At 67.8% G+C, this 56,681-nt stretch carries 55 protein-coding genes (2 of these 55 running past the window's edge); 5 read left to right on the top strand and 50 right to left on the bottom strand.

The annotated features are described in order from the left end of the window. The 48 genes from VG561_RS01365 to VG561_RS01130 form a co-directional block, all read right to left on the bottom strand. Positions 1-113 carry the beginning of a flagellar motor protein gene (locus VG561_RS01365; RefSeq protein WP_169410994.1) on the bottom strand. 628 nt of this gene lie to the left of the window's left edge, so only the first 113 of its 741 coding nucleotides appear in the window; it begins with the start codon at positions 111-113; its stop codon lies off the left edge, out of view. A 90-nt stretch (positions 114-203) separates the two neighbouring features. Continuing rightward, positions 204-2,048 (bottom strand): chemotaxis protein CheA, encoded by a 1,845-nt coding sequence (locus VG561_RS01360; protein ID WP_262093628.1) that lies wholly within the window; start codon positions 2,046-2,048, stop codon positions 204-206. Between the two features lie 2 nt (positions 2,049-2,050). Beyond that, a complete protein-coding gene (locus VG561_RS01355; RefSeq protein ID WP_006442968.1) occupies positions 2,051-2,656 on the bottom strand; it encodes a protein phosphatase CheZ in 606 nt (201 codons plus the stop codon). Beyond that, positions 2,656-3,048 (bottom strand): chemotaxis response regulator CheY, encoded by a 393-nt coding sequence (gene cheY / locus VG561_RS01350; RefSeq protein WP_005413247.1) that lies wholly within the window; start codon positions 3,046-3,048, stop codon positions 2,656-2,658. The genes VG561_RS01355 and cheY overlap by 1 nt, the downstream gene beginning before the upstream one ends. Positions 3,049-3,105: 57 nt before the next feature. Next, positions 3,106-3,852 (bottom strand): RNA polymerase sigma factor FliA, encoded by a 747-nt coding sequence (locus VG561_RS01345; protein WP_014647032.1) that lies wholly within the window; start codon positions 3,850-3,852, stop codon positions 3,106-3,108. Further along, the gene (locus VG561_RS01340) at positions 3,849-4,736 is read right to left on the bottom strand and encodes a MinD/ParA family ATP-binding protein (RefSeq protein WP_032959426.1); all 888 of its coding nucleotides are present in this window, start codon (positions 4,734-4,736) and stop codon (positions 3,849-3,851) included. Before VG561_RS01340 ends, VG561_RS01345 begins: the two co-directional genes overlap by 4 nt. Next, on the bottom strand, positions 4,723-6,339 hold the full coding sequence (gene flhF, locus VG561_RS01335) for a flagellar biosynthesis protein FlhF (protein WP_014647034.1): 1,617 nt from the start codon (positions 6,337-6,339) through the stop codon (positions 4,723-4,725). Before flhF ends, VG561_RS01340 begins: the two co-directional genes overlap by 14 nt. A 145-nt stretch (positions 6,340-6,484) precedes the next feature. Further along, positions 6,485-8,545: a flagellar biosynthesis protein FlhA gene (gene flhA, locus VG561_RS01330; protein WP_153643679.1), complete on the bottom strand. Its 2,061-nt coding sequence runs from the start codon at positions 8,543-8,545 to the stop codon at positions 6,485-6,487. Between the two features lie 44 nt (positions 8,546-8,589). Further along, positions 8,590-9,720: a flagellar biosynthesis protein FlhB gene (gene flhB / locus VG561_RS01325; RefSeq protein ID WP_423179291.1), complete on the bottom strand. Its 1,131-nt coding sequence runs from the start codon at positions 9,718-9,720 to the stop codon at positions 8,590-8,592. A gap of 206 nt (positions 9,721-9,926) precedes the next feature. After that, positions 9,927-12,059 carry a putative bifunctional diguanylate cyclase/phosphodiesterase gene (locus VG561_RS01320; protein WP_075076495.1) on the bottom strand — a complete coding sequence of 711 codons (2,133 nt, stop codon included), beginning with the start codon at positions 12,057-12,059 and terminating at the stop codon, positions 9,927-9,929. A gap of 275 nt (positions 12,060-12,334) precedes the next feature. Next, the gene (gene fliR, locus VG561_RS01315; protein WP_014037103.1) at positions 12,335-13,126 is read right to left on the bottom strand and encodes a flagellar biosynthetic protein FliR; all 792 of its coding nucleotides are present in this window, start codon (positions 13,124-13,126) and stop codon (positions 12,335-12,337) included. A 13-nt stretch (positions 13,127-13,139) separates the two neighbouring features. Next, positions 13,140-13,409 (bottom strand): flagellar biosynthetic protein FliQ, encoded by a 270-nt coding sequence (locus VG561_RS01310; RefSeq protein WP_005413254.1) that lies wholly within the window; start codon positions 13,407-13,409, stop codon positions 13,140-13,142. Positions 13,410-13,475: 66 nt separating this feature from the next. Continuing rightward, entirely contained in the window at positions 13,476-14,255 is a 780-nt protein-coding gene (gene fliP, locus VG561_RS01305; RefSeq protein ID WP_014647039.1) for a flagellar type III secretion system pore protein FliP, read from the bottom strand. Position 14,256: 1 nt separating this feature from the next. Next, positions 14,257-14,676, bottom strand: coding sequence for a flagellar biosynthetic protein FliO (fliO, locus tag VG561_RS01300; RefSeq protein WP_014037105.1), 420 nt, complete (start codon positions 14,674-14,676; stop codon positions 14,257-14,259). Then, the gene (gene fliN / locus VG561_RS01295; protein WP_005409543.1) at positions 14,673-15,008 is read right to left on the bottom strand and encodes a flagellar motor switch protein FliN; all 336 of its coding nucleotides are present in this window, start codon (positions 15,006-15,008) and stop codon (positions 14,673-14,675) included. Before fliN ends, fliO begins: the two co-directional genes overlap by 4 nt. Continuing rightward, the gene (gene fliM / locus VG561_RS01290; RefSeq protein WP_014647040.1) at positions 15,005-16,009 is read right to left on the bottom strand and encodes a flagellar motor switch protein FliM; all 1,005 of its coding nucleotides are present in this window, start codon (positions 16,007-16,009) and stop codon (positions 15,005-15,007) included. Before fliM ends, fliN begins: the two co-directional genes overlap by 4 nt. 10 nt (positions 16,010-16,019) lie before the next feature. After that, positions 16,020-16,535 carry a flagellar basal body-associated FliL family protein gene (locus VG561_RS01285; protein WP_049441913.1) on the bottom strand — a complete coding sequence of 172 codons (516 nt, stop codon included), beginning with the start codon at positions 16,533-16,535 and terminating at the stop codon, positions 16,020-16,022. A 192-nt stretch (positions 16,536-16,727) separates the two neighbouring features. Then, entirely contained in the window at positions 16,728-17,897 is a 1,170-nt protein-coding gene (locus tag VG561_RS01280; RefSeq protein ID WP_164232519.1) for a flagellar hook-length control protein FliK, read from the bottom strand. After that, positions 17,897-18,364: a flagellar export protein FliJ gene (fliJ, locus tag VG561_RS01275; RefSeq protein WP_014647043.1), complete on the bottom strand. Its 468-nt coding sequence runs from the start codon at positions 18,362-18,364 to the stop codon at positions 17,897-17,899. Before fliJ ends, VG561_RS01280 begins: the two co-directional genes overlap by 1 nt. Positions 18,365-18,367: 3 nt before the next feature. Further along, a complete protein-coding gene (locus VG561_RS01270; RefSeq protein ID WP_014647044.1) occupies positions 18,368-19,753 on the bottom strand; it encodes a FliI/YscN family ATPase in 1,386 nt (461 codons plus the stop codon). Then, positions 19,750-20,391 carry a FliH/SctL family protein gene (locus VG561_RS01265; protein WP_014647045.1) on the bottom strand — a complete coding sequence of 214 codons (642 nt, stop codon included), beginning with the start codon at positions 20,389-20,391 and terminating at the stop codon, positions 19,750-19,752. The genes VG561_RS01270 and VG561_RS01265 overlap by 4 nt, the downstream gene beginning before the upstream one ends. Further along, entirely contained in the window at positions 20,388-21,374 is a 987-nt protein-coding gene (gene fliG / locus VG561_RS01260) for a flagellar motor switch protein FliG (protein ID WP_423179293.1), read from the bottom strand. The genes VG561_RS01265 and fliG overlap by 4 nt, the downstream gene beginning before the upstream one ends. Before the next feature lie 7 nt (positions 21,375-21,381). Further along, complete coding sequence (fliF, locus tag VG561_RS01255) at positions 21,382-23,028, bottom strand: flagellar basal-body MS-ring/collar protein FliF (RefSeq protein ID WP_014647047.1); 1,647 nt, start codon at positions 23,026-23,028, stop codon at positions 21,382-21,384. A gap of 13 nt (positions 23,029-23,041) precedes the next feature. Next, positions 23,042-23,407, bottom strand: coding sequence for a flagellar hook-basal body complex protein FliE (gene fliE / locus VG561_RS01250; protein WP_014037113.1), 366 nt, complete (start codon positions 23,405-23,407; stop codon positions 23,042-23,044). A 467-nt stretch (positions 23,408-23,874) separates the two neighbouring features. Continuing rightward, on the bottom strand, positions 23,875-24,291 hold the full coding sequence (locus tag VG561_RS01245) for a hypothetical protein (protein WP_262093624.1): 417 nt from the start codon (positions 24,289-24,291) through the stop codon (positions 23,875-23,877). Between the two features lie 185 nt (positions 24,292-24,476). Next, a complete protein-coding gene (locus VG561_RS01240) occupies positions 24,477-25,982 on the bottom strand; it encodes a sigma-54 dependent transcriptional regulator (RefSeq protein WP_046430458.1) in 1,506 nt (501 codons plus the stop codon). Next, a complete protein-coding gene (locus VG561_RS01235) occupies positions 25,979-26,356 on the bottom strand; it encodes a response regulator (RefSeq protein WP_010485922.1) in 378 nt (125 codons plus the stop codon). The genes VG561_RS01240 and VG561_RS01235 overlap by 4 nt, the downstream gene beginning before the upstream one ends. A 14-nt stretch (positions 26,357-26,370) precedes the next feature. Beyond that, a complete protein-coding gene (rpoN, locus tag VG561_RS01230) occupies positions 26,371-27,780 on the bottom strand; it encodes an RNA polymerase factor sigma-54 (protein ID WP_262093625.1) in 1,410 nt (469 codons plus the stop codon). Between the two features lie 321 nt (positions 27,781-28,101). After that, a complete protein-coding gene (locus VG561_RS01225; protein ID WP_032959406.1) occupies positions 28,102-28,734 on the bottom strand; it encodes a response regulator in 633 nt (210 codons plus the stop codon). 92 nt (positions 28,735-28,826) lie between these two features. Further along, positions 28,827-29,405, bottom strand: a complete 579-nt coding sequence (locus tag VG561_RS01220) for a PilZ domain-containing protein (RefSeq protein ID WP_014647052.1) — start codon at positions 29,403-29,405, stop codon at positions 28,827-28,829. Beyond that, a complete protein-coding gene (locus tag VG561_RS01215; RefSeq protein WP_032959403.1) occupies positions 29,402-29,695 on the bottom strand; it encodes a hypothetical protein in 294 nt (97 codons plus the stop codon). Before VG561_RS01215 ends, VG561_RS01220 begins: the two co-directional genes overlap by 4 nt. Next, positions 29,692-30,108, bottom strand: coding sequence for a flagellar export chaperone FliS (fliS, locus tag VG561_RS01210; protein WP_005416447.1), 417 nt, complete (start codon positions 30,106-30,108; stop codon positions 29,692-29,694). The genes VG561_RS01215 and fliS overlap by 4 nt, the downstream gene beginning before the upstream one ends. Before the next feature lie 128 nt (positions 30,109-30,236). Continuing rightward, entirely contained in the window at positions 30,237-31,652 is a 1,416-nt protein-coding gene (fliD, locus tag VG561_RS01205) for a flagellar filament capping protein FliD (protein ID WP_014647054.1), read from the bottom strand. Positions 31,653-32,093: 441 nt separating this feature from the next. Next, complete coding sequence (locus VG561_RS01200) at positions 32,094-33,272, bottom strand: flagellin (protein WP_014647055.1); 1,179 nt, start codon at positions 33,270-33,272, stop codon at positions 32,094-32,096. A gap of 86 nt (positions 33,273-33,358) precedes the next feature. After that, positions 33,359-34,543 carry a flagellin gene (locus VG561_RS01195; RefSeq protein ID WP_005413266.1) on the bottom strand — a complete coding sequence of 395 codons (1,185 nt, stop codon included), beginning with the start codon at positions 34,541-34,543 and terminating at the stop codon, positions 33,359-33,361. A gap of 72 nt (positions 34,544-34,615) precedes the next feature. Further along, positions 34,616-35,833, bottom strand: coding sequence for a flagellin (locus tag VG561_RS01190; RefSeq protein WP_032961916.1), 1,218 nt, complete (start codon positions 35,831-35,833; stop codon positions 34,616-34,618). A 399-nt stretch (positions 35,834-36,232) separates the two neighbouring features. Continuing rightward, positions 36,233-37,435, bottom strand: a complete 1,203-nt coding sequence (flgL, locus tag VG561_RS01185; protein WP_014647057.1) for a flagellar hook-associated protein FlgL — start codon at positions 37,433-37,435, stop codon at positions 36,233-36,235. Beyond that, on the bottom strand, positions 37,432-39,312 hold the full coding sequence (gene flgK / locus VG561_RS01180) for a flagellar hook-associated protein FlgK (RefSeq protein ID WP_423179290.1): 1,881 nt from the start codon (positions 39,310-39,312) through the stop codon (positions 37,432-37,434). Before flgK ends, flgL begins: the two co-directional genes overlap by 4 nt. Before the next feature lie 8 nt (positions 39,313-39,320). After that, positions 39,321-40,520, bottom strand: a complete 1,200-nt coding sequence (gene flgJ, locus VG561_RS01175) for a flagellar assembly peptidoglycan hydrolase FlgJ (RefSeq protein WP_014647059.1) — start codon at positions 40,518-40,520, stop codon at positions 39,321-39,323. Position 40,521: 1 nt separating this feature from the next. Next, positions 40,522-41,658, bottom strand: a complete 1,137-nt coding sequence (locus tag VG561_RS01170; RefSeq protein WP_041863393.1) for a flagellar basal body P-ring protein FlgI — start codon at positions 41,656-41,658, stop codon at positions 40,522-40,524. Positions 41,659-41,660: 2 nt separating this feature from the next. Further along, complete coding sequence (gene flgH, locus VG561_RS01165; RefSeq protein WP_140222814.1) at positions 41,661-42,353, bottom strand: flagellar basal body L-ring protein FlgH; 693 nt, start codon at positions 42,351-42,353, stop codon at positions 41,661-41,663. Between the two features lie 22 nt (positions 42,354-42,375). After that, positions 42,376-43,161, bottom strand: coding sequence for a flagellar basal-body rod protein FlgG (gene flgG, locus VG561_RS01160; RefSeq protein ID WP_005409571.1), 786 nt, complete (start codon positions 43,159-43,161; stop codon positions 42,376-42,378). Between the two features lie 103 nt (positions 43,162-43,264). Further along, positions 43,265-44,014 (bottom strand): flagellar basal body rod protein FlgF, encoded by a 750-nt coding sequence (locus VG561_RS01155; protein ID WP_032961905.1) that lies wholly within the window; start codon positions 44,012-44,014, stop codon positions 43,265-43,267. A 32-nt stretch (positions 44,015-44,046) separates the two neighbouring features. Continuing rightward, positions 44,047-45,270, bottom strand: coding sequence for a flagellar hook protein FlgE (gene flgE, locus VG561_RS01150; protein ID WP_014647063.1), 1,224 nt, complete (start codon positions 45,268-45,270; stop codon positions 44,047-44,049). Between the two features lie 32 nt (positions 45,271-45,302). Further along, complete coding sequence (locus tag VG561_RS01145) at positions 45,303-45,986, bottom strand: flagellar hook capping FlgD N-terminal domain-containing protein (RefSeq protein WP_014647064.1); 684 nt, start codon at positions 45,984-45,986, stop codon at positions 45,303-45,305. A 23-nt stretch (positions 45,987-46,009) separates the two neighbouring features. Continuing rightward, on the bottom strand, positions 46,010-46,417 hold the full coding sequence (gene flgC, locus VG561_RS01140; RefSeq protein ID WP_005416461.1) for a flagellar basal body rod protein FlgC: 408 nt from the start codon (positions 46,415-46,417) through the stop codon (positions 46,010-46,012). Positions 46,418-46,420: 3 nt separating this feature from the next. Next, a complete protein-coding gene (flgB, locus tag VG561_RS01135; RefSeq protein ID WP_005409576.1) occupies positions 46,421-46,816 on the bottom strand; it encodes a flagellar basal body rod protein FlgB in 396 nt (131 codons plus the stop codon). Positions 46,817-46,967: 151 nt separating this feature from the next. Beyond that, positions 46,968-47,912 carry a chemotaxis protein gene (locus VG561_RS01130; protein WP_049439361.1) on the bottom strand — a complete coding sequence of 315 codons (945 nt, stop codon included), beginning with the start codon at positions 47,910-47,912 and terminating at the stop codon, positions 46,968-46,970. Between the two features lie 259 nt (positions 47,913-48,171). Here VG561_RS01130 and flgA point away from each other — a divergent pair, with 259 nt between their 5' ends. The 4 genes from flgA to VG561_RS01110 all read left to right on the top strand — a co-directional run bounded on the left by flgA (position 48,172) and on the right by VG561_RS01110 (position 50,856). Beyond that, complete coding sequence (gene flgA, locus VG561_RS01125) at positions 48,172-48,828, top strand: flagellar basal body P-ring formation chaperone FlgA (RefSeq protein ID WP_032961903.1); 657 nt, start codon at positions 48,172-48,174, stop codon at positions 48,826-48,828. 75 nt (positions 48,829-48,903) lie between these two features. Further along, the gene (flgM, locus tag VG561_RS01120; protein ID WP_014647067.1) at positions 48,904-49,209 is read left to right on the top strand and encodes a flagellar biosynthesis anti-sigma factor FlgM; all 306 of its coding nucleotides are present in this window, start codon (positions 48,904-48,906) and stop codon (positions 49,207-49,209) included. Continuing rightward, positions 49,206-49,544, top strand: coding sequence for a flagellar protein FlgN (locus VG561_RS01115; RefSeq protein ID WP_423179289.1), 339 nt, complete (start codon positions 49,206-49,208; stop codon positions 49,542-49,544). Before flgM ends, VG561_RS01115 begins: the two co-directional genes overlap by 4 nt. Positions 49,545-49,635: 91 nt before the next feature. After that, positions 49,636-50,856, top strand: a complete 1,221-nt coding sequence (locus tag VG561_RS01110) for an ATP-binding protein (protein WP_169411007.1) — start codon at positions 49,636-49,638, stop codon at positions 50,854-50,856. Between the two features lie 150 nt (positions 50,857-51,006). Here VG561_RS01110 and VG561_RS01105 read toward each other — a convergent pair whose 3' ends face one another. Both VG561_RS01105 and VG561_RS01100 read right to left on the bottom strand, forming a co-directional pair. Beyond that, positions 51,007-52,779: an EAL domain-containing protein gene (locus VG561_RS01105; RefSeq protein ID WP_014647070.1), complete on the bottom strand. Its 1,773-nt coding sequence runs from the start codon at positions 52,777-52,779 to the stop codon at positions 51,007-51,009. Positions 52,780-52,783: 4 nt separating this feature from the next. After that, positions 52,784-54,886 carry a PAS domain-containing sensor histidine kinase gene (locus tag VG561_RS01100; RefSeq protein ID WP_032961901.1) on the bottom strand — a complete coding sequence of 701 codons (2,103 nt, stop codon included), beginning with the start codon at positions 54,884-54,886 and terminating at the stop codon, positions 52,784-52,786. A 130-nt stretch (positions 54,887-55,016) separates the two neighbouring features. Between VG561_RS01100 and VG561_RS01095 the strand changes: the two genes are divergently transcribed. Continuing rightward, positions 55,017-56,681 carry the 5' portion of a bifunctional diguanylate cyclase/phosphodiesterase gene (locus tag VG561_RS01095; protein WP_134808847.1) on the top strand. It continues 1,095 nt past the right edge of the window, so the window shows 1,665 of its 2,760 coding nt (coding positions 1-1,665); the start codon lies at positions 55,017-55,019; its stop codon lies off the right edge, out of view.

Genomic DNA, 56,681 nt, shown 5'->3' with positions numbered 1-56,681 from the left:
ATCACGAACGCCGCAGGCGACCACAACGACGCCAGGCCGGCGCCCTTGAGGATGCTGCCACCGACCAGCGAGGCCAGGGCGAGAAAGAGTCCAATGAGGCTGAGTCTATCCATGGATCCGGTATCGGCTTGTATGAATGGGACTTGAGACACCGGTACGGGCTACTGGTGCGACTTCACGGTTTTACGGGTTCAGCAAGCGGGTCAGTCGTGCGGGCTGCGCAGGCCATCCACATCCAGGATCAGCGCCATGCGACCATCGCCGATCAAGGTTGCACCGGCGTAACCGCGCAGGCCGCGCAGGGCCTTCGGCAGTGGCTTGATGACCACTTCCTCGCGCCCACGGACCTGGTCCACGACCAGGCCGAAGCGCGCTTCGCCGGCCTGCAGCACCACGATGGTCAGCAGGGTCGATGCGGCCGGCGTCACATCCAGCCACTGCCGCAGATCGACCAGCGGCAGCGTGTGCGAACGGCGGTCGAGCACGGCACGGCCATCGAACCAGCCCAGCGAGGTGCGCGGCGCGTGCAGTACCTCCATCACGCGCGCCAGCGGCAGCGCATAGACGTCCTCGCCGGCCTGCACCAACAGGGTCGGCAGGATCGCCAGGGTCAGCGGCACGCGGATCAGGAAGCGGCTGCCGCGGCCCAGCTCCGACTGGATCTGGATCTGCCCGCTGAGTTCGCGGATGCGCGACTGCACCACGTCCATGCCGACGCCGCGCCCGGAAATATCCGTGACCTGCTGCTTGGTCGAGAAGCCGGGCAGGAACACCAGGTGCAGGCACTCCTCGCTGCTCAGGCGGGCGGCGGCTTCCGGATCGATCAGGCCCTTCTCGCGTGCCTTCGCGCGCAGCTTTTCCGGATCGATGCCGGCGCCATCGTCCTGCACCTCGATGCTGACGTAGTCACCTTCCTGCTGCGCCGACAACCGCACATGGCCCATCCGCGGCTTGCCCTGCGCTTCGCGCAGGTCGGGCATTTCCACGCCATGGTCGATGGCGTTGCGGACCAGGTGCACCAGCGGGTCGGCCAGCGCTTCGACCAGGTTGCGGTCGAGCTCGGTCTCGGCGCCGATCAGCTCCAGGTCCACTTCCTTCTTCAGCGAGCGGGCGACGTCGCGGGCGACCTTGGGGAAGCGCGAGAATACCTTGCCCACCGGCTGCATGCGGGTGCGCATCACCGCCGACTGCAGGCGCGCGGTGGCGATGTCCAGGGTGGACACGGCGCGGTCCAGCTCCTCGTCGCGCAGGCGCGCACGCAGGGTCTTGAGCCGGTTGCGCGACAGCACCAGTTCGCCGATCAGGTTGACGATCGCATCCAGGCGCTTGGTGTCCACGCGCACGGTGTGTTCGGCTTCGGCCAGCGGCTTGGCGGCCGGCTTGGCCACCGGTGCCGGTGCGTTGGCCGGGCGCGGGGCGGCGATCGGTGCCGGCGCCACCGCAGCCGCGGGCCTGGCGCCGGGTGCGGCGCCACCGTGCAGCTGGTCGAGCAGGGCTTCGAACTCATCTTCGCTGATCAGGCCGTCGTCGGCCTTCTTTGCCGGCGCCACCGCAGTCGGTGCGTTGCCACCGTGCAGCTGGTCGAGCAGCGCCTCGAACTCGTCGTCGGTGATCAGGTCGCCGGCACCGGCCGCCGGTGCGGCGGCAGCGGCGGCAGGCGCTGCTGCACCTCCATGCACGTCGAACTGGGCGATCAGGTCCGGCGGTGCATAGCCCGGCTCGGTGCCGGAAGACACGGCATCGAGCATCGACTGCAGGTAGTCCAGCGATTGCTGGGCGGCGTCGAAGTGATGGGCCTGCAGCACGGCCTGGCCGGCACGTGCAGCGCCCAGCGCTTCTTCAGCGGCGTGGCACAGCTCGACCATGGCGGTGACACCGAGGAAACCCGCGCCGCCCTTGAGCGTGTGGTAGCCCCGGAACACCGCGTTGAGCTGTTCGGTGTCCTGCGGTGCCTGCTCCAGCGACACCAGCTGTTCGCCGAGGCGATCCAGGATTTCCTGTGCCTCGATGATGAAATCGGCAGTGATGTCGTCGGATACCGCGCTCATGCTTACAGCCCCAGATCCGACAACAGGTCGTCGGCGTCGTTCTGCGAGACCGCGTGGCGGTCCAGTCCCTTCAGTGCCGGCCCGGCCAGTTCCGGGTCGGTGCGATGCTGTTCCGGCGGCAGGCCGAGCGCTCCGAAGCCTTCATGCACGCGGCGGACGATGCCGACCACGCGACGGATGATCTGCCCGGTCAGGTCCTGGTAGCTCTGGGTCAGGGCGATCTCGGTCAGGTTGTGGCGGATGCGCTCCAGCTGCGCGTCCTGGCCTGGCTGCAGGCCTTCGGCGCGCAGCTGCTCGGTCAGGCTGCGGCATTCCTCGGCCAGGTCCAGGGTGCGGTGGGTGGCCTGTTCGGTCATCGCCACCACGTGGTCCAGGCGTGCGCACGCATCGTCCAGTTCGCCGGCCTCGCTGGGCACGGTCGGCAGTTCGCCCAGGGCCTGCCCCAGCTCGCGGGCCAGCCGCGAGAGGCCGCTCATCATCGGCTGCGTGCGCAGCGCGACCAGTCCGTCGATGCGTTGCCGCCAGGCGGCTTCGTCACCGGACTCCAGGGCATCCAGGGCTTCCTGCAGGCGCAGGGCGAGGGCGTTCTTGTCGACCGTGGTATCCATCAGGCGCTGGCCGCCAGGCGTTCGAAGATCTTGCCCAGCTTCTCTTCCAGCGTCTGCGCGGTGAACGGCTTGATGATGTAGCCGTTCACGCCGTTCTGGGCCGCTTCGATGATCTGCTCGCGCTTGGCTTCGGCGGTGACCATCAGCACGGGCAGGGTCTTCAGCTTGGCGTCGGCACGGATCGCCTTGAGCAGTTCGATGCCGGTCATCACCGGCATGTTCCAGTCGGTGACGACGAAATCGAAGGGCTGGCTCTGCAGCAGCGACAGCGCGGCATGCCCGTCCTCGGCTTCGGCGGTGTTGGTGAAGCCCAGATCGCCCAGCAGGTTCTTGACGATTCGACGCATGGTCGAGAAGTCGTCGACGATGAGGATGCGCATGTTCTTGTTCAAAGCAGAGTTCCTTTGTTGTTCATTCCGGGCGGCCGGGGGCAGTCGCCTCGGGGATGTTCATTCTTCCAGGCCGGCGTCGACGGCCTCGAAAATCTTCAGGCGGCCGCGCAGGCGCAGCACGGCCTGGCCATGGATCTGGCAGACCCGCGACTCGCTCACGCCGAGCACCGCGCCGATCTCCTTCAGGTTCAGCTCCTGCTCGTAGTACAGCGAGAGCACCAGCTGTTCGCGCTCGGGCAGGTGGCCGATGGCCTTGCCCAGCTCACGGCCGAACTCGCCGCGCTCCAGCACCTGCTGCGGGGTCGGGCCGCCCTGGGCGACGGTATCCAGTTCGCCCTGGTCTTCGATGCGCGACTCCAGGCTCAGCACCTGGCCACGTGCGGCGTCTTCCATCAGCCTCAGGTACTCGGGCAGCGGCATCTCCATCGCGGCGGCCACTTCGGTGGCGCTGGCGGCACGGCCCGTGCTCTGTTCCAGGCGGCGGATGGTGGCGGCGGCGTCGCGTGCACGGCGGTGCACCGAGCGCGGCACCCAGTCGCCACGGCGGATCTCGTCGATCATCGAGCCGCGGATGCGGATCGAGGCATAGGTCTCGAACGAGGCGCCCTGGTCGGCGTCGTAGCTGCGCGAGGCTTCGATCAGGCCCATCATGCCGGCCTGGATCAGATCATCGACTTCGACGCTGGCCGGCAGGCGCGCGGCCAGGTGGTGGGCGATGCGTCGCACCAGGTCCGAATGCTGGGCGATGACCTCGTTGGCCGCCGAGCGCTGGACTTCCCTGTACTGGTGGGCTGCGCCTTTCATGCGGCCACCCCACGCTGCTTGAGGATGCGTTCGAGGAAGAACTCGACGCCACCGCGCGGTTCGGTCGGTGCCTGCCAGCGCGCGGTGCGGCGTGCGATCTCGGTGATCGCCAGCGCCGACGGGCTGGACGGATAGGCCTTCACCACCGGCTGCTGGCGCTGCACCGACAGGCGCAGCCAGTCATCCTGCGGCACGCAGCCCAGGTAGTTCAGCGAGACATCGGCGAGGAACTTCTCGCAGACGCGGGTCAGCTTCTCGTACAGCACGCGGCCCTCGTTCGGGTCGCGCACCATGTTGGCCACCACCTGGACGCGGTCCACGCCGCGCTCGCGCGACAGCACCTTGATCAGTGCGTAGGCGTCGGTGATCGAGGCCGGTTCGTCACAGACCACCACCACGGTGTCCTGCGCGGCCTGGCAGAAGGTCAGCACGCCGTCGGTGATGCCGGCGGCGGTATCGACCACCATGATGTCCAGCTCGCGTTCCAGTTCGGAGAACACGTTGACCAGGCCGACATGCTCGGCCGGGGCAAGCTCGGCCATGTGCCGGCGGCCGGAAGCGGCCGGGACCACCAGCACGCCGTTCGGGCCTTCGACGATGACGTCGTCCAGCGAGCAGCGGCCGGCCACCAGGTCGGCCAGCGTAAAGGTGGGGTTCAAGCCCAGGATCACGTCGATGTTGGCCAGGCCCAGGTCGGCGTCCAGCAGCAGCGTGCGCTTGCCCATGCCGGCCAGCGCCACCGCCAGGTTGGCGGACACATTCGTCTTGCCCACGCCGCCCTTGCCGCCGGTCACCGCGATGGTGCGCACAGGGCCGAGCGGCTCGCTGCGGGTGGCCGACAGCGGGAAGGTCTTGGTCAGCTTGGCGTACTCACGCGACGGCATGGTTCAACTCCGGGTTGCAGGGCATATCGGCCGCTCGGCGCAAATCTTCAAGGCGAAGTACAAGATTGGCTGCACTGGCCCGGTGCAGGTCCTCCGGGACGTCCTGGCCATCGGTCACCCAGGTGATCGGCAGGGCGTGGTCCACGGCCACCGACAGGGCGTTGCCGAAGCGGCCGGTCTCGTCCAGCTTGCTCAGCACCAGGCCCTGCAGGTTGGCCGCACCGAAGCGGCGCACCACCTCGTCCATGTCGCCGAAGCTGGTGTTGGCCGGCAGCACCAGGAGGGTGCGCACCTGGCGCGCGGCGCGCAGCCACTGCAGCTGGGCGGCCAGGGCACGGTCGCGCGGGCCCAGGCCGGCGGTATCGATCAGCACCAGCTTGTAGTCCTTCAAGCGTTCCAGCAGCTGGTCCAGGTCGGTGCCGCTGTTGGCCTCGTGCACGGCGATGCCGAGCTGGCGGCCGTAGCCATACAGCTGTTCGCGGGCGCCGATGCGCGTGGTGTCGGTGGTGACCAGGGCGACGTCACGCGGGGCGTGCTTCTCGGCGAAGCGCGAGGCCAGCTTGGCGATGGTGGTGGTCTTGCCGGCGCCGGTCGGGCCGACCAGCGCGATCACGCCGCCTTCCTCCAGCGGGTCGACCGGGGCGATCGGCAGCTTGCGCGAGATCAGCCCCAGCATCAGGCCGCGGCCACGATGGGCTTCGGTTTCCAGCGGGATCTGCATGGCCACGTCGCGGGCCAGCCCGGCGTCGAAACCGTACTCGTCCATCAGGTCCAGCGCGGTGGCGCGCACCGGGCTGCCACGCAGGCGCTCGTCGGTGAAGCGGTTCATCTCGCGCTCGATCACCTGGCGCATGCCGGCCACTTCCTGGCGCAGCTGGCGGATCTCGGCGTCGTCCTGGGCAACCACGGTCAGCGTCGGTGCCGGGGCCAGCATGGGGGCCGGGCTGGCTTCGACGGCGGCTTCGACCGCTGCCGGTTCGCTGGCGGCGATCCCGGGCTGCGCGTCGATCACGGCAGCGGTCGGCAGCGGCGGCGGCTGCACGGCCGGGGCCACGCTTTCGTGATGCGCCTCGTGCGGCGGGTCGATCTGGAAGCGCGCGCGGTTGGCCGGCACGGTGGCGGCCGGTGCAACGATGGCCTCGGCGAACGGGGCGAAGATCTGGTCCGGCGGTGCCGGTTCGTTGACGGCGGCGCGGGCCAGGGTGGCGGCGAAGCCCGTGCTGCCCCGGGTCGGCACGATCTCGTCGGCGCTGTCCAGAGTGCGGCCGGTGGCACCGACGGCGGCGCGGGCGAGGGCGGCCACTGCCGAGGTGGTGGCCGCGACCGGTTCCGGCGCCGGGGAGCTGCTGCGGCGGCGGGTGACGGCGGCGATCACTGCGTCGGCGGCGGTGCGCGGCTTGGGTGCCGGCGGCGGTGCGACGTCACGGCGCGAGGCTTCCAGTGCACGCTGCACGGCGCTCTCGTCGTAGTTGGCGGCGGCGACGATCTCGATGCCTTCCTCGATCCGGCGGTTGGACAGGATCACGGCGTCAGGACCATGTTCCTTGCGCACCAGGTTCATGGCCGAGCGCATGTCGGCGGCGACGAATCGTTTGATTTTCATGCTGTGGTCACGGGGCGAAGACGGCGGGGTGGCGGTCGGAGAACTCGGGTGGTCGGTGGTCTGCACGGTGCGGGTTCCCCTTGGTATCTGTCTGTTGCGTTGGTTCGAAAGTGGTGTCTGTTTTCTGGCGCATCGCAGGGCGGCGTCAGCTGATCGTTCCGACCAGCTTCAGGCGCTTGTCCTCCGGCACCTCGCTGTAGGCCAGGACCGACAGCGACGGAACGCTGTGGCGGACCAGGCGGGCCAGCGCGGCGCGCACCGGGCCAGGTACCAGCACGACCGCGGGCTCGTTGCGGGCTTCCTGCTTGCTGACACATTCGGCCAGGCTCTGGTGCAGTCGCTCAGCGAGTCCGGGTTCCAGCGCGGCGCCGTTGCCCTGCGTGGACTCCTGCAAGACACGTTCCAATTGCGGGTTGAGGGTGAATACCGGCAGCTCCGCCGACATTCCGGCGATCTCCTGCACGATGAAGCGGCCCAGTGCGGTGCGAACAGCGGCGGTCAGCACGGCCGGGTCCTGGCTGCTGGGCGCATGTTCGACCAGTGCCTCGGCGATCTTGCGCAGCTGGCGGATCGGAATGCGCTCGACCAGCAGGTTCTGCAGCACGCGCACCACCGCCGACAGCGGCAACGCCTTCGGCGTCAGATCTTCGACGAGCTTGGGCGCGCTCTTGGCCAGGTTGGCCAGCAGGTGCTGCACTTCTTCGTGGCCGAGCAGTTCCGGCGCGTGCTCACGGATCAGGTGCGACAGATGGGTGGCGACCACGGTGGCCGGATCGACCACGGTGTAGCCCAGCGTTTCGGCCTGGGCGCGCTGGTGCGGCTGGATCCAGGTGGCGTCCAGGCCGAACGCGGGGTCCTTGCCGGCGATGCCTTCCAGCGCGCCGAGCGCGCTGCCCGGGTCCAGCGCCAGCTCGCGGTCGGGGTGGATCTCGGCGGTGGCCACCGGCACGCCGTGCACCAGCACGCGGTAGCCGTTGGCCGGCAGTTCCAGGTTGTCGCGGATGTGCACCGACGGGATCAGGAAGCCGACATCCTGGGTCAGCTTGCGGCGCACGCCCTTGATGCGCGCCATCAGTTCGCCGCCCTGGTTGCTGTCCACCAGCGGGATCAGCCGGTAGCCGACCTCCAGGCCCAGCGGATCGACCGGGCGCAGTTCGTCCCAGCTCAGTTCGGCAGTCGGTGCCGGTGCGGCCGGGCGGCCGAGTGCGTTGAGTGCGGCGGCATCGGTGCCACCGCCTGCCGCATCGGCAGCCGGCGCCTTGCCCTTGCGGTACAGCTTCCAGGCGATGAAGCCGAGGATCGCGGCCAGCGTCAGGAAAGCGACGTTGGGCATGCCCGGCACCAGGCCGACCACGCCGATGATGCCGGCGGTGATCGCCAGCGCACGGTACTGGCCGAACACCTGGCCGGTCATGGCCTGGGCCATGTCCTGCGAGCGCGAGGCGCGGGTAACCAGCATGGCCACGGCGCTGGAGACCAGCAGGGCCGGCAGCTGCGCTACCAGGCCGTCACCGATCGACAGCAGGGTGTAGGTGGCGGCGGCTTCGCCGAACGGCATGCCATGCTGCAGCACGCCCACGGCCAGGCCGCCGAGCATGTTGATGAACAGGATCAGGATGCCGGCAATGGCATCGCCGCGGATGAACTTGCTGGCGCCGTCCATCGCACCGTAGAAGTCGGCTTCCTCACGCACTTCCTCGCGGCGCAGCTTGGCTTCTTCACGCGTCAGCAAACCGGCGTTGAGGTCGGCGTCGATCGCCATCTGCTTGCCGGGCATCGCGTCCAGGATGAAGCGCGCGGTCACTTCCGAAACGCGGCCGGCACCCTTGGTAATGACCACGAAATTGATGATGGTCAGGATCGCGAACACCACGATGCCGACCGCATAGTTGCCGCCGATCACGAATTCACCGAAGGCGGCGATGACCTTGCCCGCGGCATCATGGCCGTTCTGGCCGTTCAGCAGGATCACACGGGTGGAGGCCACGTTCAGCGCCAGCCGCAGCATGGTGGTGATCAGCAGCACGATCGGGAAGATGGTGAAGTCCAGCGGGCGCTTCACGTAGACCACCGCCAGCAGCACCATCAGCGAGATGGCGATGTTGAAGGTGAACAGCGCATCGAGCACCGGCGCGGCCAGCGGCACCACGACCATGGCCAGCAGGGCCAGCACGATCAGCGGCGCGCCAAGGCCCTGGCGGATCATTTCCAGGGCGCGGCGGGTGTTGAAAGCGGCGGAGGGCTGGGCGCTCACGGGCGGCCTCCCTTGCCGAATTCATCCACCTGGATGTGCGGGGCGTCCGGCATCGGGCCAGTGCGCCAGGCGCGCAGCTGGTAGACGTAGGACAGGACCTGGGCGACGGCCGAATACAGTCTCACGGGGATTTCCTTTCCGAGTTGGCCTTCCCGATACAAGGCGCGTGCCAAAGGCGGGGCGGCGACGATCGCCACCTTGTTGCCGTCGGCCACTTCACGGATGCGCAGGGCGGTTTCGTCCACGCCCAGCGCGACCACGGTGGGGGCGTTCATGGCGCCGCCCTCGTACTTCAGGGCCACCGCGTAGTGGGTGGGGTTGACCACCACCACGTCGGCAGTGGGCACCGCCTCCATCATCCGGCGGTTGGCCATCTGCTGCTGCAGCTGGCGGATGCGGCCCTTCACCTCGGGGCTGCCCTCGCTTTCCTTCATTTCCCGGCGCAGTTCCTCGCGGGTCATCTTCAGCTTGCGCATCCAGTTCCAGCGCTGGTACGGCGCATCGATGGCGGCCAGCACCAGCATCGCGCCGGCGGTGGCCAGCAGCAGGCGCAGGGTGAAGCCCAGGCCATCGGTGATGGCGGTTTCCAGCGGGTGGTGGATCAGCCCGCGCAGGGTGTCGAAGCCGGTCCAGACCACCAGCCCGGCGGCGACGCCGACGAAGGCCACGCGCAGCAGCGATTTGGTGAATTCGGCAATCGCCTCCGGGCCATACAGGCGCTTGAGCCCGCTCATCGGGTTCATGCGGTTGATGTCGGGCAGCAACGCCTTCTGCGACCAGCGCAGGCCGCCCATCACCAGCGGGGCGACGAAGCTGGCCAGCAGGCAGACCAGCACCAGCGGTGCGATCACCAGCATGAACTGCAGCAGCAGGTCGCCGAAGTGGCCGAACAGTTCCTTCGGGTTCTGCCGCAGGCTCTGTTCGGGGCTGAGTGCGTGCTTCATCCAGGCCGTGGCGCCACGGCCGATCGAGCCGCTCATGGCCATCACCGCCAGCACGCCGGCGCCGAACACGGCGGCGGTGCCAAGTTCGCGCGAGCGCGGCAGGTTGCCCTGTTCACGGGCATCGCGCAGGCGTTTTTCGGTCGGTTGTTCGGTCTTTTCGCCGGCGGATTCGTTCTCGGACATCACGGGCACTGCGGGAGGGGGTGCCGGGGTGCGTGCAAGAACCGTTCCACGCCTGGCGTGGATCTACCGACGACCCGTTCTGTAGAGCCGAGCCCACGCTCGGCTACGGTTGGGGCCAGGCGCGAAGCACAGCCGGGCATGAGCTCGGCTCTACAGGAGAGTGCCGCAGGAATTGTTCCGTGATGGCGGGCGCGCGTGGCCCGGTGTCAGCCGGGCGGGTATTGCGGCGGCGGGCTCTGTGCCAGTTCCACCCGCGGCCGGGGCAGGTCGTGCAGCTGCATGAAGCGCGCCGCATCCACCGGGCGGCCCAGCAGGTATCCCTGCAGGAAGTCGCAGCCCAGGCGTTCCAGGTAGGCGCGCTGCGCGGCGGTCTCCACGCCCTCGGCGACGATGTCCATGTCCAGCGCATGGCCCAGCGCCACGATCGCCGAGACGATCACCACGTCTTCGGCACTGTGTTCCAGGTCGCGCACGAACGCATGGTCGATCTTGATCTCGGTGGCCGGCAGCCGCTTCAGGTACAGCAGGCTGGAATAGCCGGTTCCGAAATCATCGATGGAGATGCCCACGCCCAGCGCCGACAGCGCCTGCAGCAGGCGAAGACTGGTATCGGTATCGCGCATGACGGTGCTTTCAGTGATCTCCAGCACCAGGTGGCGCGGGGCAATGCCATGGCGCTCGATCACCTCGCGCACATCCTGCAGCAGGTGCGGCGAACTGAACTGCACCGGCGACAGGTTCACCGACATCGACCAGCTTTCATGCCCGGTGTCGTGCCAGCGCCGCAGCTGCTGGCAGGCCTGGTCCAGCGCCCAGCGCCCGATCTCGTTGATCGCACCGCTGCGCTCGGCCAGGCGGATGAAGCGGTCGGGGGGAATCAGGCCGTGTTCCGGATGGCGCCAGCGGATCAGCGCTTCGGCGCCGGCCACCTTCTGCGTGGCCACGCGGATCTTCGGCTGATAGTGCAGGAACAGCTGCTCGCTGCCGATGGCGCGGCGCAGGTCGGCCAGCAGCCGGAACTGCTGCTCGGCACTGTCGTTCATCCAGTCGGCGAACAGCACGAAGGCGTTGCGACCGGACTCCTTGGCCTGGTACATCGCCGCGTCGGCGAAGGCCATCAACTGGCGCTCGCTGGCGGCGTGGTCCGGGCAGATCGCCACGCCGATGCTGGCGGTCACCTGCAGTTCGTTGTCCGGCAGCAACGGGCCGCTGCCCACCGCCTGCAGGATGCGCCGGGCCAGGGTCGGCAGGTCCTCGTCGTGCTCGATGCGCACCACCAGCACGAACTCGTCGCCGCCCAGCCGTGCCAGCATATCGTGCGGGCGCAGCAGCTGGCGGGTGCGTTCGGCCACCGCCACCAGCAGCGCATCACCGGCCTGATGGCCATAGGCATCATTGACCTGCTTGAAGCCGTCCAGGTCCATGAACATCACCGCGAAGCGGTTGCCGCCCTGTTCGGCCTCGGCCAGTGCCTGCACGATGCGCCGCTGCAGCAGCAGGCGGTTGGGCAGGCGGGTGAGAGGATCGTGCAGCGCGGCCTGGGTCAGTTCCTGCTGCGCGTCGGTCAACGAGGTGCTCAGCATCGAATTGCGCAGCCGCAGCAGTTGCGCTTCCACGCGCTGGTCCAGCCATGAGACCACCAGCACCACGGCCAGGATCGCCACGGTCAGCACTACCACCAGCATCGCCAGCCACTCGTTCTGCAGGCCATCGCCGACCGCCGCGCCGCAGACGCTGCCTTCCGGGAAGCGCGCAGCGGCCATGCCGGTGTAATGCATGCCGACGATGGCCAGGCCGAGCAGGCCCGCCGCCGCCAGTCGATCACCGATGCGGGTGCGCTGGGCGCGCAGCCGGAACGCCACGTACAGCGCGGTCCAGGAGGCAGCCACCGCCACCATCAGCGAGAACAGCAGCCAGCCCGGGTCGTAGTCGATTCCCGGCTGCATGCGCATTGCAGCCATGCCAACGTAATGCATGCCGGCGATGCCGGTGCCCATCAGCAGGGCGCCGACCGCCAATCGCGGGTGGGGCAGGGTGCGCAGCGAGACCAGCCACAGCGCGAACACCGATGAGGCGATGGCAAGCGCAAGCGAGAGCAGGGTGATGGGAAGGTCGTAGCCCAATGGAATGGGCAGGTCGAAAGCCAGCATGCCGATGAAATGCATCGACCAGATGCCCAGGCCCATGGCGAAGCCGCCGCCCAGCCGCCACCACCAAGCCGCGCCCCTGCCCGGTGCGGTCACCGTGCGCCCGGCCATCGCCAGCGCGGTGTATGAAGCCATCACGGCGACCAGCAGCGAGATCGCCACCAGCCACGGGTTGTACGTGCCTACCAGCATTCGTCAGTCTCCCGGACCTGCCTGTCGACGGAAACCACGGTGGGGCATGCATGAGGCAGGCCGACGCACGACGCCGGCCATGTGCGGCATCCCCCCGGTTGCCGCGCATTCACTCTAACGCGCAGACCGGGGGGGACTTCAAGCGGCAATACGTGAAATTGCGCCTCTGTAGAGCCGAGCCCATGCTCGGCTGCCTTCGGCAGGAACGGCAGCCGAGCATGGGCTCGGCTCTACAGAAACAAATGCATGGCAAGCAGTAGAACGTGATGATCGGGTCAGTGTGTGACCGCGTCCGCAGCCTGGAAGGCGGCGTCGAACAGGCGCTGTACCGGCGGCCCCATTTCCCCGGCCAGCAGGGCCAGCAGGAACAGGCCCAGCAGCAGCGAGACCGGCAGGCCCAGCTGGATCGGATTCAGCGCGGGGGCGGCACGCGCCAGTACGCCGAAGGCCAGGTTCACCGCCAGCATCGCCACGGTGAGCGGAATGGCCAGCGTCAGCGCGCCGCGCAGCACGGTCAGCAGGAAGGTCGGGGCGATGCTGAAGAAGGCGTGCGGGTCCGGCAGCGGGGCGCCGATCGGCAGTGCGCGGTAGCTGTCCACAAGCAGCGAGATCAACGCCAGGTGGCCGTTGGCGGTGAAGAACAGCAGGCCGAACAGCAGGTAGAACCACTGGCCGATCACACCCGAAGTGCCACCGCGCAGCGGGTCGCTCATCTGCGCGAAGGCCAGGCCGGTGCCCTGCGCGATCAGTTCGCCGGCCATCGCACCGGCTTCGAATACCAGCCGCAGCATGAAACCGATGGAAACGCCGATGGCCAGTTCGCGCGCGATGGTCAGCACCGTAGCCGCGTCGAAGCCGGTCCAGTCCGGTACCGGTGGCAGCAGCGGCGCCAGTGCAATGGCCAGGGTGCCGGCCAGTACCACGCGCACCCGCGACGGCACCGCACGCGTGCCGACCATGGGCATGGCCATCGCCACTGCGCCGATGCGCAGCATGGTCCACAGCACGGTGCCGATCATGCCGAAGGCCTGCAGGCCGTCGGCCGCCATCTGTGTCGCGGCATCCATCGAAGCGCGTGTCCTAGCCGATCAGGTGCGGAATGCGCTGGAACAGCAGCGTGGTGAATTCAACCAGGTGGCCGATCAGCAGGCTGCCCAGCGCGAACAGCACCGCGGTCAGCGCTGCCGCCTTGGCGACGAAGGCGATGGTCGGTTCATTGAGCTGGGTTGCAGCCTGCACGACACCGACCACCACGCCCACCACCAGTACGGTGAGCAGCAGCGGGCCGGCCACCCACAGCACGGTGATCAGGCCGCCACGCAGTTCGGTCAAGGCAAGTTCGGGAGACATTCGGGTTCCACCTTCATATATAGAGTCGAGCCATGCTCGACTGTCTTTCAATCGCGCCGGATCGCGTCACGCGGGATTGAAGCTGGCCGCCAGCGTGCCCACGGTCAGCACCCAGCCATCCACCAGCACGAACAGCAGGATCTTGAACGGTGCCGACACCAGCATCGGCGACAGCATCATCATGCCCATGGACATCAGCACGCTGGCGACGACCAGATCGATGATCACGAACGGAATGAAGATCAGGAAGCCGATCTCGAAAGCGGTCTTCAGTTCGCTGGTGACGAACGAAGCGACCAGCACCGGGAACGGGATCGCATCGGGGCTGGCGTAGGTGCCGTGCCCGGCGATGCCGGCGAAGGTCATCAGGTCGGTCTCGCGGATCTGCGCCAGCATGAACCCGCGCAGCGGCTGCGTGGTCAATGTCCAGGCGGTCTGGAAGTCGATGTCGCCGTTGAGATAGGGCGCCATGCCCGTGCTCCACGCCTTGTCCCAGGTCGGCATCATCACCATCGCGGTGAGGAACAGGGCCAGGCCCAGCAGTACCTGGTTGGACGGCGTCTGGCCGGTACCCAGTGCCTGGCGCAGCAGGCCCAGCACGATGATGATGCGGGTGAACGAGGTCAGCACCAGCAGCATCGACGGGATCAGGGTGATCGCGGTCATCAGCAGCAGGGTCTGCAGCGGCAGGCTGACCGGCTGGCCGCCGATCTTGCCGACGTTGACGTCCGGCAGCGGGGTGGCCGGGGCGCCGGGCGCGGCGAACGCCAGCACCGGCAACAGGCACAGGGCAAGCAACAGCAGCCACGGCATCAGGGTGGCAACACGGGTACGGGTGACACGCATGTCAGGGGTCCTTGCGCAGCCGCTGCTGCAGCAGCTGGGCGAAATTCGGCAGGTTCTTGAAATCCGGCACGCGCACCGGCGCCGGTGGCGGCAACGGTTCGGGCAGGGTATGCAGGGTGTTGATGCCGCCGGCAGTGACGCCCAGCAGCAATTGCTGGCCGTTGACCTCCACCACCACCACGCGCTCCTTGGCGCCGACGCTGAGGCTGGCCACCAGCTTCATGCCTTCGGCCGGGCGGAAGCCGCTGCCGGGCATGCGCTTGAGCAGCCAGCCCAGGCCGATCACCAGCGCCAGCACCGCCAGCAGCGCCAGCACCGCACCGAACAGGCTGGGTGCGGCGGCCGCGTGCTGGCCGACCTGCGGGCCGATCGGCGCTGCGGTCTTGCCGACCGCCAGCAGGGTGGAGGCCAGCAGGCTCAACGCAGTCTCCGGATCCGCTCGCTCGGGCTGACCACGTCGGTCAGGCGCACGCCGAAGCGGTCATTGATCACCACCACTTCGCCGTGGGCGATCAGGGTGCCGTTGACGAACACGTCCAGCGATTCGCCGGCACCGCGCTCCAGTTCCACCACTGAACCCTGGTTGAGCTGCAGCAGGTTGCGGATCGGCAGGCGGGCACGACCGACTTCCAGCGACAGGGTCACCGGCACATCGAGGATCACGTCCAGGTTCAGGTCCGGACCGTTGGCCTCGTCGGCCTGCAGGCTGCTGAACTGGGCCGGGGTCGGTTCGAGGGCGTCGATATCGTTCATTGCGGGTCTTCCTGGATGACGGGTACGCGCGGGCGGGTGCCCGGCGGATGGGTAGCGGTGATCTTCACGGCGTTCATGCCGTTGGCGATGCCGAACTCGCCGGTGAACACAGGGATGTTCTCCACGCACAGCGGCACCTGCGGGCTCAGCTCGATCGGCAGGATGTCGCCGACCTTCAGCTGGGTCAGGTCGCGCAGGGTCATGCGCTTGCTGGCCAGTACGCTGGACAGGGTGACTTCGGCGATGTTGAGCTGCTCGCGCAGGGTCTTGCCCCAGCTCTCGTCGCGGTCGTTGCGGTCGCTCTGGATGCCGGCGTCGAGCAGTTCGCGGATCGGTTCCAGCATCGAGTAGGGCAGGGTGACGTGGATGTCACCGCCGCCGCCGTCGAGCTCGACGTGCAGGCGGCACACCACCACGTACTCGCGCGGGGTCACGATGTTGGCGAAATGCGGGTTGATCTCCGAGTTGATGTACTCGAAGTCGACGTCCATCACCGGTGCCCACGCTTCGCGCAGGTCGGCGAAGGTCTGCTTCAGCAGCAGGTGGATCACCCGCATTTCGGTGGCCGTGAATTCGCGGCCCTCGATGCGGGTCGGGTAGCGCCCGTCGCCGCCGAAGAAGTTGTCGACGATGGCGAACACCAGGGTCGGCTCGAACACGATCAGGCCGGTACCGCGCAGCGGCTTGAAGCGGATCAGGTTCAGGTTGGTCGGCACATACAGCGAGTGCATGTAGTCGTTGAACTTGATCAGTTCGATGCCGCGCACCGACAGCTCGGCCGAGCGCCGGATCAGGTTGAACAGGCCGATCCGCCACAGGCGCGCGAAGCGCTCGTGGACCATTTCCAGGGTCGGCATGCGACCACGGATGATGCGGTCCTGGCTGGCGAAGTCGTACGAGCGCGCTTCGCCTGACGGGGGTTCCGCATCGGTCTCGACCGCGCCGCTGTCCACGCCGTGGAGCAGGGCATCGATCTCGTCCTGGGACAGCAGATCATTCATCGGGGGGCCCTTACTGGGTCACGAAGCTGGTGAACAGCAGATCGTCTGCGCCGTTGCTGCCGGTCTCGGCCTTGAGCACCTTCTGCACCTCGGCCAGCGAACTGGCCTGCAGCTTCTGCTTGCCGGCGACATCGGCGATCTGGTCCGGGCTGACCTGCGAGAACAGCATCAGCAGGCGCGCGCGGATGGCCGGGGCATGGGTCTTGATCGCTTCCAGCGCGGCCGGGTCGCGGGTCATCAGCTGGACCTCCAGCTGCAGGTAGCGCGGGCCGTCGACCGGGCCATTGAGGTTGACCACGAACGCCGGGTCCAGCGCGAAGTACTGTGCCGGGGCCGGGGTCGCGCTCTTCTTGGGCGCCTGCGCGGTCTTCTCTTCGTGCTTGGACTGGGTGAAGAACCACACGCCGCCACCAGCGGCAGCGGCGGCCAGTACGGCCACCAGTGCGGTGATCAGGATCGGACTACGCGGCTTGGCGGCCTTGTCCTTCTCGGCGGTCTTCTTGGTTTTGTCAGCGGCTGCGGCCACGGGGTGAAGCTCCTGAGGGTTGCTTCACCGGGATATGCAAGGGGTGTGCCGAAGGCTGGGCCCGCAGGGTGCGACGGAATTCCGTCGGGGTGCAGGTAGGGCCGTGCGGAGCAAGCTCAGCACCCACCAACGCAATACGGGGAGGTGCCGACCGCCTGCCCTGGTGGGTGCCAACCTTGGTTGGCACACCTGTCAGGCGTAGGCGTCCAGCAAGCCGCGCTGGCGGATCAACTGCGCGGACGACACGCTGGCATCGCCCGGCGTCGGTTCTCCGTCGCCGGTCATGCCGCCGCCACCGGGTTGTCCCGACGCATTGCCGTCACCACCAGACGCGTGGTGGCCGACATCGGCGTGAGCCAGCTGGAAGCCCTGTTCGCCCAGCAGCTCGCGCAGGCGCGGCAGGCTGCTTTCCAGTGCCTGGCGCACGTCCACGTGCGGGCTGCTGAAGCTGGCATGCACCTTGTCGCCGTTCAGCTGCAGGCGCACGTCGACCGGCCCCATGTCGTCCGGGCTCAGGCGGATGTGGGCATGGCCGATCTTCTGGTCGGCCAGCCAGCCCAGGCGTGCGCCGATGGCCTGGTCGAAGCCATCGTCACCCAGAACGGGCTTAGGCGTGGGTTCGCCATTGAAGATCGCGTTGCCGGTGGCGAGCGCCGCCTTCAGGTCCTGCACGGCGGCCGCTGCCGGTGCGTGCAGCAACGGTGTATTTGCGCGGTCGCCAACGGCGGCCACGTCACTGCCTTCGCCGCGCTCGCTGCGCTTGCCGGGCAGGATCATCGCCGGCAATGGCAGCGCGGTGGCATCCTCCGCGCTGGTCGCCGCCGGTTTGCCGTCGGCCGCCACGGGGGCTGCGGTTGCCGCTGCCGGCGCGGCTGCAGGCAGTGTCGGGGCCGCGGCGGGGGCAGTGGTGGGTAGCGCCGTACCGTCGCTGGCCAGTGACGGTGCAGCGCTGCCCGCCAGAGCGACGGCCGGATCGGCAGGCGTCGGCATCGCCAGCACCAGGCCGGCCAGGCCGATCGGTGGCCACGGGGCGTCCTCGGTCGCGGCGGGCTTGTCCTTGTCGGTGCCGGGTCCAGCCGGGGGCAGGGCAACGGGCGGTAGCGGCGGGGTTTCGGCAGTTGCCGCTTCCGCGTCCGCGCTGCGTTCGCCCGGTGCCTGGCCATTGCTGTCGGCGGTCGATGGCTGGCTGGGCGGGGACGGCGTCGGTGTGGTAGCGCTGCCGGCAGGCGCGGGCGCGGAGGGCGCACCGCCCTGCAGCAGCTGGCTGAAGTCCTTTGCGCCTTCGCTGCGCGCGGCGCGCGCGGCACTGTTGCTGGTGGCGGGCGTGGCCGGGTTGGCGCTGCTGGCGAGCGGGGCGGGCATCACGGGCGGCCTCCCTGCTCGGCGCCGTCCTGGTCTTCGGCCTGCACCAGGCGCGCGCGCCGCGCGCCAATGTCGTCCATCTCGCGCTGGTCGCGGCGGTCGGTCACCACCTTTTCCTGCGCGCGGTAGCTGGCGGCCAGCTGCTCCAGCACCGCCTTGTCACGGCTGGCCAGGATCAGCCGCGCGCGCTCGGCCTCCACTTTTTCGCGGTTGCCGTTGACCGTGGCCTGCTGCTGCTCGACCGCACTGTCCAGGCGATCAAGGAAGGCGCGGCGGTTCAGCAGCTGTGCCGGGCTGGTCGCCGCCATCTGGGCGTTGGCGTACTCCTCGGCATAGCGGCGCAGTTCGTCCAGGCGCGACAGATGGGTGTCGAGCACGCGCTGGCGCTCGGCCAGGTCGCGGGCGACCGCGTCCTCGTGTTCCTGGGCCCGCTTGAGCAGGGGATCGATGCGCTTGGACTGGTTCATGGCTTAACTCTCTTGTTCCACCAGGCGCTGCAGCGCCGCCTGGCTGTGCGGGAGATCTGCGGCCTTTGCAACGTCCTGGCCGAGGAACTCCATGATTTCCGGCCAGCGTTCCAGGGCTTCGTCGGTGGCCGCGTCGTTACCACGCTGGTAGGCACCGATCGCGATCAGGTCACGGTTGGCCGAGTACGCCGAGACCAGTCGCTTCAACTTGCGGATGCGCAGGCGCCACGGCTCGTCGGCGATTTCCGTGACCACGCGGCTGACCGACGATTCGACGTCGATGGCCGGGTACAGGCCGCTGTCGGCCACCCGGCGCGAGAGCAGGATGTGGCCGTCGAGGATCGCGCGTGCGGCGTCGGCGATCGGATCCTGCGGATCATCGCCTTCGGTCAGTACGGTGTAGAACGCGGTGATCGAGCCACGGCCCTTTGCGCCGTTGCCAGCGCGTTCGACCAGCGCCGGCAGCTTGGCGAACACCGAGGGCGGGTAACCGCGGGTGGTCGGTGGTTCACCGACCGACAAGCCGATCTCGCGCTGCGCCTGGGCGAAGCGGGTCAGCGAGTCCATCAGCAGCAGCACGTTCAGGCCCTGGTCGCGGAACCACTCGGCGATGGCGGTGGCACGGTAGGCACCGTGCAGGCGCGCCAAGGGTGGCCGGTCGGCGGGGCTGGCCACCACCACGGCGCGGCGCAGGCCTTCCTCGCCCAGCGTGGTCTCGACGAAATCGCGTACTTCGCGGCCTCGTTCACCAATCAGGCCGACCACGATCACGTCGGCAGCGGTGTAGCGGGTCATCATGCCCAGCAGCGTCGACTTGCCGACGCCGGAACCGGCGAACAGGCCGACACGCTGGCCGCGGCCGATCGGCAACAGCGCGTTGATCGCGCGCACGCCCACGTCCAGCGGCTGGGTGATCGGTTCACGCGCCAACGGATTGATCGACACGCCGGCCATGCCGACATGCCCTTCTGCGCGGATCGGGCCCTTGCCATCCAGCGGCACGCCGTCGCTGTCGATGACGCGGCCGAGCAGGCCTTCACCCACTTCCACGCCGCCACGCCGCGCCGACGGTACCACGCGGGCGTTGGGCAGCAGGCCGTGCAGTTCGGCGCTGGGCATCAGGTAGGTGCGCTCACCGGCAAAGCCGACCACTTCGGCATCGACCCAGCCACCATCGACCACTTCCACCTTGCAGCTGGCGCCCAGCGGCGCCTCGCAGCCGACCGCTTCCAGGGTGAGCCCGACCGCGCGGCGCAGCACGCCCTCGCGGATCAGCCCACGGCCATGCGCGGTATCCACGCGCAGGCCGTCCAGGCGCCGGGCCAGGCGCAGGTTGCGGGCCACGGCCCAGTCGGCCGGCGGCGGCGTCGTTTGCGGTGCGGCGCTCATGCCGTCGCCCCGGTCTGGCGGATCACCGCATCCAGCGCACCGCGCAGGCGGGCCTCCAGGGTGCCGTCGATGCGTACGGCTTCGGCGTGCACGCGCAGGTCGCCACGGCTGAGGCTGGTATCCGGTACCAGGCGCTGCGCCGGCGACAGGTTCAGCAGCGGGGCAAGCGCGGCGATGTCATCCGGGTGCAGCCGCACTTCCACCTCGCGGGTGCTGCCGCCCACGGCGTCAATCGCTTCGCCGACCAGCTGCGCCAGCAGTGCCGGCTCGGCCTCGTAGGCGCGGCCGACCAGCGCGCCGGCGATGCGCACCGCCAGTTCACCAAGGGCGCCGACCACTTCGTTCTCCAGCCGCACCAGCGGCCGGCTGAAGTTGTCGAGGATGCCTTCGATCTGCGCGGCGAGGCGACGCACCTCCGCCTGGCCCTGGCCGTACCCTTCGGCATGGCCCTGATCGAATCCTTCCTTCTCCGCGCTGTCCTGGATCGCCTGGATTTCCTCCAGGGTCGGCAGCTGCAGCGGCGGCTCCGGTTCGTGTTCCGGGTCCGGCTCGGTGAGTTCGAACGCGTCCTCCTGCTCCAGCGCCGGTTCGGGCTGGGCCAGCAGGTCCGGGGCAAGCCAGCGCACGACGTTGCTCACAGCATGGCCTCCGCGCTGCCGCCGATGGTGACGGTGCCTTCATCGGCCATGCGCTTGACGATGGCCAGGATCTCGCGCTGCGCGCCTTCCACGTCGGACAGGCGCACCGGCCCGCGGGCTTCCATGTCTTCCAGCAGGATCTCGGCCGCGCGCTGCGACATGTTGCGGGTGATCTTGTCGCGCACCTTGATGTCGGCACCGCGCAGGGCCAGGCCCAGGCGCTCGCCGCTCACCTCGCGCAGCACCAGCTGCATCTCGCGGTCTTCCAGGTCGACCAGATCGTCGAACACGAACATCAGGTCCTGGATGCGGTTGCTCAACGGCGCATCGATGCGGGCGATCTCGCCCAGGATCGCCTGGTCCTGGCCGCTGTCCATGAAGTTCAGGATGTTGGCCGCGCACTGCACGCCACCGATGTTGGACGACTTCAGGTTCTGGTTGCCGGCGAACTGGCGCTCCATGATCTCGTTGAGTTCATTGAGCGCGTTCGGCGGAATGCCGTCGAGGGTAGCGATGCGCAGCAGCACGTCCACGCGGGTACGGTCCGGCAGCAGCTTCAGCGCGTCGGCGGCCTGGTCGGTTTCCAGGTGCGCCATCACGATGGCGATGATCTGCGGGTGCTCGTTGCGCACCAGGTCGGCCACCGCACGCGGGTCCATCCACTTCAGCGCGTCCAGGCCGGTGGTGTTGCGGCCGAGCAGGATGCGGTCGATCAGGTTGCCGGCCTTCTCGCTGCCCAGCGCCTGCACCAGCATGTTGCGGATGTAGTCGTCCGAGCCAACGCCGAGTGAGGTCTTCGAGCCCAGCTCCTGGCCGAACTGGTCCATCACCCGTTCCACCTGCTCGCGGGTGATGTCGGTCATGGTGGCCATGGCGATGCCGATCTTCTGCACCTCCTTGGGTTCCATGTGGCGCAGCACTTCGGCCGCGTCCAGCTCACCCAGCGAAAGCAGCAGTACGGCGGCGCGCTGCACGCCAGTCAGTGCGGCCTCAGTCATTTGCCACCCAACCCTTGACCACCTGGGCCACGCGCTTGGAGTCGGTCTTCACGGCTTCACGCGCCATCCGCAATCGTTCCTCATATGAATCCACCGGCAGGGCCAGTGCTTCCGGCCCGCCCAGGCTGGCCCGGTCAGCGCCCAGCGCCGGCAGCGGCATGCCATCGTCATCGACCAGCTGCACGTCCGCGGTATGCGGCTCGAGTGCCTGTTCGTCGTTCTTCCTGCTCTGGCCGGTGATCGCGCGCAGCGCCGGACGCAGCACGCCGAACAGCAGCGCCAGCACCACCACCGCGCCAAGCAGCATGCGGCCGGCATCGTGCACCCACGGCAGCTCCCACCACGACGGGCCTTCGACCGGCGTGGTGTCACGCACGAACGGGGCATTCATCACCGACACGGTGTCGCCACGCTCGGCGTTGAAGCCGACGGCCTGCTTGACCAGCGCTTCGACGCGGGTCAGTTCGGCAGCCGACAGCGGCTGCGGGCTCATCTTGCCGTTGGCGCCGGCGCGCGGCACGTTGTCCACCAGCACCGCCACCGAGACGCGCTTGATGCGGCCGGCCGGCTGGCGGGTGTGCTGCAGGGTGCGGTCCAGCTCGTAGTTGCGGGTCGCGTTCTTGCTGCTTTCGGTCGGGGCCTGCGCGGTGGCCGGTGCGGCCTGCTGGCCCGGCGGGCTGTTGCTGGTCGCACCCGGCACGCCCTGCGGGCCCGGCGTGCTGGTGGTGTTCTCGCTCATCTGCTCGCTGCGCAGCTTCTGCGGCTCGCCGTTGTAGAGCTCGCGGGCTTCCTCGGTCACCGAGAAATCCATGTCCACGCTCACTTCCGGGTTGACGCGGCCGGGGCCAGTCATCGGTTCCAGCAGTTCGCGGATGCGCTGGTTGAACGAAGTTTCCTGGCGGCGCACCTGCTCGAACTGGGCCGCGTTGACCGCCGCCTCGCTGTTCGGGTCGGTAATGCTGAGCATGCGCCCGCTCTGGTCGACCACGGTCACCCGTTCCGGCGCGAGGTCCGGAATGCTGGCGGCGACCATGTGCACGATGGCATCGACCTGGCTGCGTTCCAGCTGCTGGCCGCCACGCAGTTCCAGGGTGACCGAGGCGCTGGCCACGTCACGCTGGCGGGTGAACGCGCTGGGCTTGGGAATGGCCAGGTGCACGCGCGAATCGCGCACCGGGCGCAGCGTGTTGATGGTGCGCGACAGCTCGGTTTCCAGCGCGTGCTGGTAGCGCGCGCTTTCCACGAACTGGCTGACACCAAAGCCGGGGTCGCGTTCCATCAGCTCGAAGCCCAGCTTGCCGCTGTCGGTCAGGCCGGAGCCGGCCAGCTTCAGGCGGGCATCATGCAGGTTCTTTTCCGGCACGGTGATGCCACCGGTGGCCGGGTCGAGCGCGAACGGAATCTGCGCGGCGCGCAGCAGGTCGGTCGCTTCAGCGGTCGCCTTCTGGTCCAGGCCGGTGTACAGCGGGACCATGCCCGGCTTCTGTGACCAGAAGAACACGGACAGGCCTGCCGCCACCGCCACTGCGATCATCGCCATCAGGCCCAGCCGACGGGTGATCTGCAGACTCTGCAGGCGGTCGAACCATTGCCCGGCCTTCTCGGCGTTCAGGCTGTCCTTGGAGAGCGTCAGTGCCATGCGTCAACGTTCCTTACAGCGGCATGTTCATCACGTCCTGGTAGGCCTGGACGAGACGGTTGCGGACTTCCACGGTGGCGCGGAAGGCGATCTGGGACTGCTGCGAGGCGACCATCACCTTGGCCAGGTCGGCGCTGGGGTCGCCCATCTCGAAGGCCTTGGCGAGGGCGCCGGATTTCTGTTGCGCATCGTTGACGCCGGCAATCGCACCACGCAGGGTTTCGGTGAAGCTGGCCGGCTGCACCTGCGGCGCATCCAGCACCGTGCCCGGCAGGGCATTGCTGCGCGGCGTTTCGCCCAGCGGGTTGAGCGCCGGCTGTCCCATCTGGGTCTGATAGGAGCGGATCTGCGAAAGGATCGAAGTGACGGAGTGGGACATCTGCAACGGTTCCAGAAACAGGGATGGGGTTGTCTGCTGGAGCCAGTGCAAGTGCCGTGCCGAAACCGGTTTTCGATTCAGTGAAGTGAGGAGGTTGGGTGTGCGTGCGGGGTTGCACCCCGCGCCTCGCGGTAGTGCCGGCCGCTGGCCGGCAACCTCAACGGCAACGGCCGAAGCCGGAGCCGGAGCCGGAGCAACAGCAGAAGCGGGTCTACTGAGGGATGGCGGGGTGGGTCGGGTTCGGGGGGACGCCGTAAATCCGTCCATGGAGGCTCGGTCGCGCCATCCATGGCGCTCACGCCCCCGCAACCGGACCCACCCCGCCTTCGACAGGTGGCCGCGATCTGTTGGAACTTGCTGCTGATGGTGGGTGCCGACCGTTGGTCGGCACGGGGTCGGATCCCGTTGCAACGCAACGGGCTCTGACCCCATTGGCGGCGCCATTTAACCGGCGTCGGTTTTCTGGCCTATGGCTGCAGGGTCCATCGGCCGGAATTCTGGCGCTGGCGCGGTGCGATGGGGCCGTCATGCTGGGTGTAGATGAAGCGGCCCTGGCGGTCGCTCTGGCAGGTCAGCAGCAGGGTGTAGTGGGCGAGGCCGGCCGGATGGGCCTCGGTCATCTGGATTTCCGCGATATGCGGGGCCAGGCGCTGGTAGCGGTAGCTGCCGCCGATGCGGAGGTCGGTGCCGAGGATGTCCAGCACGTACTGGCTGCCAGCAAAGCTGAGCTGCACCATGCGTCCGGCGTTGGGGTTGTCCGGCGCGTACAACGGGTCGCTGAGGTTGGTGAACCGGCGTTGGTCGAGCGTGGCGGGCAGGGTGCAGTTGGCCGCGGTGGCCAGGGCCGGGCAGAGCAGGACGGCGAGCAGGATCAGGTGATGCATGGTGGGACCTCCTTGGGATGTCCCTGCCATGCTCCGCACCGCGATTCCGTTGTCTCTAGGAAAACGTGCAAATGCAATGGGGTCAGATCCCTTTCCGCAGGAAAGGGATCTGACCCCGGGCACCACAAACACCAACGCCCGGGCAAGCCCAGGCGTTCGTGCCCCCTTCATGCGGGTCGCGCGGTTCAGCCGGCCAGCTCGGCCTGCTCGCGCTCGATGCCGTACTTGCGCAGCTTTTCCACCAGGGTGGTGCGGCGCAGGCCAAGCAGCTGGGCGGCGTGGGCGACCACGCCCTGGGTGCGTTCCAGTGCTTCGTTGATCAGGCCCAGTTCGATGTTGGCCATGTGGTTGCGCAGGTCCAGGCCATCGTCGGGCAGTGCCGCCGGGGCGGCTGCGCGATTGACGGCGATGCCGTGCTCCAGCGCCGGCTGGTTGCCGCTGCCGGGCGTGTGGAACGAGAAGCTGCGCAGGTCCAGGCGTTCTTCGCTGGCAACCGGCGCTGCAGGTACCGCTGCGGCCACCGCTGCCAGCGCGGCATCGCCACGATAGCGGGCCGGCAGGTCCTGCACGCGCACCGAGCCGCCCGGATGCAGCACCGCCAGGCGCTCGACCAGGTTGGTCAGCTCGCGCACGTTGCCCGGCCACTCGTAGCCGGCCAGGGCCTGCAGGGCTTCCGGGGTGAAGCGCACTTCGCCACGGCCGGTGCGGGCCAGCTGCGCGGCGATGGTTTCCACCAGTGCCGGCAGATCTTCGCGACGCTCGCGCAGCGCGGGCACGTCGATCGGGAACACGTTGAGGCGGTAGAACAGATCCTCACGGAACTTGCCTTCAGCAATGCGCGTTTCCAGATCGCGGTGGGTCGCGGCCACCACGCGCACGTTGCAGCGGATGGTCTGGTTGCCGCCAACGCGCTCGAAACTGCGTTCCTGCAGCACGCGCAGCAGCTTCACCTGCATCGGCAGGCTCATGTCGCCGATTTCGTCGAGCAGCAGGGTGCCGCCCTCGGCCATTTCAAACCGGCCCTTGCGCGCGGTCAGTGCGCCGGTGAAGGCGCCCTTCTCGTGGCCGAACAGTTCGCTTTCCAGCAGGTCGGCCGGAATGGCGCCACAGTTGATCGCCACGAACGGGCCATCACGGCGCGGCGAGCGCTGGTGGATGGCGCGCGATACCACTTCCTTGCCGGTGCCGGATTCGCCCAGCACCAGCACGGTGGTGTCGAACGCGGCCACCTGCTCGATCATGGTGCGCAGCGCGGTGACCGCCGGGCCGTTGCCGGTCGGCCCCTGGTCCTGCGCGGCGCCGGCCTGGTGCTCGGCATCCAGGCGCTTGAGGCTGGCACGGCGCAGCAGGGCTTCCATCTGCGCGTGGCGCAGCGGCGTTTCCAGTGGCCAGATGTTGGCCTCGTGCAGCCCGTGCTGCTGGGCAAACGCTGCAGCATCACCATCGGCCAGCAGCACCGGCGGCGGCAGGCTGCTGCCGCCCAGCCAGTGGTACAGCGCAGTGCTGGCGGCGCTGTCGTCCAGGCTGCCGACGATCACCGCCATCCAGTCGTTCTGGCGCTGGCGGCCCAGGTCGAAGTCGGCCGCGTCGGACACCCAGCGCGGGTTGAAGTCCATGAATTCCAGCAGGGCAACGGTGCGCTCTGCGCGCACGGCGTCGTTGTCCAGCACCAGGATGCGCGATTCGCTCACGATCGATCCTCCCTGAGGCCTTCCAGGATCGGCATGACTTCCTGGATGTAGGACAGCTTGCTGACAAAGTTGTCGGCGCCGGCGCGCAGCGCGTGTTCGCGGTGCTCGGCGTCGTCGAAGTGGCTGGCGATCACGATGTACGGTGCATCGTCCTGCGACTTGATCAGGCGGGTGGCCTGCAGGCCGCCCATTTCCGGCATCGCCAGATCCATCAGCACCACCTGCGGGCGCAGCGTTTCCGAGCGCTCGATCGCTTCCAGGCCGTTGCCGGCACTGCCGACGATCTGCAGCCAGTCGATCTTGCGGAAATGGCGCATCGCCGCGTTGATGAAGCCCTCGTGGTCATCGACCAGCAGGACCGTGAGCTTGTTCATGTCCAACATCCTTTTCAGCCCACCCGGGCCAGCTGGGGTTGCCTGGCGCTGAGCCGGCGCCGTTCGCGGGCCGGGGCGATATCCAGTTGTTCTCGGTATTTTGCGACGGTTCGGCGGGCAATGTTCACCCCCTGGCGTGACAGCAGGCCGGCAATGGCCTCATCGGCCAGCGGGCGGCCGGCCGGTTCGGCGTCGATCAGGCGGCGGACCATGGCCTTCACCGCCTGGCCGGAGACGCTGGCGCCTTCCAGACGCACGGCGAAGAAGTGCTTCAGTTCGAAGGTGCCGCGCGGGGTCTGCAGGAACTTGCCGGTGGTGATGCGCGAGACGGTGGACTCGTGCATGCCGATCTCCTCGGCCACTTCCTTCAGGGTCAACGGCGCCATGGCCTCTTCGCCACGGACCAGGAAGGCGGCCTGGCGCTCGACGATCACCCGCGCGGTGCGCAGCAGGGTGTCGTAGCGCATCGACAGGCCGCGGCTGAACCAGCGCGCCTCCTGCAGCATTTCGCGCAGTGCCGGGGCGGCGTCGCTGGTCTCGGCCAGGGCCTGTTCGTACTGGCTGTTGATCGACACGCGGCGGCTGGTGGCCGGGTTCAGTGCGACCTTCCACTGCCCGTCGGCGTGCCAGGCGATGACGTCCGGCACCACCACCGCGTTGCGTTCGGGCAGCAGGCTGTCGCCCGGGCGCGGCTGCAGCGAGAGGATCAGGCGCACGGCCTCCCGGACGTCGTCGATCTCGGCATCGTGCAGGCGGGCGAGGGCGGGGTAGTCGTGCGCGGCCAGCGCTTCGAGCGCGCCGTCGAGAATGCGGGCGGCCAGGTGGCGGGCCGGCACGACGCCGTGCAGGCTGCGCAGTTGCGCCTGCAGGCCTTCGCGCAGGTCCTGGGCGGCCATGCCTGCGGGCTCGCCATGCAGCAGCTGCTGGCGGATGGCTTCCACCCCGTCGGCAGCGATGTCGAACTGGGCACTGGCCAGCAGCTGCAGCTGGGCCAGCGGCGCCTGCAGGTAGCCGGCTTCATCGCAGTGGTCCAGCCAGAACGCGGCCACCGCCAGCTGATGGTCGTCCATGTCCAGCGCCAGGCGCTGCAGCACGCGCAGCTGCGGGTCGGTCGACTCGCCAGCGGCGATGCGCGCCATGCGATCGTCGTCGCCATCCTGCCAACTGGCGCCGGCCACGTCCCACATCGACGGCTCGGGCAGTTCGTCAAAGGCGGCGGTGTCGAGGGTGGTGGCACTCGCTTCGGTGGCTTCAGCAGCGGGCGCTTCGGCCTCCTCGATCTCCAGCAGCGGGTTGGAGTCCAGCAGGCGCTGGATTTCCTGCTCCAGGTGCAGGCCATCGAGCTGCAGCAGCCGGATCGACTGCAGCAGTTGCGGGGTGAGGTGGAGTTGCTGGCCCAGCTGGGTCGAGAGTGCAGCCTTCATCGTGGTTCCCCGGCACCGCTCCCCGGCGCCTTGTGGAACGCATCTTGCTTTTGATCCGGCGGGGGCGGAATCGGGGGGTTCCTGATGCATTTCGTGGAACTCCCGACAGGGTGTAGGGGAATTCCCTACACCGACGCGGGAAATTGACGAAATGCGCCGCCAAGTCATTGATTCATCGTGGCGAGGCCGCTGGGCGCGCGGCGGCCGGGGTACGGATTCCTGTCAGGGAATGTCGGGGTGACGGGATGTCGTCGCCGCTGCAGGGTGTCGCAGGGTCAGGTCCTTTTCCACGGGAAAGGGAGCTGACCCCGGGACCGGCGCTTACTCGAGCTCGTGCTGATGGCGCGCGGCCAGCAGCAGCAGGTCATTGGCGCGGCGGCAGCCCAGCGATTCCATCATCCGCGCGCGATGGGTTTCCACCGTCTTGACGCTGATGCCGAGATCGGCGGCGATTTCCTTGTTGCTCTCGCCCTTGCCGATGCGGCGCAGGATCTCGCGCTGGCGCGGTGAGAGCGCGGCGATGCCGGTGGGTTTCTCGCGGCCCAGCATCGGCGCCAGCATCTTGGCCGAGATCTGCGGGCTCAGGAACACCTGGCCGGCGTGCGCGGCGCGCAGTGCCAGTTCCAGTTCCTGCGGTGCGGCGTCCTTCACCACGAACCCGACCGCGCCACGATCCAGTGCATCGCGCACGTGGGCGGCATCGTCGTGCATGGTCATCATCACCACCCGGGTACCGGGGGCACGCAGGCGGATGTCGCTGAGCGCTTCCAGGCCGGTGCGGCCCGGCAGCGAGAGGTCCATCAGCACCACGTCCGGTGCGTGCTGCAGGGACAGCTGCAGTGCCTGTTCGGCGTTGCTGGCCTCGGCCACGAGCTGCACGTCGGCAAACCCCTGCAGCAGCCGCGCCAGGCCGGCGCGGACAAGGGTGTGATCGTCGACGATGAGAACTCGCACAGGCACGCAGCAGATCCGTGTAGGGGCATCCACCTTAACTTAGCTGAACGGGCGCGCCAAGGGTCGGCCGTATAGCGCCAAGGGGGCGGGTTTCAGCGTGCGCGGCGTGCCTCGGCCACCTGGCGGCGGTGCAGGCGGAACAGGTGCCGCTCCATCGCCATCTCCAGGCCATCGCCCAAACGCTGGAAGCGCAGCCACAGGAAGTGCCCGCCGCTACCGTCGGCGGCTTCTGCGACGACCTCCACCGGCAGGTCGATGTGGTCGGGCAGCCAGTCGCTGGGCTGCAGGCGCACCACGCCGGCCTGGCCGGGGCTTGCGCCACTGCGCGGGCCCAGCTGCAGGCGGATGCCACGGCGCGACCAGCGCACCGGGCGCAGGGTCAGCTCCTGGCCCTGCTGGCGCACCAGCCGGCCGAGCAGCACCATCGCCAGGTCCAGCTTGGCTTCCAAGCGCTGCAGCTGCAGGCTGGCTTCGTTGCGTTCGTCGTGCTCGTCGCCGCGGCTGTCCTCGACCAGTGCCAGGCTGCGCAGCAGGCCTTCGGCGCTGCTGGTGCGGCCGGCCGCGCTGCCCGCCTGGAACTCGGCCGGCAGGGCCAGTTCGCAGCTGAGCGTCTCGTCGAACAGCTCGCTTTCGGCCGGGTGATGCAGCGAGGTGGTCGGCAGCGAGGTCATGCCAGCGATTCTGCCTGCAGATAGGCATGCGCCGCGCGAAGGGAGCGCTGGCCGTCGTTCATCAGTGCGGCCACGGCATCACGGCGCTGGCGCAGCAGGCCGAGCAGACTCTGCTGGCGCTCGAACAGGGCGCTCAGCGGCGCGTGGTCCGCAGCGGTCAGCGGCTGGCTGAGCAGGGCGTGCAGGGTGCTGTCGTGGCCGTCGAGCAGGCTGTCTGCCTGGTCGAGGGATTCTTCGCCCAAGGCTCTCTCGAAGGCATCCAGCTGCGCATGCAGTTCCTGCAGGCTCATGGCGCCACCGCGGCCGGGCGGCGCTGTTCGTGCGGGATCGCATTCCAGGCGCTGTCGATCTCGCCCAGCAGCTGCAGCGATTCATCCAGCGCGGCACGGTCGTTGTGCAGGTTGGCCTCGGTCAGGCGCTGCAGCACGTAGTCGTACAGCGCCGACAGATTTCCGGCGATCTCGCCACCGGCCTCATGGTCCAGCGAGCCGTTGAGGTGGCCGACGATTGCGCAGACTTCGCCGATCGCCTTGCCCTTGCCGGCCTGGTCACCGCGTTCAAGGCTGGCCAGGGCGCGGCGCACGCGCTCCAGCGCGCCGGCCAGCAGCATCGCCACCAGCTTGTGTGGATCGGCATCGGCGACCGCACTGGTCACCCCCACCTGGCGGTACTGCTCGGCATATTGACGGCTGGAACCGTACATTCGTGATTCTCCTTGCGCGGGGTGCCGTCGGGTGATCGCGGGGACCGGTGCCGACGGCGCGGCGATGATTGCTGTTGCGTCCGTTATCGGTGCATTGCGCGGCAAACTTGAGTGCCGTGCATGTTCCGTCAGCGGTTCAACTGGGCCAGCTGCTGCTGCAGCGCGGTGTTGCTCTGCTGCAGCTTGCCCATCAGGCTGTCCAGCGCCAGGAACTGCTTCTTGTAGCGTTCTTCCACGCTCTTCATGCGCGTGTCGAGGTCCTTGCGGCGCTTGTCGATGTTGTCCAGCGTGGTGTTCAGGCCCTTGGTGCGGGCAACGAAGGCGCCTTCCTTGCCGACCGTGGTGCTGACATAGCCGTCGACCAGCGTGTACAGCTTGCCGGCACCGCCGGTATCACCGGTGATCGCCTGGCGCATCTTCTCCGGCTGGCTGGCCAGTGCGGCGGCGAACTTGGTGGTGTCCAGGATCAGCGTGCCGTCGGCATTGGGATAGCCACGGGTATCCAGGCCGATCGCCTTGGCATCGAGCTTGTCACCGGCCAGGTCCTTGAGCACGCTCGACATCACCGAGCGCAGCTGGCTGGTGGCGCCGCGCATCTGCGCATCGCCGGTCAGCGTGGAGGCTTCCTTGGTCTTGGCGTCGTACTTGGTTTCGGTGTTGATCGCCGCCAGTGCAGCGTTGTAGGCGGTGACGAACTCCTGCATCACCTTGGTGGCTGCCGCAGTGTCCGTGCTGATGGTCACCGTGCTGGTGCCCGGCATCTTCAGGTTCAGGGTCAGGCCCGGAACCGCATCGGCCACGGTGTTGCTGGCGCTGACGACCTTCACACCATCGATGGTCAGCTCGGCGTCGGCGGCGGCGGTGTTCTGCTTGAGGCTGTTGACCAGGCCGCCCAGTTTGGCGTCGCTGCCGGCGTATTCGAGCTTGATCGCGTTGGCGGCACCGGTCTTCTCCTGGGCGATCGACAGGTACTGGTTGTCGCCGGAGCTGATCAGGGTGGCCTGCACGCCTTCCTTGCGGCCGGCCGCATCGATCTTGTTGCGGATGGTGGTCAGCGTGTCGCCGTCCTCCACCTCCACGTTCATGGTCTTGGCCTTGTCGCCCACGCCAACGGTCAGCGTCAAGGTTCCGGCAGCAAACGTGTCGGTCTTGGGTACCGAGGTATCGGCGATCAGTTTGTGCGCTGTCGCCAGCGAGGTGACATTGACCACGTGCGTGCCGTTGGAGGCCGCAGCCTTGGTGGTGCCAACGTCATACAGCGCGACCGACGCCGTCAGGATCTCGTCGGTGCCCTTGTCGCCGCCCTTGCTGGCGGTCACCGTGCGCGTGTCGAACGCCGTGGTGGCCTTCAGTGCGGTCAGCGCCGTCTTCAGCTTGTCGAAGGCAGAGGTGATGGTGCCGATCGACGACAACTGCATCTTGGCCTTGGACTGCTGCAGGTTCAGCGCATTGTCGGCGGGCTTGCGGTCAGCTGCGACCAGCTGGTTGACGATGCTGGAAATATCCAGTCCCGAGCCAATGCCACCGTATCCAAAGTCTGCCACGTCGTTTCTCCTGGTATCCGGGCCCGGCCGTCGTGCGGTGGCCCGTCGTCAACGAAAATAGCGGCCTGCGCCGCTGGGTCTTGAGGACTTCGTCGATGCACGTGCCGTGCCAATCGCCTGGCGCGGGTTCTGGCACGCGGGTTGCAGGAGGGCTGGGGCAGGGTGCGGGTAGGATCACCGCGGGCTGCCGGGAGTCTGCAAAAAGCCCTCCCCCAATGCAGGGGAGGGATCAGGCTACTGACAATCGGGGGGAGACGAAGCCGCCCGGTACGTACAGTCAAAGGTACAGCGCTGAAAGAGAGGTCCGCAGGAGCGGGCGATGCCAAGCCGGTTCGGGAGTGATCCCGGGCCGGGCATGGCCCGCGCCTTCGTGCATCGTGGCTTCCCGGTTGCCGCTACCGTCGGTTCGACCCGACGGTAGCGGCGCCTTCTTGCCGTGGATCAGCGCAGCAGGCTGAGCACGCCCTGCGGCACCTGGTTGGCCTGGGCCAGCATGGCCGTACCGGCCTGCTGCAGGATCTGGGTGCGGGTCAGTTCGGCGGTTTCCTTGGCGAAGTCGGTGTCCTTGATGCGGCTGCGCGACGCCGACAGGTTTTCCGACGAGGTCTGCAGGTTGGCCACGACCGAGGTGAAGCGGTTCTGGATCGCACCGAGGTCGGCGCGGGTGCTGTTGATCGCACCCAGGGCCTTGTCGACCACTTCCAGCGCCTGCTGGGCGCCGAGCACGGTGCTCACGTCCAGCTTCTGCACGTTGGCCGAGGTATCGGTGCCGGCAGTGTAGGCGCCCGCAGCTGCCGCGGTGCCCCAGGTCTTGGCGGTCGCGTCGTAGTCGCTGCGCATCAGGGCGATATCGGCGGCGGCGACAGCCTTGCCTTCCTTCACCGAGCTCAGCTTCAGGGTGCCGTCGGCATTGGCTTCGGCGTAGATGCCGGCCTCGCCGATCTTGGCGTTGATGGCGGTGGCGACGGCCTTGGAGGCATCGGCCGTGGTGGCGCCGGCCTTCACTTCAACCGTGCCGATGTCCACGCCCATCACGGTGCCGGAGAAACGGGCGCCGTCGGTGCTGGCAGCCAGGGCAGCGGTCGCGCCGGTGGCGAAGGTCGAGGTGCCCAGCGAGCCCGCCTTGGCATCGATGGTCTTGTCGATGGCGATGGCCTGGCCGGCATTGGCGCCGACCTGGAACAGCTGGCTGGAGAAGGTGCCGTCCAGCAGCTTGGTGCCGTTGAAGTCCGACTGCTTGGCGACGCGGTCGATTTCCGAGACCAGCTGGGTCACTTCGGCCTGCAGCGCCTTGCGGTCGCTGGCCGAGTTGGTGGCGTTGGAGGCCTGCACCGACAGCTCGCGGACGCGCTGCAGGTTGTTGCCGATTTCGGTCAGCGAACCTTCGGCGACCTGGGCCAGCGAGATGCCGTCGTTGGCATTGCGGATGGCGACGTCGGTACCGCGGATCTGGGTGCCGAAGCGCTCGGAGATCGCCAGGCCGGCGGCGTCGTCCTTGGCGCTGTTGATGCGCGAACCGGAGGACAGGCGCTGGATGGTGGTAGCCAGCGAGCTGCCGCTGGTGCTCAGGTTGCGCTGAGCATTCAGGGACATCGTATTGGTGTTGATGACTTGTGCCATGGTGCTTTTCCTTTGGCGAAGGTGGAACGTGTTTCAGGATCCGGGCGCCGCGTCATGCGGCGCCCGGAGGTCGATCAGCGAGCGGATCAGCGCAGCAGGCTGAGCACGCCCTGCGGCACCTGGTTGGCCTGGGCCAGCATGGCCGTACCGGCCTGCTGCAGGATCTGGGTGCGGGTCAGTTCGGCGGTTTCCTTGGCGAAGTCGGTGTCCTTGATGCGGCTGCGGGACGCCGACAGGTTTTCCGACGAGGTCTGCAGGTTGGCCACGACCGAGGTGAAGCGGTTCTGGATCGCACCGAGGTCGGCGCGGGTGCTGTTGATCGCACCCAGGGCCTTGTCGACGATTTCCATCGCCTGCTGGGCACCCTTCACGGTGCTGACGTCCAGGTCGCTGGCGTACTTGGCGGCCGGCGCGGCCGTCGAGGCGGTGAAGGTGGGCGCGGTAGCGCCGGTCCAGGTGCCCGGGGTCGCGGTGATGGCCTTGAACGAGCCATCGGCGTTGACGCTGTCCTTGACCGAGGTCAGGGTCACGCCAGCGGTGCCGTTCACTTCCGCGAACACGCCGGTCTCGCCGATCTTGGCGTTGATCGCGGTCACCAGTGCTTCACGCGAGGCCTTGCCGGTGGCAGCGGCGTCGGCGCCCTGCTTGACCGAGACATCGGCAATGGCAACGCCATTGATCTGCAGGCCGCTGGTGCTGAAATCAGCGTTGGTGCCCGGGTCGGCCAGGGCCAGCGCGTTGGTGTCGAACTTGGCGCCGCCCAGGGCGTTGGCCTTGGCATCGATGGTCTTGTCGATGGCGATGGCCTGGCCGGCGTTGGCACCGACCTGGAACAGCTGGCTGGAGAACGAACCGTCCAGCAGCTTGGTGCCGTTGAAGTCCGACTGCTTGGCGACGCGGTCGATTTCCGAGACCAGCTGGGTCACTTCGGCCTGCAGCGCCTTGCGGTCGCTGGCCGAGTTGGTGGCGTTGGAGGCCTGCACCGACAGCTCGCGGACGCGCTGCAGGTTGTTGCCGATTTCGGTCAGCGAACCTTCGGCGACCTGGGCCAGCGAGATACCGTCGTTGGCATTGCGGATGGCGACGTCGGTACCGCGGATCTGCGTGCCGAAGCGCTCGGAGATCGCCAGGCCGGCGGCGTCGTCCTTGGCGCTGTTGATGCGCGAACCGGAGGACAGGCGCTGGATGGTGGTAGCCAGCGAGCTGCCGCTGGTGCTCAGGTTACGCTGAGCATTCAACGACATCGTATTGGTGTTGATGACTTGTGCCATGAGGAGAGGTCCTTGAGCGGTTGCACGTGAGTTGGGTTAGACGCCCCCGACGTGCCCCGGGGGCGGCTCATGTCAGCGCTGCAACAGGCTGAGCACGTTCTGCGGTACCTGGTTGGCCTGGGCCAGCATGGCCGTACCGGCCTGCTGCAGGATCTGGGTGCGGGTCAGTTCGGCGGTTTCCTTGGCGAAGTCGGTATCGCGGATGCGGCTGCGCGACGCGGACAGGTTCTCCGAGGAGGTCTGCAGGTTGGCCACCACCGAGGTGAAGCGGTTCTGGATCGCGCCGAGGTCGGCGCGGACGCTGTTGACCGATTCCAGGGCCTTGTCGACGATCGACATCGCCTTCTGTGCGCCTTCGGCGGTAGTGACGTTCAGGTCCTTGACGAAGCTGGCCGCTGCACCGGTCAGGGTGCCGCCGTTGGTGCTGGTCTCGGTCAGGCCCAGGCCGGCGAGGGTCGCGGCGGTGGCGCCGGCCGGCGGAGTCGCCGCGCTGACACCCAGCGCGAAGGTCTGGCCATCCTTGACCGAGGCCAGGCTGACGACGCCGGCATTGACCGAGGCAACCACGCCGGTTTCGCCCAGCTTGTTGTTGATCGCCGCGGCGGTGGCCGAGGTGATCGATTCGCCGGCCTTCACCGTGAAGTCGCTGATGGTGACCGTGGTGGCGGTGCCGCCCGGCGGGGTGACCGAGACCTGCAGGCCGGAGTAGGTGGTGTCGGCCGTCGCCTTGTCCACCGCCAGTGCGGTGCCGGTATAACCGTTGGCGAAGGTGGCCGCGCCCAGCGAATCGGCCTTGGCGTTGACCACGCTGTTGATGGCGATGGCCTGTCCGGCGTTGGCACCCACCTGGAACAGCTGGCTGGTGAAGCTGCCGTCCAGCAGCTTGGTGCCGTTGAAGTCGGCCTGCTTGGCGACGCGGTCGATCTCGCTGACCAGCTGGGTCACTTCAGCCTGCAGGGCCTTGCGGTCGCTGGCCGAGTTGGTGGCATTGGAGGCCTGCACACCCAGTTCGCGGATGCGCTGCAGGTTGTTGCCGACTTCGTTCAGCGAACCCTCGGCGACCTGGGCCAGCGAGATGCCGTCGTTGGCATTGCGGATGGCCACGTCCAGACCGCGGATCTGGGTGGTGAAGCGCTCGCTGATGGCCAGGCCGGCCGCGTCGTCCTTCGCGCTGTTGATGCGCAGGCCGGACGAGAGGCGCTGGATGGTGGTGGCGAGCGAGCTGCCGCTGGTGCTCAGGTTGCGCTGAGCGTTGAGCGACATCGTATTGGTGTTGATTACCTGTGCCATGGGGTCGTCTCCTCTTATATGGAACCCGTTGGTGAATGAAACGAAGCGCCGCCTGTTTTTTTGTGTGGCTGTGTGCTTCGCCGTTGCCAAATGAATAACGGCGCTTTGTCAACAACCTTTAGCCGTGAATTCCGTTGAAGCCAGAATTCGTTGCCTGAAGCTGTTTTCCCGGGGTTTTCAGCCCTGTTGCCAGGGTGGAAGCGGCCCCGGGAGGGGCGGTCGGGCAGGGCCTGACCAGCGCTGATGAAGGTATCGGCGGGGTCGGGCCGGGCTTGATGGAGAATCACGGAAGATCGGCCAGCGACGGCCAGGTGGCCGCGCAGCGGCGGGCAGGCGCGCAAACGAAAAAGGCCGCGATGCAGGGCATCGCGGCCTTTCGGGACTGACTCGGGCGGCGCGTCAGCGCAGCTTGTTGAACAGCGACATCGACTGCATCTGCGAGAAGATCGTCTGCGCCGCCTGCAGCGCGGTGCTCTGCAGCTGGTACTGGCTCAGCGCATCGGCGTAATCCAGGTCGCGCATCTGCGACAGCGTGGTCTTCAGGGTCACGCCATTGGCCTCGCGCATGTCGGCGGCATTGTCCAGCGCCTTCAACTGCGCACCGCCTGCGGCACGCGAATCGATCATCCGCTCGGAAGCGCGCGCCACGTCGCGCAGTGCGCTCTGCAGCTGGTTCTGCTGCGCAGTCATCTGCGCGGTGGTACCGGTGTCGGCACCCAGCGCCGCCACCAGGTTGTCCATGGTGGAGAAGATGTCGCGGCTGCTGGCGGCCTGTACGCTGAAGCTGTCACCCGCCGCCGGTGCGCCGGTGATGCGCAGGCGCACACCGTTCACTTCCAGATCGTCGCCGGCCTTGTAGGTGCCGGTTCCGGTCACGTTGCCCGCACCATCCACCACCTCGTACTGGTTGCCAGTGGTGAAGCGCACGCTGAAGCCCTGGCCGTTCCAGCTGTCGCTGCCGTCGCGGGTGATGTTGGTCAGCACGCCGTTGCCGGTGTTGCCGGCCGCGGCGCTGCCGTCGACGAAGCCATCGCCGGTGGGAATGCGCATGAAGATCTCGCTGCCGGGCAGCGCGTCCTTCACGTAGGTATCCGGACCGACTTCAACCTGGCGCTGGGTCTGGTCGCCACGGTAGACCACTTTGCCGTTGATCTTGGCAAACGGCGGGTCGCCGTCGTTGGTGCCACCGAACACGTAGCGGCCGGTGCCATCATCGGCGTTGGCCAGCGACAGCAGGCCGTCGCGGATCTGGTTGACCTCGGTGATCAGCGTCTTCTTGTCCGCCGCGCTCAGCGCCGGATTGCTGGCCTGGATGGTCAGATCGTTGACGCGTGCCATCAGGTCGTTGACCTGTGCCAGGGTGTTTTCCTGCACGCCCAGGCGGTTCTGCACGTTGCCGGCATTGAGCTTCATGCGGTCCAGTGCAGCCAGGCTGCGGTCAAGGCCGACCGCAGTGCCGGCGGCAACCGGATCGTCCTTGGCGCTGACGATCTTGCTGCCGGTGGCAATCTGCTGCTCCAGATGGCTGAGCTTGGCCTGCTTGGCCATCATCAGCGACACCGACTGGTTGAACATCATGCTGGTGGAGATGCGGCTGCTCATCGGCGGACGGCTCCCAGGATGGTCTGGAACATGCTGTCGGCGGTCGAGATCAGCTGCGAGGCTGCCTGGTAGGCCTGCTGCAGGCGCAGCATGTCCGCCGCTTCCTCGTCCAGGTTCACGCCGGAGACTTCGTCGCGGGCTTCCTGCGCCTTGTCATTGATCACCAGCTGCGCGTCGAGCGAGTACTCGGCCGAGCGGGCGGCGGCGCCGACCTGGGTGGTCAGGCCACCCAGCGCGCCGTTCAGTGTCACCGTTCCGGCGTTGAACGCCTTCGCGCTTTCCACCTTGGCCAGCTTCGACGCGTTGCTGTTGTCCGACGAACCGGCCGGGGTCGGGGTGATGTTGAAGGTATCGCCCACCTTCGGTGCACCGTCCAGCACGAAGCTCCAGCCGTTGGCGCTGATGGTCTGGCCGGGCGTGTAGGTCTGCGGCGGCCCACCGTCGATGGTGTAGGTGGTGGCCGAGGTGAACACGATCGCCGACGGATTGCGCAGGTTGGCGTTGGTCGAATCGGTGACGGTGACACCGCTCAGCTTGCCGGTACCGGTGTTGGCGGTGGCGGCCGCGCCCTTCACCGCTGCAGCGGCGGCGATGCGCGACGGATCGGTGATTGCCACTTCCATGCTGCCGGCCACGCCCGCGGTCGGCTGCAGCAGGAAGCGGTCATTTGCAGCCGGCGTACCGCCGACGACCAGCTTGACGCCGTTGATCACCAGCGGATCGGCGGCGGTGCCGGTGCCGGTCAGCGGGATGCTGGCGCCGGTGTCGGCGCGGCTGGCCTTCCAGTTGGTGCCATCGAACTGCAGCACCACGTTCTGCGCGTCCAGCTTGCCCAGGTCGCCGTAGGTTGCGCTGAGGCTGGCGGTGCCGGTATTGCTGTTGTTGCCGGTGACGCGCGGGTTGCCGATGGTGAAGAAGTCCCCGCCCAGCTGGCCATACAGGTCCACACCCTGGTGGTGCGCCTGGTTGAAGCTCTCGGCCAGGCCCACCGCCAGCTTGCCCAGTTCAGCCTGGGCAGGGGTCAGCACGGTGTCGCGGAATTCCAGCAGGCCACCGATCTGGCCGCCGACCGCCTTCGGGTCGAGGCGGATGGTGTTGCCCTGGGTCTCCAGCGCCAACTGCAGGCGCTCGGGCTGGTACGGGCCGGCCACGGTGGTGACCTTGGTCGCCGTGGTACCCACCACCAGCGCGTTGCCGCCGGCGGTGTAGACATTCATGATGCCGCCGTCCTGGATCACCGCCGTGCCACCGGTGTAGCCGATCAGCTGGGTGATCAGCTGGTCGCGGCGGTCGAGCAGATCGGGTGCGGCAGAGGCGATGTTGGTGCCGATGGCGCCGTTGATCTGCGCGATTTCCTGCGCCAGGCGGTTGACCTCGGTGGCACCGGCCAGCAGGCCGTTGTTGACCTCGCTGTTGAGGTTGTTCAAGTGCGTGTTGAGCTGCACGAAGCGGTTGGCCAAGGCCTTGCCGCCGTCGAGCATGTTCTGGCGGTCGGCGGTGCCGGCCGCGTTGGACGACAGGCCACTGACCGAATCGAAGAAGTTCGACCAGACGCCGGCCACATTGGTGGCCGCATCGGAGAACAGCGCGTTGACCCGGTCGGCCATGCCCGAAAGCTGTTTCAGGCGCGCCAGTTCACCGCTGCTGTCGAGCAGGCGCGAGATCGCCAGCTGGTCGGCCGTGCGGCGGATGTCAGTGATCCGGGTGCCGTTGCCGACCGTGCCATAGCCGTAGTTCTGCGGGTCGGCGGTAGCGAAATTGACCTTCTGCCGGCTGTAGCCGGGCGTATTGAGGTTGGCCACGTTGTGGCTGGTGGTCGCCAACGCACGCTGGAAGGCGAGCAGGGCACCGGTACCGGTGGAAAGTACGCTGGACATGGGGTTCCTCAACGACGGGTGATACCCAGCGCCGCGGTCGCGGTGCTGGCGAAGGTCTGGCCAAGGCGCGCGCCGGCGTCGGTCACGGCCGCTACGGCACGCTCGATGGTCGGGCCGCCGGCGATCGCGGCGATCTTGGCCGCATAGCGCGGGTCGGTGGCATAGCCGGCGCGCTGCAGGCCACGGGCGAAGCCCTGCACGTCGGTGCCGGCCTGCAGGGCCTGCTGGTAGCGCGGGCTGGTCTTCAGCAGGCGCACGTAGTCGGCGAAGCTTTCGGCCGGCGAGCTGTAGGCGCGGAAGCTGGCGGTTTCGTTGCGGCGTACGCCATCCACGTATTCGTGGGTGCCGGCTTCAACGCGCTGGCCGCTCCAGCCGGTGGCCTTGATGCCGAACAGATTGTGCGAGGTACTGCCGTCGGACTGGCGGATGTGGCGCTTGCCCCAGCCGGTTTCCAACGCGGCCTGGGCGACCAGCGCACGGGCATCCACGCCCAGTTCCCTGGCCGCGCTCTGCGCGTGCTGCCAGATGCTGGCGACGAAACCTTCCGGCGTGTGCGGCCCCAGCTGAGCGACGGCGGTGCGGGTAGCCATCGCATCGGCCTGGCTCATGGCCGTACCGCGGTTGCTGGCCGTCGCCGACCACTGGTCGTTGTTGGTGGACCAGTCCTCGCCCTGCAGGTTGCCGATGTACGGATCCTCGGTGCCCAGCGAGCGGTGCAGGCTGCTGCTTTCGCGACCGGCGATCAGGTCCAGTGCCTGTTCCATCGGTGCCAGCGCGGCCTGCGCGCCGTGCTGTGCGCCGGCCGCCATCTGCTGCAGCATGCGCACGGCCTGGCTGCCATCTTCCAACGGCAGCGACGGTGCCGGCTTGTCCGGCGCGTTGAGCTGGTAGGCGCGGCTGGCCTTGGCCGGATCCACGCGGGTATCCAGCGCGGGGCCGTCGGCGGCCTGGCCGGACAGCTGGCGGCTGATCATGCCGGACAGGCCCAGCCCCTTGCCGCGGGTCATCGCCTCGGCGATCTTCTGGTCGTACATGTCGCGGAACATCTTGTTCTCGCCGGGAAACAGCGAGTCGCCGAAACTGGCATCACGCATGCTCTTGACCAGCATCTGTGCGAACTGGCCTTCCAGCTGGCGTGCGACCTTGTCGATCTTCGCCGGGTCGTTCTGCTGCGCCGGGTGCAGGTCGAATGCGGGATTGATGCGCATGTCAGATCACCTCGAGCTCGGCACTCAATGCGCCGGCCTGCTTCAGGGCTTCCAGGATCGCGATCAGGTCGCCCGGCGCCGCGCCCACGGCGTTCACCGCGTGCACGATCTCGTCCAGGGTGGTGCCGCCGCTGAACTTGAACATGCGGCTGCCGTCGTTGGTGGCGGTGATGGTCGATTGTGGGCTGGCCACGGTACGGCCACCGGACAGGGCATTGGGTTGGCTGACGTTGGTGTTCTCCTGGATCGTCACCGTCAGCGAACCATGCGAGATCGCGGCAGGGCCGACCCGCACCTGCTGGCCGATGACCACGGTGCCGGTGCGGGAATTGACCACGACCTTGGCCGGGGCGCTGCCCGGGGTCAGCTCCAGGTTCTCGATGCGGGCCAGCAGGCCGATGCGTGCGCCCGGATCGGTCGGCGCAGTCACGGCCACGGTCACGCCGTCGACCGCACGCGCGGCGCCTTCGCCGAACGCGTTGTTGAGTGCGGCGACCATGCGCGAAACGGTGGTGAAATCGTTGTTGTGCAGGTTCAGCGTGATGTCGCCGCCATTGGCCAGCGGGTCGGGCAGGGCACGCTCGACCGTGGCGCCATTGGGAATGCGGCCCACGCTCGGTACGTTCACCGAAACCCGCGAACCATCCTTGCCCTGCGCACCAAAGCCGCCGACGATCAGGTTGCCCTGCGCGATCGCATAGATCTGGCCATCGGCGCCGCGCAGCGGGGCCATCAGCAGCGAGCCGCCGCGCAGCGAGACGGCGTTGCCGATCGACGACACGGTGATGTCGATCGGCTGGCCCGGCTTGGCGAACGGCGGCAGCTCGGCATGGATCGCGACGGCCGCAACATTCTTCAGCTGCGGATTGACGTTGGCCGGTACGTTCACGCCCAGCTCGCCGAGCAGGTTCTTCAGGCTCTGCACGGTGAAGGGCGCCTGGCTGGTGCGGTCGCCGCTGCCATCCAGGCCGACCACCAGGCCGTAGCCCACCAGGGCGTTACCACGCACGCCGCCGACCTGGGCCAGGTCCTTGATGCGCTCGGCGCTGGCCGGGGCTGCCACGACCAGCAGCATCAGCGCGACGAACGACGCCACGCGGCGCTGCCAGGAAGAAGAGGGGAGGAGTTTCATGGCCATACTCAGAACGGCGTCAGGCCGGAATTGAAGAAGCGGCTCAGCCAGCCCATCGCGTTGGACTGCGCGACCGGGCCGCGGCCGCCGTAGACGATGCGGGCTTCGGCCACGCGGCTGGAAGGAATGGTGTTGTCCTGGTTGATGTCGCCCGGGCGCACGATGCCCTGCACCTGCACCAGTTCATCACCCTGGTTCAGTCGCAGGTTCTTCTGCCCCTGTACCACCAGGTTGCCATTGGGCAGGCGCTGGATCACCGTGACGGTGACACTGCCCTGCAGGCGGTTGCTCTGCGCGCTGTTGCCCTTGCCGGTGAAGTCACGCGCGCCCTTGGCCGTCGCACTGAGGATGTCCTTGCCGCCCAGGGTGACCGGCGCACCGAGGATGGACGGCGTGCCCAGGCTCAGGTTGGATTCCTTGTTGGTGGCCGTGTTGGCGCTGGTCTGCGCGGTGGTGTTTTCCAGCAGGGTGATGGTCAGCAGGTCGCCGACATCGCGTGCGCGGCGGTCCGAGTACAGCTGCAGGGTCGGGCCGGCAGCGTAGATCGCACCGGCGGTCGGCGCGGCCTGCGGCGGCATGATCGGCTGGATCGGTGCCATCGCCGCGTAGGGGCGCACGTCGCCGGCGATCACGCAGCCACCGAGCAGGGCGACCACGGCGCAGGCGAGGGCAGTGCGGGTGAATCTGGAAATGGGCGACATGGCGGTTTCCCGGTTGGGCCGGTCAGAGCTTGTTGTTGAGATAGCCGAGCATCGAGTCGGTGGTGGAGATCGCCTTGGCGTTCATTTCGTAGGCGCGCTGGGTTTCGATCATCGACACCAGCTCTTCGACCACATTGACGTTGCTGCCTTCCAGCGCGCCCTGCACCACGGTGCCGAGGCCGTTGAGCCCGGGATTGCCGTTCTGTGCCGGACCGGAAGCGGTGGTTTCCAGGAACAGGTTCTCGCCGCGTGCCTGCAGGCCGGCCGGATTGACGAAGTCGGTCAGGGTCAGCGCACCCACTTCCACTGACGCCGCGCCGTCGGCCATCTTCACGCTGATGGTGCCGTCGGTACCGATGGTCACCGACTGTGCGCCCTCGGGAATCTGGATGCCCGGCTGCACCGGGTAGCCGCTGTTGGTGACCAGCTCGCTGTCCTGGTTGATCTTGAACGAGCCATCACGGGTGTAGGCCGAGCTGCCGTCGGGCATCTGCACTTCGAAGAAGCCGCGGCCGTTGACCATCACGTCCAGCGCACGGCCGGTCTGCTGCTGGCCACCCTGCTCGAAATTCTTGGCGGTGGCGACCACGCGTACGCCGGTACCCAGCTGCAGGCCGGTCGGCAGCTGGGTCTGCGCCGACGAAGAGCCGCCGGGCTGGCGCACCTGCTGGTACAGCAGGTCCTCGAAGCTGGCACGGTCCTGCTTGAAGCCGGTGGTGTTGGTGTTGGCGAGGTTGTTGGAAACCACCGACATGCGCATCTGCTGCGCATCCAGTCCGGTTTTCGCGATCCACAATGCCTGGTTCATCTTCGGTGTCCTGTCTGGGTAAAGCCGGCCGCGCGATGCGGCCCCTGGTAACGGGTGTGCAAGCGGTGTGCCAGCGCCGCGCCCGGGCGGCGCCGGAATTCCGTCAGCTGCCCAGGCGCAGCAGGCTGTTGGCACTGCGCGCGTTGTCGTCGCCGTGCTTGATCACCTGCACCTGCATTTCGTACTGGCGCTGCAGCTGGATCATCTGCACCAGTGCACCGGCGGCATCGACGTTGCTGCCTTCCAGCTGGCCGCTGTGCACGGCCGTGCCCTGTGCCGGTGCGAACGGCTGCAGTGGGTCGGTGTTGCGGAACAGGCCATCCAGGCCACGCTCGAGGCGCTCGTCCGGCGCCTGTACCACCTTGATCCGGCCGATCTGCGCCATGGTCTGCGGGCCTTCGCCCTGCGGGATGATCGAGAGCGTGCCGTCGGCACCGATTTCCATCGCCTGGTAGGGCGGAATGGCGATCGGGTTGTTGTTGTCATCCAGTACCGGACGGCCGCTGGAGGTCACCAGCTGGCCGTTCGGGGTGACCGACAATGCAGCGCCGCGCGTGTACGCCTCACTGCCGTCGCTGGACTGCACGGCCAGCCAGGTGCCGGTCTGCAGGGACAGATCCAGCGGCTTGCCGGTGATGTGCTGCGAGCCGGGCGTACGGTTGAAGCCGGCGTCGACGTGCAGCGCATCCACCCGCGAGGCAAAGCCCGGGCCCTTGATCGGGAACGCTTCGGTGTTGGCCAGCGCTTCCTTGAAGCCAGGGGTGTCCGAGTTGGCGAGGTTGTGGCTGAGCGTTCCCTGCGCCTGCAGGGAGGCGCGGGCACCGGTCATCGCCACGTAAAGAGCTTTATCCATGCGGGGAGTTCCGTGACAGGGTCAGCAGCTCATCAACGGATGTTGATGACGGTCTGGGTGATCTGGTCCTGCGTGGTGATCATCTGCGCGTTGGCCTGGAAGTTGCGCTGCGCGGTGATCATGTTGACCAGTTGCTCGGTGAGATCGACGGTGGATGCTTCCAGCGAGCCGGCCTGGATCTTGCCGAGGTTGGAGGTGTCCGGCATGCCGGTGCGCGGCGTGCCCGATTCGAAGGTCTCCACCCACAGGTTGTTGCCCTTCGATTCCAGGCCCTGCGTGTTGTTGAAGGTGGTCAGGGCGACCTGGCCCAGCGGCTTGTCGTCGCCGTTGGAATAGCGGGCGTAGACCACGCCGGATTCGGACACGGTCACTTCGTTGAGCTTGCCGGCGGCATAGCCGTCCTGCTGGGTATTGCGCAGGGCGAACTTCTCGCCGTACTGGGTGGAGCCGCTGATGTCCAGCGTCATGTTCAACTGGCCGGCACCGGTGGTCGGGGTGAAGGTGCCGAGGCTGACCTTGCCGTTGGCAGGTGCGACCAGCTTGCCGCTGTTGTCGAAGGTGACCGGGGTCGGTGCGCCGGCCGGCTGGCCATCGACGTAATTGCGCACGGTCCATTCGTTGGGGTTGGCGCCCTTGACGAAGTACGAGACCTGGATGTGGCTCACGCCCAGCGAGTCGTACACGGTGATGCCACCGCTGGAGTGGTTGTAGCTGTTCGAATCGGCCGGGTCGAAGGTCGCCACCGTCGGTTGCTTGGCGTTGGCCGGCAGGGTGAAGCCAACCTTCACTTCGCTGGTCTGCTTCGGCGGGCTGTCGGTGGTCAGCAGCTGCAGGTCGACCAGGCGGCCTGCATCGAAGTTGGTGCCATCGGCATTCGGCGCGAACACCTGCAGGCGCGCACCCTGCGGGTTGACCACGTAGCCGGCCGAGTCGGTCTGGAAGTTGCCGGCACGCGAGTACACGCGCGAACCATTCATGTTCATGGTGAAGAAGCCTTCACCGGAAATGGCCATGTCCAGGCTGCGCCCGGTCTGCTCGTTGTGGCCCTGGATGAACTGCTGGGCGACGTTGGAAACGCGCACGCCCGAGCCGGTCTGGTTCTTCGACAGGCCGTAGCTGGTCGAAGCGAACAGGTCGGCGAACTCCGCGCGTGACTGCTTGAAGCCGGTAGTGTTGACGTTGGCGACGTTGTTGGCGGTGACGCTCAGGTCGGTGTTGGCGGCGTTGATGCCGGACAGCGAGACATTGAAGCCCATGGGATGCTCCTGGTTGATGCGGAAGGTGCGGCTCAGCTGACGCGGAGCACGTAGTCGATCGGGGCCGTGCCCAGGCCCTTGAGGTTCAGGTACAGGCCGTCGGAACCAACGGTCACGCTCTCCACCGGCGCCTGTACGTAGGTGGACAGCTTGGTGCTCTTGCCGGCGGTGTCGACATGGTTGGCGACGATGGAGTACTTGCCCGGCTCCATGCGCTTGCCGTTGGCATCCTTGCCGTCCCACTGGAAGGCGGTTTCGCCGGCAGCCTTGGCTTCCACGCTCAGCGAGGTGACCTTGGCGCCGTTGGCGTCGGTGATGTCCACGGTGATGATGCCGGCCGACGGTGCAGCCACCGTGCCTTCGACATTGCCTTCCTTCTCCAGCACCAGCTTTTCCGACGGCACCAGCACCTGGTGGCCGACCAGCGCAGCGCCACGCAGCACCTGGTCGCTGGCCATCGACTCCTGGAAGCCCTTCACCGTCTTGTTCAGATCGGTGATGCCCTGCACGGTGGACATCTGCGCCATCTGCGCGACCATCTGCGTGTTGTCCATCGGCTTCAGCGGATCCTGGTGCTGCAGCTGCTCGGTCATCAGGCGCAGGAAGTCGGCCTGGTCCAGCGTGTTCTTCTTTTTCGTGGCGTTGCTGTTGGGGGCGTTCAGGCCCAGCGCGGAATAGACGTCCTGGCTGGTCTGGTTGTTGACGGCGGTGGTCATGGCGGTATCCGGTGCTGCGGGCCTCAGCGGCCCATGGTCAGGGTGGCCAGGGCCAGTTCCTTGGCGGTGGTCAACATCTCCACGCCGGCCTGGTAATTGCGCGAGGTCGAGATCAGGTTGACCATCTGCGCCACCGGATCGACATCGGGCTGGTAGATGTAGCCATCGGCGTCGGCCAGCGGGTGGCCTGGCTCGTAGCGCTTGATCGGCGCGGCCTCGCTCTGGGTGATCTCCTTCACCTTCACCGAGGTGATGTTGGGATCGTTCTTGCTGGTGACGGCCTGGAAGATCGGTTCCAGCGGCTTGTACACGGCGTCGGCGGAACCGGCGACGGTGTCGGCATTGGAGAGGTTGGAGGCGATGGTGCTCATGCGCACCGACTGCGCCTGCAGCGCGGAGCCGGCGATGTCGAAGATCGGCAGGTTGCTCATGGCTTATTGCCCCGTGATCGCGGTCAGCATGGAACGCACCTTGCTCTCGACGAAGCTGAGCGAGGCGCGGTATTCCAGTGCGGCGCGGCCATAGGCGGCACGCTCGGCATCGGGGTCGACGGTGTTGCCGTCCAGGCTGGGCTGCACGCCTTCGCGCGCGATCTGGAACGGGTTCAGGCCACTACTGATCTCGTAGTGCTGCTCATGGGTGGTGGCCATCAGGCCATTGGCATCCTGCCCCTGGGCGTGGCGCAGGGCGGCATCGAAGTCCAGGTCCTGGGCCTTGTAGCCGGGAGTGTCGGCATTGCCGAGGTTGCTGGCGATCAGCTTCATCCGCTGTTCGCGCAACGGCATGGCCTGGGCGTGGACGCCCAGGTAGTCGGTAATCAGGTTGCGCACGGTGCACTCCCACGGGAACGTTGCCCGGGAAGCTGCAAGGGGTGTGCCAAATGGAGAGGGGGTCAGATCCCCGCAGGGGCTCTGACCCCGTGGTTGACGCGTTGCGATGCGGGGTCGGAGCCCGTTCCGGGATCCGACCCCTCGGCGGGCCTTACGCCGCCAGCGCCACCTTGCGCAGGCGGTCCAGCACGAAGTCGGCCAGCTCGTGCGGCGAGTACTTGGCGACGAACGCATTGGCGCCGACGCGCTCGACCATGGCGTTGTTGAAGACGCCCGACAGCGAGGTGTGCAGCAGCACGTACAGGCCGGCCAGGCCCGGGTGGCGCCGGATTTCCGTCGTCAGCGTGTAGCCATCCATGGCCGGCATCTCGATGTCCGAGATGACCATGGCATAGCGCTCGGTCGGGTTTTCCCCCGAGGCGTGGACCTGCAGCAGGTGGTCCAGCGCCTGCTTGCCGTCGGAAAGCAGGGTGGCACCCACGCCCAGCTGGTCCAGCACGCTGCGGATCTGCTGGCGGGCCACGCGCGAGTCGTCCACCACCAGCACCTGCAGCTGCGGGCCGTCGGCGGGCATGGCCATTGCCGGGTCGAGTACCGCTTCTCCGCGCACCTGGGCGATATCGGCCAGCACGCTCTCAACGTCGATCACCTGGATCAGCTCGCCCTGGAAGCGGGTCACCGCGGTCAGGTAGCTCGACTCGGCGCCCAGCTCCGGTGGCGGGTGGATGTCTTCCACCGCGATGTTGACGATGCGTTCGACGCCACTGACCAGGAAGCCCTGGATCGAGCGGTTGAATTCGGTGACGACCAGGTAGCCGGGCGAGGTGTCCGCGTCCGGTTCGCGCTCGGGGTGGCCGATCGCCAGGCCCAGGTCCAGTACCGGCACCGAGCGGCCGCGCACGTCGGCCACGCCGGAGAACTGGCTGGGCAGGCCGGGCACCTGGAACAGCTCCGGGCGGCGCAGGACTTCCTGCACCTTGAAGACATTGACGCCAAAAAGCTGACGTCCGCCGAGGCGGAACAGCAGCAGCGCCAAGCGGTTGTGGCCGGCCAGTCGGGTCCGCTGGTCGATCCGGTTGAGCAGGTCATGGGACATGGCTGCTGTATCGGCGTGGTGGGGGCGGAACTTGAGGGCGCTCTGCCGCCCGCGCGGCCCGCACCGCGTTTGTAGAGTCGACTGTCAGTCGACTGCTCTTCGATCCGATCACGGGAAACCCCGCGCTTCGCGCGAAAGTCGACTGGCAGTCGACTCTACCCATCCGGTCGAATCCCCATCCCGGATCCGATCAACGGGACCCGGTCTCTGGCACACCCCTTGCACGCTGCTGGGCCAGATCCCATCGACAGGAGGCGCCATGCGCCGGGTCACATCGCTGTTCGCCATCGCGCTCGCCCTGGCCGCGCCGTGGGCGGGCGCCACGGACTGGCAGCCGGTGGCCAGCATCCGCACTGCGGCGCTGTCGACGCTGCCTGCCGGCAGTGAAGGCGAGGCGCAGGTGGCCGATGCGCTGCGCCTGCCGAAATGCGGCAGCGCGTTGCAGGTGCAGCCCACCGCCAACACTACGGTGGAGGTGAGCTGTCCCGATGCGGGCGGCTGGCGCCTGTTCGTGCCGGTGAAGGTGCGGCGCAACCAGACCGTGCTGGTGCTCAACCGCGGAATCGGCACTGGAGAAACCCTCACGGCCGCCGATATCACCACTGCCCAGCGTGACGCTGCCCGGATTGCCGGCGCGGTGCTGTCCGATCCCAATGCAGCGATCGGCCGCATCGCCCGCCGTCCGTTGCAGGCCGGAGCCCTGCTGTCGAACAACGATCTGGTGGTCCAGCGTCTCATCAAGCGAGGAGACAATGTAGCCCTGGTGTCGCGTCGCGGCTCGGTCGAGGTGCGCATTGCCGGCCGTGCGATGGGTGATGCCGGTGAGAACGAGCGGGTCTCGGTCGAGAACCTGTCCTCGCGGCGGATCGTGCAGGGCACGGTCGACGCCGCAGGTGACGTAATCGTGGCGCGTTGATTTACCGCAAAATATCCCTAAAGATCACGGCCCTGCGGCCGTTATCCCTTGTGAACGGCAACTCCAGGACACCCCATGAGCCAGAAAATCGACGGCAACCTGCAGGTCCCCCAGGCACTGCGCAGCGTGACGACCCCGGCCAGCAAGCCCGGCGTCAGCACCGATGCGGCGGCGCGCCCGGTCGAGGCGGCCGACAGCCTGCGCCTGACCGGCGAGGCCACCAATCTGCAGGCCATCGAGCGTGAGCTGACCACCGCCCCGGCGATCGACGCCCAGCGCGTGGCGGCCGTGCGCGAGTCACTGCAGAACGGCACCTACAAGATCAATCCGGACGCGATCGCATCGCGCATGCTCGATCTGGACCAGCAGCTGCACGGATGACTGCGGCGATGAGCGAGCCGCTGCAGCGCCTCGCCCTGGCCCTGGACGTTGAGCGCCAGGCCCTGGTCGAGCACGACGTGCACGCCCTGATCCGGGCCACCGGCGCCAAGCTGGAAGCGCTGCGTGCGCTGGAAGGCGCGCCGCCGGTGGGCGAGGGCGAACAGCTGCAGGAACTGGCCGAGCGCAACCGCGCCAACGGCGTGCTGCTGTCGCGCCGTCGCCGCGAGGTGAACTGGGCGCTGCGCCAGCTCGGCCGTACCGAAGATGCCTCGGCCTACGATGCCAAGGGCCAGTCGCACACGGTCAGCATCGGCCGGCCACTCGCCGTCGCCTGACGCGACGGCGGTCGCACACCCCCTCCCGGTGGGCTGAAGCCCGCTGCATGACCGCGTATATTGGGCGCCTGTTCGAACGCTCCGAGTCGCCGTGTCCGCTGCCAACGCCCTGGTTACCGCCCCCCTTCCGCCGCAGCCGGTGCTGCAGGCCCTGCTTGAGCGCCTGCGCGAAGGCCTGCTGCTGTTCACTGAAGACGGGCAGGTGGCCCTGGCCAACCCGGCCGCGCAGAACCTGCTGGCCAGTGGCTCGGACGGCGGATTGCCGCCGCCGCAGCGGCTGCGCGAGCTGCTCCCCCCTGATGCACTGGAGCAGGCCCGCCAGCATGGCCACTGGAATGGCAGCCTGCCGCTGGGCGAGGGCGTGGTCATCGCCCACCTGTACCACCATGGTCCGGTCGGCGAAGGGCATTTCCTTGCGTTGTTCCGCCACATCGAAGGGCAGGAAGACTACGAGCGCGAACTGCAGCAGCGCCACGCCGAGCTGCGCCAGGCCTACCTGCGCCTCAATGGCACCCAGGAAAAGCTGCTGCAGTCGGAGAAGATGGCCTCGATCGGCCAGCTCGCCGCCGGCGTCGCGCACGAGATCAACAACCCGATCGGTTACGTGCACTCCAACCTGGGCAGCCTGCAGGAGTACCTGCGCAGCCTGTTCACCGTGATCGAAGCCTACGAGCGCGCCCTGCGCGCGCCGGACCCGAAGGCACTGATCCCGGAAATCGATGACATCCGTGACCGCCTGGACATCGACTTCATCAGCCGCGACCTGCCGCAGCTGATGGCGGAATCGCGCGAAGGCATCGAGCGCGTTACCCGCATCGTGCGCGACCTGAAGGACTTCTCGTATTCCGGTCGCGACGAATCGTGGAAGCTGGTCGACCTGCACGCGGGCCTGGAATCGACCATCAACATCATCTGGAACGAACTCAAGTACAAGGTCACCCTGGTACGCGAATTCGGCCAGTTGCCGCTGGTGGAGTGCCTGCCGTCGGAGTTGAACCAGGTCTACATGAACCTGTTGCTCAACGCTGGCCATGCCATCGCCGAGCGCGGCACGATCATTGTGCGCACCGGCGTTGATGGCGATCACGTGTGGGTTGAATTCGAAGACACCGGCGGCGGCATCTCGCCGGAACTGCGCCAGCGCATTTTCGATCCGTTCTTCACCACCAAGCCGGTCGGCAGTGGCACCGGTCTGGGCCTGTCGATCTCCTACAGCATCATCAACAAGCATCACGGCCGCATCGACCTGGACAGCACCCCGGGCGTGGGCTCGCGCTTCCGCGTGGTGCTGCCGGTGAAGCAGCCGCGCTGACCGCTTCCGGAGTGGAACCGGACACCCAGAGCAGCCGGCCAGCGGCCGGCTCTACCGGGGCCTATCGATGGTAGTGCCGGCCGCTGGCCGGCAACCTCATTGAAGCCGGGCACCCAAGGCAGCCGGCCAGCGGCCGGCTCTACCCGATCGTCACCGCAGCGGCCGATCCTCGCCACCATCCCCGGTTTCCACCGGTGCCGGACCGGCATTGCTGCGGCGCTGTTCTTCGTACGTGCGGAACGCCTGGTGGATGTGCTTGCGCAGCTCGTCGTCGTTCCACGGCTTGGTCAGGAAGCGATAGATCGCGCCACGGTTGATCGCATCGGTCACCGTGTTCAGATCGGTGTAGCCCGACAGCACCAGGCGGATCGTATCCGGGTACAGCATCTTCACCCGCCCCAGGAACTCGGTGCCGCTCATGTCGCTCATGCGCTGGTCGGACAGGATCACCTGCACGTCGTTGATCGCCAGCAGATCAAAGGCGTCACGCACGTTGCCAGCGGCCAGGATGCGGTAGCCGTCGCGGCGGAACAGGCGCACCAGCGAGCGCAGCACGTTCTCCTCGTCATCCAGCAGCAGCAACGTGCGGTCCGGGCGCGTTTCGGCGAAGGCTTCCGGGCGCAGGTAGCGCCGGCGCAGGGTCATGCCGGCGGCATCGGCCGACATCGGCTCGCCGAACAGGTAGCCCTGGAACACATCGCAGTCGTTGCGGCGCAGGAAGCCCAGTTGGGCCTGCGATTCCACGCCGTTGGCAATCACGGTCATGCCCAGCTGGTGGCCCATGGCAATGATCGCGCGGGCAATGGCTGCTTCGCGATTGCCAGCCGGTGCGCTCTTGATGAAGCTGCGGTCGATCTTCAGCTTGTCCACCGGGTAGCGCACCAGCGCGCTGAGGCTGGAATCGCCGGTGCCGAAGTTGTCCAGGCTCAGGCTGATGCCTTCGTTGCGCAGGTTGGCCAGCGTTTCATGGACGAAATTGACGTTGTTGGTCAGCGCGCTCTCGTTGATCTCCAGCGTCAGCATGTGCGCCGGCACGCCCGCGGCCTGCAGCAGGGACATCACCTCGGCGAAGAAGTTCGGCCGCAGCAGCTGCAGGGTGGACACGTTCACCGCGATGGTGAAGTCATCAAAGCCCTGGTCGCGCCACAACCGCGCCTGCTTCAATGCGCCTTCCAGCACCCAGGTGCCGATCTGCACGATGATGCCCAGGCGCTCGGCGGTGCGCATGAAGCGCTCCGGCACCAGCATGCCCAGGGTCGGCGACTGCCAGCGCAGCAGCGCTTCCATGCCGACCACGTGGCCGTCGCGGGCGCTCACCAGCGGCTGGTAACGCAGCTTCAGCTCGCCATTGGGAATGGCATCGACGATCTGGCGCGCGATGATGCTCTCGCTGTGCGCGCTCGGCGGGGTATCCACGGCATGGATGCGCACGGCATTGCCGCCTTCGCGGGCGGCCTGGTACAGCGCATCTTCGGCATGGTCGAGCAGGCGCGAGGCGCTGCTGGCATGTTCCGGGCACAGGCTCACGCCCAGCTTGCCGGTCATGAACAGCGTGTATGGAAGCACCGACAGCGGCAGTTCCATCTGCTGGCGGATCTCTTCAGCGAAGTCCTCCGGCAGCGGCAGGTCCGCGGTGCGGGGCACCGCGATCAGGAACTCGTCGCTGCCATGCCGCCACAGCTTGCCACGCCCGCGCAGGTAGGACTGCAGGCGCTGCGCCACCAGTACCAGCGCCTGATCGCCCACTTCGGCACTCATGTTCTCGTTGACCGATGCGAAGTGGTCGATGTCCACGTGCATCAGCATCAGCGCAATGCCGCCGGAGGCCGCCTCGGCAACCATCGCCTGCAGCTCGGGGTTGCCGGCGCCAAGGCGGTCGGGGGCATCATCGATGCTGACCGGGGGCAGGTTGGGATTCCACATAGGCTCAGTATTCCGGTGAATCGACGGCGGCCATGCTGGTCGCCTGGTAGGGGAGGTGGACGTCGATCAGGGTGCCCTCGCCATGCGCGGATTCGATCCGCACGTGGCCACCGACGCTCTGCGCGCGCTCGCGCATCACGATCAGGCCGAGGCCGCGCGGGCCGTCCGGATCGAAGCCTTCACCATCATCGCGGATCTGCAGGTGCAGGCCACGCTGGCTGACGTCGCGCAGCTGCAGCAGGACCTGGCTGGCGCGCGCATGGCGCAGCGCATTGGTCAGGCTTTCCTGTGCGATGCGGAAGCAGGCCTGTTCGATGCTGTTGTCGGGGCGGTGCGGCAGCGGCTCGATCTCGGCCAGCAGCTCCACCGGCGAAGAGCGGAACAGCACCCGCGCCTGCCAGCTCAGCGCCGCCTCCAGGCCCAGTGCATCCAGCTGCGGCGGGCGCAGCAGGGTGGAGATGTCGCGCAGCTTGGCCACGGTGGTGTCGGCCAGGCTGACGATCTGCGCCAGGTCCTCGCCACGACGCTTCGGATCGTCCTCATCCTGCGCCGCATGCGCCGACAGCTTGATCGCGGTAATGGCCTGGCCGATGTCATCGTGCAGGTCGCGCGAGATCGCGCGACGCTCGTCCTCCTGCAGCGAGAACAGCCGCCCGGCCATCGCCTGCAGCTCGCGATTGCTGGTTTCCAGCGCCCTGCGGGTGCGTTCGGAATCGCTCAGGTCGCGTACGATCAGCAGCTTGCAGTCACGACCGCCGTAGCGCACTTCGCCCACCGCCAGGCCGGCATGGAAGCTGCGGCCGTCCGCACGCTGCATGGCCACCACGCTGCTGTGGCCCGGCCCCAGGTGTGGCTGGCCGGCGCGCAGCTGGCTGCGCACCCGTGGCAGGTCGGCGGCAGCGACCAGTGCCGACAGCGGCTCGCCCAGCAGGGTGTGGCTGCCGTAGCCGAACAGGCCGGCGGCCCAGGCGTTGGCGTACAGCACGTGCTCGTCGGAGAGGATCACCACGCCGTCGGGCAGTACCCGCACCAGCTCGCGGAACTGTTCCTCGCGCTCGCGCAGCAGGCGCCGCGACTGCTCGCGCTCGGTCACGTCCTGCAGCGTGCCCAGCACGCGGCTGCGGCCGGCTTCGTCGATACCGCTGGCCGCCCGCAGGTGCACCATCAATGCACGGCCGTCCATCGACAGCAGCGGCAGCAGCACGTCCACCTGTACCGGCTCGCCGGAGCACAGTTCGGCCAGCAGCTGTTCGGTCTGGGTGGCGGTGGCCGGGTCGGCCGGCACCAGCAGCTCATCGAAGCGGTGCCAGCGCCGGGCCTCGGGCGGGCGGCGGCCGAGCAGGCGATAGACCTGGTTGGAATAGCGGCCCAGCCCGGTGGACGGGTCCAGTTCCCAGGCGCCGATGCGGGCCAGCTCATGGGCTTCCTCCACCCGGGCCAATGCCTGGTCGCGGCGCAGCTGGGCCAGATCCTCGGCGGTGCGGTCGATGGCGATCAGCAGGCGGGCGTTGTGGCCGTCGTAGCTGATGGCGTTGGAGCGCAGCTCCATCTGCCGCAGCGCGCCATCGCGCAGCTGCAGCTGAGCGCGCAGGATGCACAGCTCCTCGGGCGCCTCGCGGATCGCCTCCAGCTTGGTCTGCAGGGCCTGGTCCTGGCCCGGCGGCCACAAGGCGTCGATGGTCTGTTCCAGCAGCTCGTCGCGGTCCCAGCCGAAGGCGCTGCAGGCGGCGGGGTTGGCATCGAGGATCGCCAGCGTGTCCAGGTCGTAGACGAGGATCGGCCCGGGGTTGCCCTCGAACATCTGCCGCAGGCGCAGCTCGGAGGCCTGCTGGCGCGCATGGGTATGCAGCACGTGTTCGGCCAGCGGGCGCAGCAGCAGATAGAGCAGGCCCGCGCTGGCCAGCGCGAAGAACGAGCCCTTCAGGCCCTGCCACAGGGCCGCCTGCTGCGGATCGGGCACCAGCGCCTGCACCACGCTGTCGGTGGAGATCATCCAGGCCAGCGCCATCACCAGGTAGCTCAGCACCACCCGGCGCCGGTCACGGCTCAGCGCCTGCGCCATCCGCGGGTCGGGAACTGGGGCGTTGCCGGTCGGTTCTGCGGGCATGGACGGGGCGGGTGACAGGGGCGCCGGTCATCTTACCCCGCAGCGTGCCGTGACCACTCAATTATCCGCCGCAGGCGCCGTTAACCACTGCGTGCCCCGCTGACGGGCGTGTCATCCGGAGCAAGATCGCGTGGACCAAGGGATCATCGCCAGCCTGCTGCAGCACCCGCTTGCGTCGGCGCTGGTCATCGTCGACCGTGCCGGGCGCCCGCTGGCGGCCAATCCGGCCGCGCGCGAGCATGGCCTGCCGGCCACCGTGGCGGCCTATGCGCCGATGCTGGAAGATCTGCGCCTGATGGCCGCCGATGGTGGCATCGTCGCCTGCACGCTGCCGGGCGGCCCGCGGGGGCACTACGACGGGCACCTGCGTGCGGTGCACGACGGTGCCGGCAACCTGCTGGCGTTCACCCTGAGCATTCCCGAGCCGGTGCCGGTCGATGCGGGCGGGCGCTGGGAGCTGGCACTGGACAGCGCCGGCCACAGCCTGTGGGACTGGGACATCCCCAGTGACCGGGTGGCGCGCACGCCGGCGCTGGGCGACGAGACCGCCACTGAATTGCTGTCTCGCGTGCACGGCGAGGACATCGCCCAGGTGCGCGCCGCGCTCGACGAGCACCTGCGCGGGCACAGCGAGCAGTACAGCGCACAGTTCCGTTTCCGCCAGGCCGATGGCCAGTGGCGTTGGGTGCTCGATCGCGGCCGCGTGGTCGCTCGCACCGCCGATGGCCAGCCCCTGCGCATGGTCGGCACGCATACCGATATCGAGCAGCAGAAGCAGCTCGAATCGCTGCTGCAGGAACAGCAGCTGCACCTGAGCGAGGCCCAGCGCATCGCCAGCATGGGCAGCTGGTCGTTTGATCCCAACAGCGGGCATTTCTGGTGGTCGCCGGAACTGCGTTCGCTTCTGGCACTGGAGCAGGGCGCCGTTCCGGGCCAGCGGCGCTGGCTGAAGCAGCTGCATCCACGCTCCCGCGGCGCGCTGCGCGCGGCATGGCGGCGGTTGTGGCGCGATGGCCGCGCTGCCAACCTCGAGCTGGAGCTGACCCGCGGCCATGAGCCTTCGCAGCACCTGCGGCTATGGATGCAGCCGCTGCTGGACATGGACGGGCAACCCAAGCGCCTGCTCGGCCAGGTACAGAACATCACCGAACAGCACCAGACCGATGCGTTGATCCGCTGGCGCACCGAACTGCTGAACCGGGTCTCCGCGCTGGGCCGCATCGGCGGCTGCGAGATCGAAGTGCAGACCCGCAGCATGCAATGGACCGAGGAGTGCTACCGCATCCATGGCCTGCGCAAGGAACCGATCACCCTCGACCAGGCGCTGGCGCTGTACACGGAGGACTCGCGCAACGCGTTCGAGGCGGCGCTCGCCCGTATCGCCAACGGCGGCCTGCCCGAGCAGCTGGACCTGTGCTTCTACCGCCAGTCCGGCCTGCGCGTCTGGGTGCAGGTGCTGATCGAACTGGACCGCCGTGACGGCCTGCCGCCGCGGTTCGTTGTCCTGTTCCGTGACATCACCCGCGAGCGCGAAGCCAACGAGCGCATCGAACTGCTGGCCCACTACGACCTGCTGACCGGCCTGCCCAATCGCGTACTGCTCGGCGAACAGACCGCCGAAGCCATCGAGGAAGCACGCGACCGCGGTACCTCGCTGGCCATGCTGTTCATCGACCTGGACGGCTTCAAGACCATCAACGACAGCTTCGGCCACGCCACCGGCGATGCGCTGCTGAAGGCCGCAGCCACCCGCCTGCACCAGAACCTGCGCAACAACGACCTGTTCGGCCGCTTC

It is taken from the genome of Stenotrophomonas sp. CASM110, assembly GCF_049384345.1.
In the GTDB taxonomy this organism is placed as follows: domain Bacteria; phylum Pseudomonadota; class Gammaproteobacteria; order Xanthomonadales; family Xanthomonadaceae; genus Stenotrophomonas; species Stenotrophomonas muris.
This window is presented reverse-complemented; position numbering and strand designations above follow the sequence as displayed.

Excerpts from the sequence above, each read along its gene's own strand:
- fliN (WP_005409543.1), bottom strand. The coding sequence starts at position 15,008 with ATGAACGATATCGACGCCCTCGAACCGACCCCGGCCCAGTTCAGCAGC.
- fliM (WP_014647040.1), bottom strand. The coding sequence starts at position 16,009 with ATGAATGATCTGCTGTCCCAGGACGAGATCGATGCCCTGCTCCACGGC.
- VG561_RS01145 (WP_014647064.1), bottom strand. The coding sequence starts at position 45,986 with ATGACCACCGCCGTCAACAACCAGACCAGCCAGGACGTCTATTCCGCG.
- VG561_RS01190 (WP_032961916.1), bottom strand. The coding sequence starts at position 35,833 with ATGGCACAGGTAATCAACACCAATACGATGTCGCTCAACGCTCAGCGC.
- VG561_RS01200 (WP_014647055.1), bottom strand. The coding sequence starts at position 33,272 with ATGGCACAAGTCATCAACACCAATACGATGTCCCTGAATGCTCAGCGC.
- VG561_RS01280 (WP_164232519.1), bottom strand. The coding sequence starts at position 17,897 with ATGCCCGCCCCGCTCGCCAGCAGCGCCAACCCGGCCACGCCCGCCACC.
- flgA (WP_032961903.1), top strand. The coding sequence starts at position 48,172 with ATGCGCCGGGTCACATCGCTGTTCGCCATCGCGCTCGCCCTGGCCGCG.
- fliE (WP_014037113.1), bottom strand. The coding sequence starts at position 23,407 with ATGTCCCACTCCGTCACTTCGATCCTTTCGCAGATCCGCTCCTATCAG.
- VG561_RS01310 (WP_005413254.1), bottom strand. The coding sequence starts at position 13,409 with ATGTCTCCCGAACTTGCCTTGACCGAACTGCGTGGCGGCCTGATCACC.
- VG561_RS01115 (WP_423179289.1), top strand. The coding sequence starts at position 49,206 with ATGACTGCGGCGATGAGCGAGCCGCTGCAGCGCCTCGCCCTGGCCCTG.
- flgE (WP_014647063.1), bottom strand. The coding sequence starts at position 45,270 with ATGGGCTTCAATGTCTCGCTGTCCGGCATCAACGCCGCCAACACCGAC.
- VG561_RS01345 (WP_014647032.1), bottom strand. The coding sequence starts at position 3,852 with ATGAAAGGCGCAGCCCACCAGTACAGGGAAGTCCAGCGCTCGGCGGCC.
- VG561_RS01220 (WP_014647052.1), bottom strand. The coding sequence starts at position 29,405 with ATGACCTCGCTGCCGACCACCTCGCTGCATCACCCGGCCGAAAGCGAG.
- fliP (WP_014647039.1), bottom strand. The coding sequence starts at position 14,255 with ATGCGTGTCACCCGTACCCGTGTTGCCACCCTGATGCCGTGGCTGCTG.
- VG561_RS01215 (WP_032959403.1), bottom strand. The coding sequence starts at position 29,695 with ATGAGCCTGCAGGAACTGCATGCGCAGCTGGATGCCTTCGAGAGAGCC.
- VG561_RS01270 (WP_014647044.1), bottom strand. The coding sequence starts at position 19,753 with ATGAGCGCCGCACCGCAAACGACGCCGCCGCCGGCCGACTGGGCCGTG.
- VG561_RS01100 (WP_032961901.1), bottom strand. The coding sequence starts at position 54,886 with ATGCCCGCAGAACCGACCGGCAACGCCCCAGTTCCCGACCCGCGGATG.
- VG561_RS01355 (WP_006442968.1), bottom strand. The coding sequence starts at position 2,656 with ATGGATACCACGGTCGACAAGAACGCCCTCGCCCTGCGCCTGCAGGAA.
- flgM (WP_014647067.1), top strand. The coding sequence starts at position 48,904 with ATGAGCCAGAAAATCGACGGCAACCTGCAGGTCCCCCAGGCACTGCGC.
- fliS (WP_005416447.1), bottom strand. The coding sequence starts at position 30,108 with ATGTACGGTTCCAGCCGTCAATATGCCGAGCAGTACCGCCAGGTGGGG.
- flgL (WP_014647057.1), bottom strand. The coding sequence starts at position 37,435 with ATGAGCAGCCGCATCTCCACCAGCATGATGTTCAACCAGTCGGTGTCG.
- fliJ (WP_014647043.1), bottom strand. The coding sequence starts at position 18,364 with ATGAACCAGTCCAAGCGCATCGATCCCCTGCTCAAGCGGGCCCAGGAA.
- VG561_RS01360 (WP_262093628.1), bottom strand. The coding sequence starts at position 2,048 with ATGAGCGCGGTATCCGACGACATCACTGCCGATTTCATCATCGAGGCA.
- flgH (WP_140222814.1), bottom strand. The coding sequence starts at position 42,353 with ATGTCGCCCATTTCCAGATTCACCCGCACTGCCCTCGCCTGCGCCGTG.
- VG561_RS01155 (WP_032961905.1), bottom strand. The coding sequence starts at position 44,014 with ATGGATAAAGCTCTTTACGTGGCGATGACCGGTGCCCGCGCCTCCCTG.
- VG561_RS01340 (WP_032959426.1), bottom strand. The coding sequence starts at position 4,736 with ATGCCGTCGCGTGAGTACGCCAAGCTGACCAAGACCTTCCCGCTGTCG.
- fliR (WP_014037103.1), bottom strand. The coding sequence starts at position 13,126 with ATGGATGCCGCGACACAGATGGCGGCCGACGGCCTGCAGGCCTTCGGC.
- VG561_RS01195 (WP_005413266.1), bottom strand. The coding sequence starts at position 34,543 with ATGGCACAAGTCATCAACACCAATACGATGTCGTTGAATGCTCAGCGT.
- flgK (WP_423179290.1), bottom strand. The coding sequence starts at position 39,312 with ATGTCCAGCGTACTTTCCACCGGTACCGGTGCCCTGCTCGCCTTCCAG.
- VG561_RS01245 (WP_262093624.1), bottom strand. The coding sequence starts at position 24,291 with ATGCATCACCTGATCCTGCTCGCCGTCCTGCTCTGCCCGGCCCTGGCC.
- flgG (WP_005409571.1), bottom strand. The coding sequence starts at position 43,161 with ATGAACCAGGCATTGTGGATCGCGAAAACCGGACTGGATGCGCAGCAG.
- fliF (WP_014647047.1), bottom strand. The coding sequence starts at position 23,028 with ATGGCACTGACGCTCTCCAAGGACAGCCTGAACGCCGAGAAGGCCGGG.
- flgC (WP_005416461.1), bottom strand. The coding sequence starts at position 46,417 with ATGAGCAACCTGCCGATCTTCGACATCGCCGGCTCCGCGCTGCAGGCG.
- rpoN (WP_262093625.1), bottom strand. The coding sequence starts at position 27,780 with ATGAAGGCTGCACTCTCGACCCAGCTGGGCCAGCAACTCCACCTCACC.
- flhF (WP_014647034.1), bottom strand. The coding sequence starts at position 6,339 with ATGAAAATCAAACGATTCGTCGCCGCCGACATGCGCTCGGCCATGAAC.
- flgJ (WP_014647059.1), bottom strand. The coding sequence starts at position 40,520 with ATGCGCATCAATCCCGCATTCGACCTGCACCCGGCGCAGCAGAACGAC.
- VG561_RS01235 (WP_010485922.1), bottom strand. The coding sequence starts at position 26,356 with ATGAACAAGCTCACGGTCCTGCTGGTCGATGACCACGAGGGCTTCATC.
- flhA (WP_153643679.1), bottom strand. The coding sequence starts at position 8,545 with ATGATCCGCCAGGGCCTTGGCGCGCCGCTGATCGTGCTGGCCCTGCTG.
- VG561_RS01130 (WP_049439361.1), bottom strand. The coding sequence starts at position 47,912 with ATGTCCCATGACCTGCTCAACCGGATCGACCAGCGGACCCGACTGGCC.
- VG561_RS01170 (WP_041863393.1), bottom strand. The coding sequence starts at position 41,658 with ATGGCCATGAAACTCCTCCCCTCTTCTTCCTGGCAGCGCCGCGTGGCG.
- VG561_RS01320 (WP_075076495.1), bottom strand. The coding sequence starts at position 12,059 with ATGCTGGTAGGCACGTACAACCCGTGGCTGGTGGCGATCTCGCTGCTG.
- flhB (WP_423179291.1), bottom strand. The coding sequence starts at position 9,720 with ATGTCCGAGAACGAATCCGCCGGCGAAAAGACCGAACAACCGACCGAA.
- VG561_RS01105 (WP_014647070.1), bottom strand. The coding sequence starts at position 52,779 with ATGTGGAATCCCAACCTGCCCCCGGTCAGCATCGATGATGCCCCCGAC.